Raw genomic sequence first — 57,671 nt, 5'->3', positions numbered from 1 at the left:
CGCCGCCGGCGCCACCCGCACCTCCTGCCACCGAGCCGCCCCTGTCGGGAGAAAGCAAGGTGCGTGAGGCACCAGCCGGAGGGCTGACGCCGCAGCCAGCTCCGGCTCCCTCGCCCGTGGAATATGTCTCGACCGCGAATCTCAAGGTCAGCTTCGCCAGCCCGTATCTCGCCAGCGAGGCGGACGTTGAAACGTACCTTCAGTCCTACCGCGAAACCCTGCTCGCCGAGATTCGCAGCGGCAAGAGGATCACGGTCTGATGATTGCAGGCATTCAAATCGAGAATTTCACGGCATTCGGGAACCTCGATATCCCGCTCTCGCCGCGTATCAACGTGATCATCGGTTCGAACGGAACCGGGAAAACGCATCTGCTGAAGGCAATCTACGCGTTGGCGATCGCAAGCCAGCCGGCATCGGCAGTGGAGGGCTCAGAGAAGGACATCGACACGCAGCTGACGAACAAGCTTCTGCGGGTGTTTTCTCCGGGCGAGAGCAAGATTGGTGCACTGCGGGCTAGGGGAGCGTCGGGAGGAGCCAGGCTGTGCCTGAAGGGAAGCGATGACACCCAGGTCACCATTTCATTCAGCAGCAATTCCAGGGGCGTTCAAGTAGAGAAGGACGCTCGCTCCGAAGCGCAATCCCGCCCCGTGTTCATCCCGACGAAGGAAGTCCTGTCTCTCGTCCGCGCGATGCAGAACGAAAGCCATGACCGGGCGACCGTCGAGATGATTTTCGACGATACCTACCTCGATCTCGCCGAACTCTTGGCTAATCCCGGATTCGAGGATGAGGCCGCCAGCCTGGCAGAAGACCCGAGGCTCTCGAACATCGTCCGCGAATTGGTCGCCCTCGTCGGGGGACGATACCGCTGGACGAATGAAGGCGGGTTTCAGTTTGAACCCGGGGGTTACGAGGAAAGGGCTGATCCGGAGCGGTCGCGCGCCAAAACTGCGCAAATGTACCAGGACTCCACGGTTCTCCGGTTCGTCCCTAGAGGTAGGGAACCATTTTCAAGCGGTATGACGGCCGAAGGCTACCGGAAGATTGGCGTCCTGCACCGCCTGCTCTGCAATAGATCGATCGACCCAGGAAGTACCGGCGTCCTTTTGTGGGATGAGCCCGAGGCAAACCTGAATCCTGCACTCATGAAAAAGGTGGTTCAGGTCCTCCTCCAGCTGTCGCGCAACGGCCAACAGATCATTCTGGCTACGCACGATTATGTCCTGCTGAAATGGTTCGATTTGCTCATGGACAAGGGCAAGGAAGATCACATCCGGTTTCACGCCCTTTGCCGTGACGCTGAAACTGACCGGCTCACCGTCGAGACCTCTGAGAACTACTCTCTGATTTCCAAGACGGCGATTTCAGACACCTTCGCCGAGCTATTTGACGAGGACGTGGCGCGGGCACTGGGGGGAGTGAAGCCTTGAGGCTGTATAGAGCAGAACCAGACGCCGACCTGGAATTCTCATTTCCCGAGGAGCTCGCCTGTGACGAACTGGATCGGCAAGGCGTGAAGCTGCCGGTTCAGATGAAGTTTGTGGATCTCGTCATTGAAAGGGATGAGGACATCTTGTTGGTCGAGATCAAGGATCCGTCAAACAAGAAGGTGCCGGACGCAGAGCGGGCCAGCTATTTCAAGCGGTTGTCGGACAGGTCGATTCTTACGCAGGAGCTGACCCCGAAGGCCCGCAGCTCCTACACGTTTCTCCACCTGATGGAACGCGATGCCAAGCCATTCAAGTATGTGGTCCTGCTCGGTCTGGATGCCTTCGATCCAGCAGATCAACGAGCGCTTCTCACCGGCTTCAAGGATCGGCTCCTCGCTGACATTCGCTGCGAGACAGACACACCTTGGCGCCGCCAACACATTGCGGACTGCGTCGTGCTTTCCGTGGACATCTGGAACAAGACATTCGCCGACTGGCCCGTGACCCGGGTTTCCGCAGCGGCCGCAAATGAAGGGGCAGCCGCCTGATGGATACCTCGAAGCTCAAGAAATTCGCGCAGTTTGCCCGCCGCGCCCTCATCACGCAGGTTAGTGCCAAGCTTGAATCCGTGATTGCCGAAAACTCGGCAGCCCGGCGTGAGCATCCTGATGCGATGAGGAAGCTTGAGGCGGCGATCGCCAAGGACGGCAAGGATCAAGTGATCGAGCTGGTTGCCTACACCTGGTTCAATCGTTTCTCGGCCCTTCGCTTCATGGACGTGAATGAGCTGAACCCGGTCCGGGTTGTCTCGCCTGTCGCAGGTCAGTTTCAGCCAGAGATCCTGGCCGAGGCCAAGGCTGGGCATATGGACGAAGACCGCGTGCCCGACAGGATCCGCGACAAGGTCCGCAGCCTGCTGGACGGCCGCACGCCCAGTGCGGATGCCCAGACCGAGGCCTACCGGCTGCTTATCGTCGCCATTTGCAATGATCTGCACAGGGCGATGCCGTTCCTGTTCGAACGGATCGATGACTACACAGAGCTGCTTCTGCCTGACGACCTTCTGTCGAACGCCTCGATCCTCGCCTATGTGCGCGAGGCGATGACGCCGGACGTTTGCGAGGACGTCGAGGTTATCGGCTGGCTCTACCAGTTCTACATCTCGGAGAAGAAAGACGAGGTTTTTGCCGGGCTGAAGAAGAACAAGAAGATCACAGCGGAAAACATTCCGGCGGCGACCCAGCTTTTCACCCCGCACTGGATCGTGCGCTATCTGGTGGAAAACTCACTGGGGCGGCTGTGGTTGCTGAACCGCCCGACCTCGAAGCTGGCGGCGCAGATGGATTATTACATCGCGCCGGAAGAGCCAGAGACCAATTTCCTGCGCATTTCCCGGCCTGAGGATATCCGCATCTGCGATCCAGCCTGCGGGTCGGGGCATATGCTGACCTATGCCTTCGATCTGCTCTACGCGATCTATGAGGAAGAGGGGTACGAGGCGACCGAGATCCCCGGGCTGATCCTGACCCACAACCTGTACGGGATCGAGATTGATGACCGTGCGGGCGCTCTGGCGGCGTTTGCGCTGGCGATGAAGGCGGCAACCAAGCTCGGGCGGCGGAGATTTCTGCGTCAAGCGGTGCAGCCGAACATCTGCGTGCTACAGGATGTGCGCTTCAGCCCATCCGAGATGCAGGACGTCGCTGCCGTGGTTGGAAGCGATCTGTTCACCGCTGATTTTCGCGAGACGATGGGGCAGTTCGAGCAGGCCAAGAACTTTGGCTCGCTCATCCTGCCGAAATTGCGCGATCCTGCCGAGGTGGCCCGGGTTGTGCGGCTGAAGGACTTCGGCGGTGATCTGCTGCTGCGCGAGGTGCAGGAGCGGGTGCTCAAGGTGCTGGATATGGCCGAGGCCCTTTCGCCCAAATACCATGTGGTTGTGGCCAACCCTCCGTATATGGACATCAGTAGCGCAAACGCAGAATTGAAGGCTTGGGCTCAGCAAAAATACCCAGATAGTTCGTCAAACCTATTCGCACTCTTTATGGACCGTGGGCTCCTTGCCGCGCGGAGCAATGGCATGTTGTCCATGATCAACATGCAAGCATGGATGTTCTTGTCCTCTTTTTCGAAACTTCGCAGAAGATTGCTCGATGAGCATACATTGCTGGTAATGGCGCACCTCGGAGAAAATGCGTTTGACTCTATTGGCGGCGACGTGGTTTCAACAACGGCCTTTGTTTTTGCGAACGCAGTGAGATATAATAAAATATCGGAGTTCATAAGGCTTGTGGACGGCGCCACAGAGGCCGAAAAAGAAGAACTTTTTGCGATCGGAAAATCGAAGCGCCGCCCTCCTTATTATTTTACCGCAGAAGCTGATGACTTCTCCAAGCTCCCCGGTTATCCGCTTTCCTACTGGGTGAGCCATGACCTTCGAGAAACATTCTCGAAATCAAAGCCGCTCAGCGAATTCGCCAGCCCGCGGAAGGGAATGGTGACTGCCGATAACCCTCGCTTCATTCGGCAATGGTTCGAAGTAGAGGGATCAAAATTTGCGTATGATTTGCCAAGCCGCGAAGCTGCAAAGGCTTCAGGTGCTAAATGGTTTCCATACTTGAAGGGCGGACCTTTCAGGAGGTGGTATGGCAACGTTGAATGTGTGGTAAACTGGGAGAAAGATGGGGCGGAAATGCTCAACATGAAGGGCAATGGCTACAAGGTTGGGTCAACTAACCACAACCTTGAATATATCTTCAAGCCTGCACTTTCATGGACAAAAATTACTTCTGGATTGGTAAGCTTCCGGTCCACGGGGCACGGATTTCTTTTTGACGACGCCTCCGGACTTTGCCCTATACACGATCCCTCCATGCAGACGCAGTTCGCAGCGCTTCTGAACTCACCAGTCGTTTACACGGCCTTGGGAGCGTTGAATCCGACACTGAATGTAAATCCAGGAAACCTTGCAGACATTCCGGTATCTTTGCCAGCGGGGACGGGATCGATTGCAGCACGGTGTATTGCTATTGCCCGAGCCGACTGGGACGCTTCAGAAACCTCATGGGATTTTGGCGCGCTCCCGCTGCTTTCAGCCGAACATCGTGAAGATACCCTCGAGTCTACCTACTCGAACCTCCGAGGGCACTGGCAGAGCATGACTGACGAGATGCAACGGCTAGAGGAAGAGAATAACCGCATCTTCATCAGCGCCTATGGTTTACAGAACGAATTGACTCCTGAGGTGCCGGCGACCGAAATCACACTTACTTGCAACCCAGCCTATTCGCTTAAGGGCGAAAAATCGGACAAGCAGCGCGAGGCTGATCTTCTCGCACGCACCGCAGAAGAATTCCTGCACTATGCTGTGGGCTGCATGTTCGGCCGCTACAGCATTGACGCGCCTGGGCTGATCCTCGCCAATAAAGGCGAAGGCCTCGCGGATTACCTCGCTCGCGTGCCGCAACCCACTTTCGAACCGGATGCAGATAACGTCATCCCGGTGCTGGACGGCGACTGGTTTGCCGACGACATCGTTGAGCGTTTTCGCAAGTTCCTCCGCGTGACCTTCGGCGAGGCGAAGTTTCAGGAAAATCTGGCCTTCATTGAGGGCGCGCTGGGCAAAAAAATCCACAAGTGGTTCACCCGCGACTTCTATGACTACCACGTCCGCCGTTACAAGAAGCGCCCGATTTACTGGATGTTCGCCAGCCCCAAGGGCAGCTTCCAGGCGCTGATCTACATGCACCGCTACCGTCCGGACACGGTCAGCGTGGTGCTGAACGATTATCTGCGGGAGTACCGTAACAAGCTGGAAGCCCACCGCAAGGCCCAGGAGGCGCAGAGCATCAACCCTGAAGCCACTCCCGCCCAGCGGACCAAGGCGCTCAAGGAGGTAGGCGAGGCAACCAAGGTGATCGAAGAGCTCGATGGCTACGAGCGCGACGTGCTCTACCCGCTGGCCACGCAGAAGATCGAGATCAATCTCGATGATGGGGTGAAGGCCAACTACCCGCAGTTTGGCGCGGCGCTCAAGCCGATCAAAGGCTTGTCGGATGCGGATGACTGATCATGAATGATCGCATCGCCAAAGGCCTGGAAGCGGCTTTCGATCGTCACCGTATCGTGTTCTGGACCGATACGGCCCGCGAGCTGCGTGATACGTTTGAGGCACTGGAGCTGCCCGGGGTCGAGAAGATCGCGCTCGCCAACAACGAGTTTGCGGTGAAGCACCGGATCCTACGCAAGGCACCGCAGGGACGCTTCCTGATCTACCGCGAAGGGCCGGAACCGGCGCTGATCGACAACTGGTTGCTCGATGTGCAGTTGGCCCATGGTACGTTCAAGGCGGACCAGGCAGCCCTCTGGTTGTCCGAGTTGGGCCTTGGGCTGGGGCTTGAAGATGTGGTGCGCGCCCATGCGGAGTTCTTCCGCTCCGCCCGCAGGCTCGAACAGCTCAAGCGGCTTGCCCGCAACGACGACACGGCCAGCGCCTTGCGCCTGAAGATGTTGAGCGTTTGCGCCGGTGGCGAAGGCGGATTCGATTCCGTTGTCGAAAGACTGCTGGCCGACCTCGCGGCGGATACCGACGAGACAATGCGCCTGATCGAGCGCTCTGGCCTTGGCCCGTTCCTGTGGGACCAGATGGGCCGCCATTATGGCTATACGGCCGTGCAGCCCAGCATCGAGGACTTCGCAGTCTCGTTGTTCAAGGCCTGCTATGCCATGGGGCTAGGAGAGGCAGGAGGCCTCTCTCCCGAGGCGCTGGTATTCTTCCGCCGCTGGAAGAACAACCGCCACGCATCCCAGGCCTTCGAGGCTCTGTCTTCCACCTACGCCAACGTGCTGGGCGTGCGGACGGATCTGGAAACACGCGATTTCCGACACCTCATCGAACTCGACTATTTCGAGGACATCGATCGGGCGATCATCGTTGCCCTCGTGCACGGCGTCGCGGCGCGCACGCTTGCCGCGGGAGATGTTGCCAGCTGGATCCGCCAGCGCCGCCAAAGCTACTGGTACGATCGTTTCCGCGACCTCTATGAGGCGATTGGCTTCGCGGCTGAATTCCACGCGGCAATGGCGCAGGTAAACCTTGGCATGACCAGCCTGGCTGAAGGCGTCAGCCGCTATGCCGGAAACTGGTTCCGCATCGACCAGCTATACCGCAAGTTCATCTACCACATGCAGAAATCTGGTCAGGCCAGCCTGATGGCCGAGCTCTACGAGCAGGTAGAGAACCACTATGTGAACAGCTACCTGCTACGCCTCAACGACAGCTGGCAGGTCCATGTCGATGCAGCACCGAAGTGGGATGCCGCGCCTGTGCCAGATCAGCGGACATTCTACGCCACCCACGTCGCCCCCTATCGGCAGAAGGACCAGAAGATCTGCGTCATCATCTCGGATGCCATGCGGTATGAAGTGGCGGAGGAGCTATTGGCTCGGATCCGTGGGCTCGATCGTTATGACGCAGAGATCGAGCCGATGTTGGGATCGCTGCCGACCTATACCCAGCTCGGCATGGCCTCGCTGCTTCCCAACCGTGTTCTTCAGATCGCTGATAACGACACCAGCGCGGTGATCGTTGATGGACAGAGCTCGCAGGGAACCGAAAACCGGAAGAAGATCCTCGCTCAGGGACGCGAGGGGGACCGGACGACCGCATTGCTGGCCGACGACCTCCTCAAGATGCAACGAGACGACTACCGGGCGCTGTTTCGCGATCACGACGTGATCTATGTTTACCACAATCTGATCGATGCGACCGGCGACAAACCGGCCACAGAGGATCGTGTCTTCGAGGCCGCTGAAAAGACGCTCGAAGAGCTGGTCCAGCTTGTCAAAAAGCTGGCAGCCGCCAACGCCAACAATCTGCTGATCACGGCAGACCATGGCTTCATCTACCAACACCGTCCCATCGACGAGAGTGACTTTTCAGGCTCGGAAGTGGTGGGCGAGACCATCCTGTTCCGGAACCGCCGCTTCGTGCTCGGCCATGGCCTTAAGCCCCAACAGGGGCTTAAGCTCTACATGCCGGATGAGGCAGGTTTGCAGGGTGATGTCGAAATCCTGATCCCGAAGTCGATCAACCGCTTGCGTCTTAAGGGCTCGGGTAGCCGCTTCGTGCATGGCGGCGCCACGTTGCAAGAGGCGGTGGTTCCCGTCGTCCGGATCAACAAGAAGCGGCAGAGTGATACTTCAATTGTTGATGTTGAAATCATCGGCAGCACAAATCAGGTCATCACAGCCAGTCAGATCTCCGTCAGGTTCTACCAGTCCGTTCCCGCTACGGAGAAGACACAGGCGCGCCGGCTGCGCGCCGGGATATTCTCGCAATCGGGTGATCTGATTTCAGACAGCCACGAACTCGTGTTCGATTTCCGGTCTGAAAATCCGCGGGAGCGCGAGCACCCGGTCCGCTTCCTGCTGTCACGCAAGGCCGACGACTACAATGGCCAGGAAGTTGTCTTGCGGCTGGAAGAGCAGCATGGGGACACCTCGCATTACAGCGAATTTCGAAGTGCGCGCTACATCCTGCGTCGCAGCTTCACCAACGACTTTGATTTCTGAGGGCCCGGCATGACCGCACTGGACGACAAGATCAACGAACGCTTCCCCGGGCTTGTGGTCCGCAAGGACCTGGTGAAGGCGGTTAAGGGCAACGCCATCGTTCCGACTTACGTGTTGGAATATCTACTGGGCCAGTATTGCGCGACCAACGATGAGGCGTCGATCCAATCAGGCATCGAGACGGTTCGGGAGATCTTGCGGAAGCACTATGTCCATCGCAATGAGGCTGGGCTCATCAAGTCCAATATCCGCGAAAAAGGGCGCTGGAAGATCATTGATCGGATCAGCGTCGCTCTCAATGAAAAGAGCGATACCTACGAGGCAAGCTTTGCCAATCTCGGAATTTCCAAGGTCCTAATCGATTCCGGCACCGTAAAGGCCCACCCCAAGCTTCTAGTTGGCGGGGTCTGGTGCATCGCCGACATTGAGTACGACTACACCGAAGACAAGAATGTGACCCCCTGGATCTTGGGCTCGATGAAGCCGATCCAATTGTCGCACTTTGACTACGAAGCTTATCTGGAAGCCCGCAAGGGCTTCTCGACTGATGAATGGATTGACCTGCTCTTCCAGACCGTCGGCTTCGACCCAGAAATGTTTGGTCGGCGGTCCAAGCTGATCCAGCTGATGCGTCTGATCCCCTTCGTGGAGCGAAATTACAACCTCATCGAACTGGGGCCAAAGGGCACTGGAAAATCACACATCTACTCAGAATTTTCGCCGCACGGGATCCTGATCTCGGGGGGCGAGGTGACAGTGCCGAAGCTGTTCGTCAGTAACAGTTCCGGCAAGTTGGGCCTTGTTGGCTACTGGGATGTGGTGGCGCTCGACGAGTTCGCGGGTAAGCAGAAGAAGGTCGACAAGGCACTGGTCGACATCCTCAAGAACTACATGGCCAACAAGACTTTCTCACGTGGTATCGAGCCGCTGGGAGCAGAGGCCTCCATGGTCTTCGTCGGGAACACGAAACACACCGTTCCCTACATGCTCAAGAACACTGACCTGTTCGATGAGTTGCCAGACAAGTACTACGATTCCGCCTTCATTGACCGTTTGCACACGTACATCCCTGGCTGGGAGGTTGGTGTGATTCGCGGTGAGATGTTCTCGAGCGGCTATGGTTTCGTGGTCGATTATCTCGCTGAAATTTTACGGCATCTGCGCAACGATGACTATTCGGACCGCTATCGCTCACACTTTGAGCTGTCATCGGACATCTCGACGCGCGACCGCGACGGCGTCCACAAGACATTTTCCGGCCTCATGAAGCTGCTCTTCCCGTCAGGGGAGGCGACAGCTGACGAGATCGAGGAGATTCTCAAGCTGGCGCTAGAGGGGCGCAAGCGGGTCAAAGACCAGCTGATGCGGATCGACACAACCTATCCAGAGGTAGATTTCTCGTTCTCGCGCATCGGCGGCGAGAAGGTGCTCGTGACAACCCTAGAAGAGACTGAGTTTCCCGCATTTTACTATCGGCGAGCGGGCGACCTGACAGCCGGGCTTGAAGGGGAGGCTGCAGCGCCGCAAGACGCTGATGCCGCGGCCCTGGGGAATGACTGGGTGGCAGCAACGAGCCCGGATCCCGCGTTTCCCAAGCCGGGGCATCTGAGTTTCAATGAAAACCAAAAGGGCGTGACTTTCGACGCGCTGTTCGGCCCCTATCTCGTAGGCGCTCAGAAGATCACGATCACCGATCCCTACGTCAGGGCGTTCTACCAAGTGCGCAACGTGATGGAGCTTATCGAGACGATTGCGAAAACCAAGTCCCCAGCCGATGAAGTCGAGGTGCATTTGATCACCTGCATCGATGGGATCAGGCCCGAAAGGCAAGTCGAGAACCTAGGCGCAATCGCTGCGTCCTGTGGGGGGATAGGCATTAATTTCAGCTGGGAATTTGACGAGACAAACACAATTCACGCCCGCCACATCGTGACAGACACCGGTTGGAAAATCGCGCTCGATCGAGGTCTTGATATCTTCCAGCAATACGAACTCAACGATGCCTTCAGTTTGGCCAACCGGTTGCAGCAATTCCGGTCGGTCAAGGCTTTCGAGGTCATCTACCTTAGCAACGTAAAGGCGTAAGGCAGCCTGATTGAATGCCCTGTTGGCGCGATCGAGTTCATTTCTGTGCGCTTAAGCGCGTCCAAGCGAATGTTTTTTGGGAGTTATCGGCGACGTGCATTGTCCTTGCGCGGTCGATTTAGTCCACATGCATCTCGGGGTTGCGGGGGCCTTTTTGGGGGCTTTTTTGACGGATCTATATTTAAAATAATGTAAAATCATAGATTTATATCTATAATTTGCGCCCCTCACCGCCACCATATTGCGTTCACAGGCGTTCTCAATCGTATGGGCCACCCCTCAGGACTCATCGAACACAGCCAGAAGAGCGCGGAAAAGAAGACGGTCGGGCCGCCGTCGTAGCGCGTTGCTGCTCGATGCCAGTCCTTGAGGCGGCCGATGGAAATCCGGCGAAGCCATTGGGCATCGTCAGGCAATCTGTAACGTCCGTCGACGGAGACAGGTTCATGTCAGACTTCCTCCACTACAATCCCCGCAGTTCCAGAGTCTTGCGGCATGCCTGCGTTGCAGGCGCGCGGTGAAACCAACTCCACTCGAAATTGCGGCGAGGCTGGAACTCGGGATTTGCCAACTGCTGTTGCGGCACAGGATTTCTGCCCGGAACGACGGGTAAGTCCCCGAGTCGGGGGACGAAACGAGGACAATGTGACGCATTTGAAAACTGCGAGATGTGCCTGCCGGTAAGAGCAGTCAAAGGGAGGAGGTGTCTGGCGAAATAGGGGAATTCGCCAATGGATGATCTTCGCGACAGGCTCGATTGGTTCAAGTGCGTCGTTCTGCCCCATGAAGGCGCATTGCGAGCCCGTCTTCGTTCGCTAAGAGCGGATCCGCAGGACCTTGATGACACGGTGGCGGAAGTCCTGGCCCGGGCTTATGCGAATCACCGTTGGCACGAAGTCAAACAGGGCCGACCGTATCTCTTCACGATCGCCCGCAACCTGCTGATAGATCAAGTCCGCCGCAAAAAGATCGTTTCATTCGAAACCGTGACCGATCTGGATCAGCTGCAAGGACAAGGCAATCTGGAGGCGCAATTGTGCGCGCGCGACCAGTTGCGGCGTATCGAGAGGATCATCGCAACAATGCCTGCGCAGGCTGCCCGGGCTTTCTACTTGCGCCGCGTAGAGCAAAAAACTCCGACAGAAATAGCGGTGGAAATGAAGTTGTCCGTCTATACGGTTGAAAAGCATTTGAGCAAGGCGTTCCGGCATTTCATGCGTGCCATAGCCGAACAAGAGGCAGCCGATTGTGTCGAACCAAGACAGTGCCAAAGCGAGGGAAATGATAGAGCAGCAGGCGGCTGACTATTTCCTCGCGCAGGTCACTGATCCGACACCGGAACTGAAGCGGGAAATCGACGAATGGCTGGGCGGCAACCCTGCTCACGCTGTCGCCTATGCGCGCGCCGCGCGGGCGTGGGACATGACGGCAGATCTGTCTCTTTCCAGCATTGACGGGACAGTACACGCTTCCGACCGTGTGAATGAAACGCGCTGGCTGGATTTCGAGGACAAAATGTTCACACGCCGCCGCGTGCTGGCGGCCGGTGCGGCCGCCGGGATTGCCGGAGCTGTCGGCCTGGGCGTGTGGCATGGCCGCCGGGGGATTGCCACCGCTGTTGGAGAAGTGCGTGATGTCACGTTGCCTGACGGCTCGATCATGCACCTCAACACCGACAGCCGCGTCGTTGTGGCCTATTCCGGCAAGCGGCGCCTGATCCAGTTGCTCGCAGGAGAGGCTTATTTCGATGTCGCGCGCAATCCGGATCGCCCCTTCGACGTCGAGGTGAACGGTTCGACCGTGCGGGCGCTTGGCACTGCATTCAATCTGCGCGTCCTGTCCGAACTGGTCGAACTGACGGTGACCCACGGACTTGTTGGCGTGCATACGTCGGAAGGGCGGACTGGCAAGGTGCCGGCTGGTGACGGTGCCTATATCAAACCGCAAGACGTTGTCGTGGCCAGCCTACGCAAGGATGAGGTTGAACAACGGACCTTGTGGCGAAGCAACGTCATCGAATTGAACGGCGAATCGCTGGGGCAAGCCATTGCGGAATTCAACCGGTACCGCGCCGTGCCGATCGTCATTGGCGACCGCCGCCTGTCCGCACTGCGGGTCGGTGGCCGGTTCAGGACTGATGAAGCAGATCAATTCCTGACAGCGCTCAAACAGACACTGCCTCTCGATGTCATCCGTCAGGACGACGGCGGCGTACTGCTGATCTATCAGCCTCCTGCCGAATCCGGCGAAAGTGCCGTACCCTAGGTCCTGCCCCTAGGGATTGCCTTGACGGGCACGCGCCGGAAACTGAATTCGCCACCATCACAGCGGTTCACGCGGCGCCCGCCGCAGGCATTTTCCGTCAGTTCGTGGCGGTGCTTTTACGCGCCCGGAATGCGTTTTTTGCCGCATTGCAAAAATCTGAAGAAATTCTTTCATTCCCATGGCGGTCAGATCCGGCTGCTTCGTCTGTATTTTTGAGACTTCTGCTGAAGTCGATGAAAATAGGGGATCGGATCGATGAGTAAAACGGGAATGGGCATCTGCCTCCTCACAGCACTTCTCGCCGGGACGAGTACGCCATCTTTCGCGGCTGCAGCATCCGCACAATCGCTGAGCGACATCCATAACTTCAACATCCCGCCGCAAGATATGGGACAGGCCCTCGTTGCCCTGTCCAAGCAATCCGGAATCAGCCTTTTCTTCCGCTACGAAGAGGTCAACAGCTATCGCACGTCAGGTGTGCGCGGAACGTTGCCCACGGACGATGCACTGCGCCGCATCCTGTCCGGCACCAACCTTGAAATCATCCGCACCGGCAAGGACAGTGTTGCCATCGCGGCTCCGAAATCCCGCGGCAAGCGCAGCCAGGGCGGAACCAAGGCATACCCTGCTCTAGCCGAAGGAGACGACACAGCGGACATGGGTGCCGGAAGACCGCCGGCAGAACGCAATTCGGAACCGATCATCGTTACAGGAACGCGCTCGACCAATCGGACTGCCACCGACAGTCTCGCGCCGGTGGACGTGATCAGCAAGGCCGATCTGCAGACGTCCGGCAAGCAGTCGACCCGCGATCTTCTGGGCACGCTGGTGCCGTCTATCAATGTCTCGAATGACGGGGCTGGCGCGAGTTTCGCAGTCAAGACGCTATCGCTGCGCGGCCTGTCGGGAGATCAGTTGCTGGTCCTTGTGAATGGCAAGCGGCGCCACAACACCGCCACGATCTTCATCAACGGCGGCACCCAGAACGGCCAGTCGCCGCCAGACCTCGACCTTATCCCTTCGAACGCGATTTCGCGCATCGAAGTGCTGCGCGACGGTGCCGCGGCCCAGTACGGATCGGACGCCATTGCCGGGGTGATCAACATCATCCTGAAAGACGATACGTCCGGGAATGCCATGATGCTGGGCGGTGTCACGGGAGCGGGCGACGGTGTTCAGGGCCGCTATCAGCTCGATAAGGGCTTTGCCTTTGGCAACAGCGGATTCCTTCATCTGTCGGCGGAAGGATATATGCAGGGCCGCACAAGCCGAAGCGGCATCAACACACTGGTCAATGAAGACGTCAACATGGGTGGCCAGCCGCAAGTCTGGGGCGGAAACTTTGCTTACGACGCCGGCACTTCCCTGGGGGATAGCTTCGAATTCTACAGCTTCGGCACGATTTCGAAACGTACTGCGGACGCCTATCTGACGTATCGCACGCCCGGCGCGGTGAACAATATTCCCGAGCTTTTTCCCAACGGCTACTCGCCGCATCTCTACGTCAAGGATTTCGACTTTCAGGTTGCGGGCGGGATCCGCGGCGATCTCAGTGACACGTTGCACGTAGACCTGAGCACCACCTACTCGCGCGACAAGGTCGACTACAGCGAAACGACCACTTTGAACGCATCGTTGGGGCCAGACAGTCCCACGACATTGTACATCGGTTCACTGACTTCGACCGAGTGGACGTCAAACCTCGACGTCACCAAGTCGCTCGAAGTGGGTCTCGCTGCTCCGATGACGATTTCGGTAGGGGCCGAGTACCGAGACAACGGCTTCAGGATCGGCGCCGGCGAGCCGGACTCGTACATCAACGGCGGCTACGTCTCGACCACTGGCCTCAATGCCGGTGCCTTCCGCGCTGTGGGTTCGCAGGGCGTAACGGGCTTTCCGGACACTTCTGCCGGAACCTGGCACCGTCACAACTGGAGCGCTTACATCAATATCGAACAGACCATCATTGACGGTCTGGACTTCGGGCTGGCCGGCCGACACGAGGATTACTCGGATTTCGGCACCACCAATACCGGCAAGGCTTCGCTCCGGATCGAGCCCGTTCACGGCTTTGCCATCCGCGGCACGGCGAGCACCGGCTTTCGTGCGCCGACCCTGCAGCAAGAGCACTACTCTTCGGCCAGTACGATCAACGTGAATGGCCAGCTTTTGCCGGTGTCGGCCCTGCCGGTTGACACCGAGGCTGCGATTGCCCTCGGCGCGGAGCCGCTCAAGCCCGAAAAGTCCACCAACTTCTCGGCGGGTATCGTCTTCACAGCGATCCCCAAGCTCACGCTGACCGTTGACGCCTATCAGGTGAAGATCCGCGACCGCATCCTGCTCAGCCAGACACTGACTGGTTCCACCGTCCTGCAAGTGCTGAACGATGCCGGCATCTACTCCTCTGCTGGCGGCTTCTACTTCTCGAACGCGGCGGACACGAGGACCCGTGGTCTCGACATCGTCGGGACCTACAAGACACCGATCGGATCGCTGGGTGATTTCAGCTTCACGCTGTCCGCAAACTTCAACAAGACCACATTCACCCATATCGACCAGTTGCCGGATGTTCTTGCCGATGCCGGCTTGGTGCTGATCGGCGGAACGCGCGAAGGCGATTTCACCCGGGGAACGCCGCACGACAAGTTCATTGCCAATATCAACTGGTCGTCAGGCCCGGCGAGCCTCAACTTGCGGGCTACCCGTTACGGCGAGGTGACGTGGGTCCTGGGCAGCCCCACGACCAACCAGACCAACGGTGCGAAGGTGCTGATTGATCTCGAAGGCAGTTATGAGATCAGGGACGGGATCAAGATTTCCGCAGGCGCGAACAATCTGCTGAATACCTATCCTGACAAGCTGCCGGCCGCGTTCGCAGCCTCTGGCTTCCTGAAATACAACTTCTATTCGCCCTACGGTGTCAGCGGGGGCTTCTACTACGGCAAGCTGACCTTCAGCTTCTAAGGCAGCAGGAGAAAGACGGATGACCGCCGGAAAAGAACAGGGATCAGGCGTCAACAGGCGCGAGGCCTTGGCCTTGAGCGGTTTGGGCTTGATCGCGGCTGGCGCGTCATCCGGCCTTTCCGGGCAGACCGTACAGGCGGCCACCGGAGACGAAGTTGCCGTAACGGCCGATCAGGTGACAAACGTGGCTCTGACCGTTTCTCCGGACGGGAAGACCATTGCCGTTGATCTCTTGGGTATTCTCTGGACGATACCGGTCACGGGCGGCCCGGCCACGCGTTTGACGGGTGATTTCGATGATCTGGGCCAGCCGGACTGGTCGCCCCGAGGCGACGAGATCATCTTTCAGAGTTACCGGACCGGCAATTTCCATATCTGGTCGATTCCGGCGGGGGGAGGTTCCCTGACACAGCTTACCAGCGGGCTGTGCGATGACCGTGAACCGCGCTGGTCGCCGGATGGAAAGACGATCGCCTTTTCTAGCGATCGCAGCGGGGGGCGTTACGCCATCCATCTGCTCGATGTTGCGAGCGGGAAAGTATCGCTCATTTCGCAAGGTTCCTCGCAGGACTCCGAACCGTGCTGGACGCCGGACGGAAAGGCTGTGCTCTATGTGGCGAACGGGGCACGGCTGATGCGCCAGCCGCTGGATGGCAGCGAAGCCATAATGGTGGCGTCCGTGCCCGAAACCCACGATTTCTTCCATCCGTCGGCGATCATGGCTCCCGCGTCCGCGCTCGATGGTACGGTCTATTACACGCGGCAACAGCCCGGATCGATGACGCTGGTCGCCGGCGATCGAGACATTGTGGCGGGCGAGGATCTCTATCCTTTCCGCCCGGCCTTCCTGCCGGATGGCAGTATCCTCTATGCTTCCGGCGGCAGCATCTGGCGCCAGATGGCGAGCGGTGCGCGGGAGGCCGTGCCTCTCGCCGTGCAGGTCCCCGTCACCCGCCCCCGGTACAAGAAAAAGACGCGCGATTTCACCGGCACTTCGGCCCTGCCGGTGGTGGGGATCGTCGCGCCGGCATTGTCCCCTGACAGCAGGCACATCGTATTCGGTGCGCTGAACGACTTGTGGATGATGCCGGTCGGCGGTCTTCCGATACCCTTCGTGAAGGACGCCAGCTACAAGTGCGACCCGGCGTGGTCGCCGGACGGCAAGTCGATCGTGTTCTCGACCGACCGGGGCGGCACGCTGGACCTTTGGTTGAAAGACGTTGCAACTGGTCAGGAGCGCCAGCTTACCAACGTGCCGGACAAGGGGCTGGTTTCGGCCAACTGGTCGCCTGACGGCAAGCAGATCGCCTGCCTCGATCAGAACGGGGCCCTGCAAGTTGTGGATTTGGCGTCCGGCGCCATCCAGCAGGTCTATGCACCGTTGTGGGAACCGGGGCGGCCCAGCTTCGGCCCCGGCGGCAAGACCATCGCCTATGCCGCGTTCAAACCCGTCTCGGCACGCTACCGCGAGGGCCTGAGCGAGATCCTGACGGTCGATACGGCCACGGGCGAGGGCAGTTATGCCCCGGTCGCACCCGGCAAATCGATCGGCGTTCGCGGGCTGGACGGGCCGGTGTGGTCGCCCGACGGCAAGATGATGGCTTACGTCTTTGCCAGCACGCTCTGGGTCGCGGCCGTTGATGAAGCCGGAAAGTTCAGCGGCGCGCCACGGCAGATCACCACCGAAGTCACCGACGCGCCCAGCTGGAGCGGCGATTCCGCTTCGCTGCTTTACCTCAGCGGTGGCAAACTGCGTCTGGTCTCCATCAATGGGGGGGCATCGAGAACCATTCCCTGCCGTCTGACCTGGGCCAATGCCGTGCCTGATGGCCGGATGGTGCTTACCGCAGACAAACTTTGGGATGGCATCGCCGGGAGCGCGGCAACCGGCAGGGAAGTCGTGGTGGAAGGCAACCGCATCGCGGCGGTTCTGCCAAACGGCACGGTGACGGACGCCCATGCCAGGCGCCTTGCAGCGCCGGGCCAGACGCTCATGCCCGGCCTCATCGACATGCATACGCACCGTCAGATGCAGGGTTACAACTATGGCGACCGGATGGGCCGCGTCTGGCTTGCCATGGGTATCACGGCAACGCGTTCCCCCGGCTGCCCGGCCTACCACATGGTGGAGGACCGCGAGGCCATCCAGGGCGGGCACCGGACCGCGCCGCGTCACTTCGCCACCGGCGAGGCGATCGATGGCAGCCGCATCTATTACAACTTCATGCGTCCGGTCACCGAGCCGGGCCAGCTGGCCCTCGAAATGGAGCGTGCCCGGGCGCTCGATTACGATATGGTCAAGACTTACGTCCGGCTGCGCCACGATATTCAGAAACAGGTTGCCGATCAGGCCCATGCCATGGGCATGCATCTCAGTTCGCACTATCACTATCCCGCGCTGCACAGCGGGATGGACTGCATGGAGCACATGGGCGCGACCAACCGCTATGGCTATTCCCGCACCGTCACGTCGCTGGGTGGTGGCTACAAGGACGTGAACGGCCTGTTCGCTGCCGCTCATGCAGGCCGCACTCCCACTCTGTTCGTGGCCTCTGCCTTGCTGGGCGAAGACGATGGCCTTGTGCGGGACGAAAGGATCAAGACGCTGTTCCCGCCTTGGGAATATCTCAAGGTAGAAGCACGCGCCAGGATGATGTCCGATGGCGACCGCACGCCATTCCTGGAATCGCTGCAGCGGCAGGTGGACCAGATCAAGCAGACCATGGCCCTTGGTGGGCGCGTGATTTCCGGAACTGACGCCCCGATCGATCTCGTCGGCATCAGCCTGCACCTGAACTTGCGGGGCATGGTGCGGTGCGGCCTGAGCCCGCTCGAAGCGCTTTACACGGCGACACGCAATTCCGGCGAGTTCCTGGACGAACCCATCGGCAAGATCGCGCCCGGAATGCTGGCTGATCTCATCATGGTGGAAGGGGACCCCCTTGCCGACATCAATGCCACGGCAAGCGTCCGCACCGTGATCGCCAATGGCCGTGTGCATACGCCCAGCGAATTGCAGGCCCCTTTCGCCGAACCAGCCAGAACGAGCCTGCGTAACACCGTCCTGCCTCCGTTGGCTGCTGCTCAGGACTATTTCTGGCAGTCCGCCGAATACGTTGAGACGGGGCGTTCGGCCTGCTGCGCGGACCACACCTTCGTTGGCCATCCCCGGCGGTTTGCCAACTCCAAGGCTTCTGCTGCCAGCGTCTGAAAGAACGAAAGCAATAGCCACTCCGCGCGTGAGAATTCAAAAGCCAAACAATCGGCGGTCAAAGTCACGGGCTTGGAGCGGTCGGACGTTCAGGCGAGGGGCCGGGTTTCAAATCTATCGCGAATTGCAGACATTTTGACCGTTATTGCGGGACAACCATCAAATCGTCCATCATTTGGGTGAGATTTGGTGAAATGGCCCTGAACTGTCAGTGCCAAACTGCCAGAAAAAACCTCAGGAAAACAGCCGCTTGCGGGATGTTCTCGGACGCCTCTGGAGGCTGTAATGGAGGCCCGAGCCGGAATCGAACCGGCGTATACGGATTTGCAGTCCGCTGCGTCACCACTCCGCCATCGGGCCATCCGTGTGGAGGATTGCGCGCCTAGCAACGGATTGGCCGGCGTGCAACTCAGATTCGCGTTGAACGCGGCAAATCGTTTTGGGCCCTTTGCAGGCGGGTATGCTGGCCATGCGTTTGGCTCTTTCATCTTGCGACGTTCGCCCACTATGGTGAGGGCAGCCGATCGCCGTCGGCGCCATGAGGAGCGCTGTCTATGATTCTCGGAGCCGTTCTTGCCGGCGGGCTGTCTAGCCGCTTCGGTAGCGACAAGGCGCTGGCCGAACTGAATGGGCACACGCTCATCGCGCTGGCCGTCGATGCCTTGGCGGGCTGGTGTGAACATGTGGTGGTCGTGGGCCGTGAGACGGCTCCTGCGCCGACCCTGCCGGACTGGCCGCGCGCCGGCATGGGGCCGCTGGCCGGCCTTGCATCGGCCCTGCGTCATGCATGCGACGAGGGATATGACACTGTGCTGACGTGCGGGGTGGATGCAGCGGTCCTTCCTGAGGACCTGCTGGACGTCTTGTCGCCGGCACCCGCCTGTCTGGCTGCACAACCGGTGATCGGCCTTTGGCCCGCTTCGGCCGCTCCGGTGCTCGAGCAATTGTTGCAGCGTGAGGAGCGGCATTCGATGCTCCGGTTCGCCGGGTTGATCGGTGCGCGCGAGGTGCAGACTGCCGTATCGGTCCCCAACATCAACACACCCGCGGATCTTGCAGGCCTGTCAGAGCGGCAATGACCCCCCATCCTGACCGGGACAATTCAGATCGGCAGGGACAACCAGTTGGAGGCCTTGTCCGCACCCTGGCCGGAAAAGCGCATGGCGGCATGTTCCTTGCTGGCGGGGTATTTGCCGGGGGTGTCGCCAATGCGCAGGCAATAACCGCCTTCCTGTACCGTTTCGATAACGCCTTGCAGGCCGCCGATGGCCAGCTTGCGGCGCAGGCGCGACATGTGGACGGCGATGCTGTTGGTTTCGGGCACGAAGCCCATGCGCCACACGTCGTGGATCAGCGTTTGTTTGCTGACCGGGCGGTTGGGGCTATCTGCCAGTCGCCATAGCAGCGCGAATTCTCGCGGATTGAGGTTGAGTGGCTTGGTATCGACGTGGGCCTCGCGTGCGAGCAGGTCCAGCCGGAGCATGCCGAACTGGCGCTGGCGTGGCAGCCAGTGCGAAAAGTCAGCAACGCGTGCAGCGCGCGCTCCCAGCTCTTCAAGGGCGATCGTGTCGGAAACGACATCCGCGAACCCATGTTGCAGCAGCATGGTGCGTTCACCGGCGCGCTTGACGCCTGTTACCAGAATGTAGCGCCGGGCCTCCTCCGGATAAGTGGAGAGGACGCGCGTCCAGGCAACACTGTCGAGGTTGCCGGCGTTGATGATGCCGATGCAGTCTGCCGAGGGGCCATCGCCTTCATTAAGGCTCCAGCCGTCGCGGCGCAGGTCAAGAGCGGATGGAAGGTCTTCCACCCCCAGCCAGCAGAACTGGTAAGAATCCCCCCCACGCTGATTTGAAACGCCCATTAGTCCCCCATGTGGTTGCCGAGCGGCGAAGCGTCGGGGGAAGGATCAGGGTGAAGGGGATTCGGTACAACTCGAAAAATCTTACAGGATAAACTTGTGGTTTTTCCCTACACTATGGGGCTTTGCCTCAGGAAGCCGGGGTGTTTACCCCCATGGAGGTCAGGTAGCGCTTCACGTTGCGCGCGGCCTGACGCAGGCGCTGTTCGTTCTCGACCATGGCGATGCGCACGAAGCCCTCGCCGTCCTCGCCATAGCCCACGCCCGGTGCCACCGCGACTTCGGCATGGGTGAGGAGCTGCTTGGAGAACTCCAGGCTGCCCATCTCCTTGAGCGCGGGCGGCAGGGGAGCCCAGGCGAACATCGACGCCTTGGGGCTGGGGATGTCCCACCCGGCGCGGGCGAAGGCCTCTATCATCACGTCACGGCGTTTCTGGTAGAGCTGGCGGTTGCGTTCGACGATGTCCTGCGGGCCGTTGAGCGCGGCGCACGCGGCGGCCTGGATCGGCGTGAAGGCGCCGTAGTCGAGGTAGGACTTCACGCGTGTCATAGCCGCGATCAGCCGCTGGTTGCCTACTGCGAAGCCCATGCGCCAGCCGGCCATCGAATAGGTCTTGCTCATCGAGGTGAATTCGACGGCTACATCCTTTGCGCCGGGCACCTCGAGGATCGAGCGGGTCGGGTTACCGTCATAGTAGAGCTCGGAATAGGCGAGGTCGGACAGGACCCACACCTTGTTCTCCTTTGCCCATGCGACAAGGCGTTCGTAGAAGGCGAGGTCGACCGTCTCGGCCGTCGGGTTCGAGGGGTAATTGACCACCAGGATCGACGGGCGCGGCACGGTGAAGGCCATCGCCCGGTCGAGCGAGAGCCAGTAGTTCTCGTCGGGCGTGGTCGGCACCGAGCGGATGGTCGCACCGGCGATGATGAAGCCGAAGGTGTGGATCGGGTAGCTGGGGTTGGGCGCCAGCACCACGTCGCCCGGCGCGGTGATCGCGGTGGCGAGGCTGGCAAGGCCCTCCTTCGAGCCCATGGTCACGACCACTTCGTTCTCGGGGTCGAGTTCGACGCCGAAGCGAGTGGCATAGTAGTTGGCCTGGGCGCGGCGCAGGCCCGGGATGCCCTTGGACTGGGAATAGCCGTGCGCGTCGGGCTTGCGGGCCACTTCGCACAGCTTGTCGATCACGTGCTGGGGCGGGGGCAGGTCGGGGTTGCCCATGCCGAGGTCGATGATGTCCTTGCCCGCCTGGCGTGCCGCGTGCCGCATCGCGTTGACTTCGGCGATGACATAGGGCGGCAGTCGCTTGATGCGGTAGAACTCGTCTTCCATGACCTCTTTGAATCCATAAATACAGGCGGCACCATTGCCGCATCGTCCCTGTAGGGGATTACGCTCGTTGCGCAAATGCCTCATCGTTGCAAAGAATGTAACAACGGTTGATGGCGGCTGGCACTTGTTCGGACTCGACACGCGGCGCAAGGAAAGCCACACCGGGACTGGACAGGCAATGCACACCGAGGAGCTCGATTGCCCATGGCGAATAACGCCGGCGACCTGATGAACGACGTCCTGCGTACCCAGACCGAAAACATGGCAACCCTGTTTGGATCGCTCATGCCGGCTGCCGGCAAGGCGGATCCGGATTCCGCCGTGCAATGGGCTAAGATTGCTGCCCGCATGCAGTCGCTGTGGACCGACTATCAGGTGGAGCAGATCGGCAAGGTGACGGACAGTCCTCCGCACTATGCTGATCCGGTAAAATGGATCGCCACCGCTGAAGCTGTGTTCAGGCAATTGCCGCTGGCCAGTCCACAAGTGCAGCAGGATATCTGGGATGAAGTGATCGCTCTGGTCAACGCGGTATCCGGCCAGTTCGGGTTCGGCCCGCGCGGGTCGTCCGGCCCTGCGGAAGAACCGGAACTGCCCCGCCGCGACCGGCGTTTCGCTGATCCGCAATGGCAGCGCCAGCCTTTCTTCGCACTGCTGCACCAGCTTTATCTGCTGTTGGGTGAGAAGGTGATGAGCCTTGCCGAGGCGGTCGAGGATGTCGAACCGGCCCGCAAGGCGCAGCTTGTCTTCGCGGCCCGGGCCATGGTCGATGCGCTGAGCCCGGCGAATTTCCCACTGACCAATCCGGTCGCGCTCGGTCATGCGGCCGAAACCAATGGCGAGAGCCTGCTGCGCGGGTTCGAGAACATGCTGAACGACCTTCGCAAGGGTCAGCTTACGCATACCCGGCCGGGTGCTTTCGTGCTTGGCGAGAACATTGCCGTGACGCCGGGCAAGGTCGTCTATGAAACGCCTCTGTTCCAGTTGATCCAGTACACGCCGACTACGGCCAAGGTGCTCAAGACGCCGCTGGTGATCTTTCCGCCGTGGATCAACCGGTTCTACATCCTCGATCTCAACGCCAAGAAGAGTTTCGTGCGCTGGGCCGTGGAGCAGGGAGTCACCGTGTTCATGGTGTCCTGGAAATCGGCTGACCCGTCGATGGCGGGCCTGGTCTGGGACGACTACATCGAGGCTCAGATCGACGCGATCGATCATGTGCGGGAGCGGCTCGGCGTGCCCTCGGTGCACACGATCGGTTATTGCGTGGCGGGCACGACGCTGGCTGCAACGCTTGCTGTTCTCGCGCGAAAGGGGAAGGCGGACAAGGTCGCCAGTGCCACTTTCTTCACCGCTCAGGTGGACTTCGAGGACGCCGGAGACCTCAAGAACTTTATCGATGATCAGCAGATCGAAACGCTCGGGACGCTCTCGCCCGAAGGCTATCTCGACGGACGCTATCTGGCAGCGACCTTCAATCTCCTGCGCGGCAACGATCTCGTCTGGAGCTATGTCGAAAAGAACTATCTTAAGGGAGAAGACTACCCGGCCTTTGACCTGCTGCATTGGAACAGTGACGTAACCAACCTTCCTGCGCGCTGGCATCGCGATTATCTGCGTGATCTGTACCGCGACAATCGTCTCGCCGTGGCGGATTCGCTGACGGCCTGCGGCGTGCCGGTCGACCTGCACAGGATTGCCACGCCGGTCTACATTCAGGCCGGGCGCGAGGATCATATCGCGCCACCTGAGAGTGTGTGGAAGCTGACGCGCTACCTGTCTGGGCCGTGGACCTTCCTGCTCGCAGGGTCGGGGCATATCGCAGGCGTGGTCAATCCGCCGTCTTCCGGCAAGTACGGGTACTGGACCTGCGATGGCGCGCCAGAGACATTACCAGATTTCATCGCCGGTGCTGCGGAGCACTCGGGAAGCTGGTGGCCGCATTGGCGCGAGTGGCTCGGCAATGTGGATCCCACCCAGGTGCCGGTGCGCGGCAGGCGCAAACCTGGCGGCCGGGGTGACAAGATCATTGAAGATGCACCGGGGCGTTACGTTTCGACGCGTTGAAATGCCCGCAGGCGGCCTGATGAATGCCGGCTTGCAGCCAAACTGTCACGGTCGCGAAAGACACCGGATGCTATAGGCATGCTGGGAATTCCGCTGAATTTGCTGCACTGCAACATAAATTGTGCAATGCAGCAAATTCATATTGACTTCGCTTTTGCGAAAACCTATTGTGCATCGCAGCAACGATGATGCCGACTCGATTGAGGCGGTATCGCAGCCGGAAACAAATCCTCCGGTGCTGAAATGAATTCGATCGCTGGACAGGTTAAATGGCCGCAAACGAAGATCCGAAAGACATTGCAGCAACTGATAAGGCGTATCAGGCCGCATCCGATGCGGTGCCTGTGAAGCCGGCTGCAAAGAAGGTTCCTGCACGCAAGGCGAAAGCTGCAAGTGCGAAAGTTGAGGGCAAACCCGCCCAGCCAAAGCCTGCGGCGGCGCCCAAGGCGGCTCCTGCCAAGGTTGTGGCCAAGCCCAAGCCGGCTCCGAAGCCGAAACCGGTTGCGAAGACACCGGTGGCGGCGAAGCCAGTCAGTAAAGTTGTTCCGGTGAAGGCTGCGGCCGAGCCGGCTGCCAAGGTTGTCGAGGAAAAGCCGGCTCCGGCCGCTGCAAGCCCGAAGGCAGCCACTCCCAAGGCGGCGAAGACCGCTTCAGACCCCGCGTTCGCAGGACTTTTCACCAACTTCATGCTCGAGGAAAAGATTATGGACATGAGCCCCAATTTTGCCGGTTTTCAGGAAGCAGTCACCGAAGCTCAGGCGAAGGCCAAGGAAGCTTTCGAAAAGAGCACCAAGGCTCTCGGCGAAGTGAGCGATTTCACCAAGGGTAACGTTGAAGCCGTGGTGGAATCGGGCAAGATTCTCGCCGAAGGCATGCAGAGCATTGGCTCGGAACTGGTTTCCGAAGGCCGCAGCGCTTTCGAGACCATGACCGGCGACATCAAGGAACTCGCTGCTGCCAAGTCGCCGACGGACTTCTTCAAGATCCAGAGCGAAATGATGCGCAAGAACTTCGATAGCGCTGTCGCCTACGGTTCGAAGAACAGCGAAACCATGCTCAAGCTCGCCAGCGACGTGTTCGCGCCGATCTCCGGCCGCGTCAGCATGGCGATGGAAAAGGCCCGCTCGGCCGCGCTGTAAAAGCGGCGCGAACTGTCCGTTCGGGCGCATTTCGCCCGGTCGGCAGGGCTAAAAGCGACATTCTCGGCCGGGGCATCTTGAAGAAAGGTGCCCCGGTACGATATTCTGCCCGTCATGATTCCCTTTATCGCCGATTCCGTACTCTCGCGTCCCTGGCCAGTGCATGCCGGGGACGATCACGATTCGGACCGGAACACGGGTGGGGACGAGCAGGTTGGTATTGCCACCAAGACTCGCGCCAAGCCAAAGAAACCTAGCCAGTTCAAGGTTTTGATGCTCAATGATGACTACACCCCGATGGAATTCGTGGTGATGGTCCTCAAGCGCTTCTTCAATATGGACATGGAACAGGCCACGCGCGTGATGCTCCACGTCCATCAGAAGGGCGTCGGTGTCTGCGGCATCTTCCCCTACGAGATCGCCGAAACCAAGGTGAACCAGGTGATGGACTTCGCCCGGCAGAACCAGCATCCGCTGCAGTGCACGCTGGAAAAGGCCTGATTTGCCTACACCGGACGTGTGTCCGGCCCGCCACCTCCCGCTTCGAATTTCCAAATGCGCTTCTACCGGAACTGCACGATTGTGTGGTGGGTCTGCCCCGTTGCATCGAAGCCGCATCGGAAGCGGCCGTATTTCCCGGCCCTCTTTCCCCTTCGCCGGGTTGCGGTTAAGGCACTTTGTGTCTGACCCTGAGTATCGCGAGCCCCGTGAAATTCATTAGTCCCATCGACCGGTACATCTTCCGCCTCGTGCTGATGCCGATGCTCGCGATCTTCCTGCTCGCGGCGTCGTTGCTCGTTCTCGACAAGATGCTGCGGCTGTTCGATTTCGTGGCGACGGAAGGCGGGCCGATCGGGGTGGTATTCAAGATGCTGGGCAACATGCTGCCGGAATATGCCAGTCTGGCGATTCCGCTGGGACTGATGCTGGGCATACTCTTTGCCTTCCGCAAGCTGGCCACCAGCAGCGAACTCGACGTGATGCGGGCGGTGGGTCTCAGCTATACCCGCATGTTGCGCGTGCCCTACATGATCACGCTGGTCATGGTGGCGATCAACTTCGCCAATGTCGGTTATCTCCAGCCGCTGGCTCGGTATGCCTACGAGCAACTCAACTACGAGCTGAAGTCAGGTGCGCTGGGGGCCTCGATCAAGGTCGGCGAGTTCACCTCGCTCAAGGATCGCATCGCGCTGAAGATCGACGAGAGTCAGGATGATGGCCGGCGGCTCATGGGCATTTTCGCCCGCGTGGCCAACGACAAGGGCCAGGTCCTGTCCATTTCCGCGCGCGAGGGCCGGTTCCTTGCGCTGAAAGGATCGCCCGATACCATCATTCTGCGGCTGGAGCAGGGGCAGATCATCCAGGACGAACCGGGCCAGAAATCGCGCGTGCTCACGTTCACCCGGCATGACCTGCCGATCGAACTGCCGCAGATCGAGAAGTTCCGCCAGCGCGGCGGTGCTGCCCGCGAATATCTCCTGCCCGAGCTGATGAAGCTGGGCTGGAGCGACACGCAGCCCGAGGATGGGCGCGTCTCCAGTCAGGCCAATTTCAGCTATCGGATGGTGGAAGTGGTCATGATGTTGCTTCTTCCGCTCATGGCCGTCGCGCTAGCCATTCCGCCCAAACGGTCGACTTCGGCGCTGGGCCTTTTCGTCTCCATCGTGATGATCGTGGCCTATCACAAGGTCAATCAGTACGCGAACGACGTCGCCTCGCTGGGCAAGATCAATCCGCTGGTGGGGCTGTGGGGTCCTTTCGTGGTCTTTGCGGCTCTAATCCTGTGGATGTACTGGCGTGTAGCCTATGTGCCGGGTGGCCAAGCGATCGGCTGGCTGGAAAAGCTGGCGGCGGCCACCACCAAGTTCTTCAAGTCGTTCCTGCGCCGCAAGCGCCATGGCCCCCTGCTGCCAACACCGGCGGATCAATCCTGACATGCAGCTTGAATTCTTTCCCTCGCGCTCACTGACGTTCTACCTCGCGCGCTTGTTCGTCACCCGCATTCTTGCCGTGCTGCTGATGCTGGTGATGGTGCTGCAAGTGCTCGACCTGCTGGGCGAGAGCGGGGACATTCTGGCCTATCAGGGCAACGGCCAGATGCAGCTGCTCTATTATGTCTCCCTGCGTGCCCCCCAATTGGTCGCGCGGTTCCTCCCCTATTCGGTGCTGCTTGCCACGATCATCACTCTCGTGACGCTGAACCAGAACAGCGAAGTCATCTCGATGAAGGCCGCGGGGCTCTCGGCGCATCAGGTGCTGGCGCCGCTGATGCTCACGGCACTGGTGATTTCGGGCCTGACATTCGCATTCAACGAAAGGGTGGTCACGCGGTCCAGTGCGGCACTGGATGCTTGGCAGGCGGTCGATTACGGCCCTATCCCGAAAGCGTCGGGTGTCCGCAGCAATCTCTATCTGTCGGACGGCAGTGATCTGCTGCTGGCCAGGACATTGGCCGGGAGTGGCAACGACATGGTGCTGACCGGAGTGACGTTCTACCGGCGCGATGCCAACGACATGCTAGTCGAGCAGCTGCGCAGTCCGCGCGCTACGTATGCCGGCCCCGGCTGGAAACTGGAAAAGCCAGTCCGCTTCGACGTGTCCAGCACCCGGACCACGCAGTTGGCTACGGCAACGGTGGCGAAGGGCCTGACGCCGGCCAAGGTAACGCTCGCCAAGGTCGATGCCGATTCCGAGGATATCTTCACGCTGGCCGGATCGATCGAGGCGATGCGCGCCGCCGGACGACGGACAAGCGCGCTCGACGCAGCCTGGTGGCACAAGATCTCGGGTCCGCTGTCGTCCACGCTGATGCCGCTCCTGGGCGCGGTAGCGGCCTTCGGTCTTGCGCGCTCGGGCCAGCTCCTCATCCGCGCCGCTCTGGGCATGGCGCTGGGTTTTGCCTATTTCGTCTTCGACAATGCAGCGCTGGCCATGGGCAACTTCGGTGGATACCCCCCCTTCGTGGCTGCCTGGGCGCCGTTCATCCTGTTTGCTCTGATCGGCGAAACAGTGCTGATCCGCACCGAGGAGTAGGCGGACAGGGTTTGCAGCGCTTTCCTGTTGTCCCTTTTTTACCTTGCTTGCATCGTGCTGCGGGCCAGGCGTGTCAGCAGCGTCATCAGTCCCTTGTAGCTGGCCTGTTCGTAGGTCGAGTTGGCGCCGAGGTGAGTCGAGAGGCGGCGATGGCATTCGCCCAGCGAGTGATAGGGCATCGACGGCAACAGATGGTGGAGTGCGTGGAAGCGCAGGCCGACGGGTGCCCATAGCGGCGACAGCAGGGCCGGCGGCGGGACATTGACCGAATCGAGATATTGCGCCGTCACCGTCATCGCTTCGCCGTCGTTCTCCCACAGGTGCGCGACAAGCGTGCGCACCTGGTTGAGGAACGCGGTGAACGAGATCACGCACAGGGCGATGATCAACGGACGCCAGCCGTAGAGATAGCTCGCGGCAAGGACCGAGATCGTCCAGACAGAGGCTCCAAGCTCCTGCCAGAACACCATGCGGGCAAAATCGCCTTCGGGTTTACGGCGGCGGTACTGCGGGTTGATCGACAGGGCCGAGGCTCGTTCCCACACCAGTTTGCGCAGCGGCGGAACAATGACGCCGAGCGGCACGAGTATCGCTGAGCGCACCAGCAGCGCCAGCGGCAGCAGGATCGCGGTGAGCGCGAAGACCGGCAGGCTCCAGGGCTTCATCAGGGCAAGCGGCATGTATTCAGGGTCGTCGTTTGTCCCGTAGCGGGTACGGGCGTGGTGTTGGGTGTGCACGCCTTCGTACATGAAAGAGGGGATCATCATCGGGATGCCGACTAGCAGGTTCCAGACGAAGCGGAATCCCGGCAGGGCGTCCTTGTGGATGTGGGTCAGCTCGTGGATGAACAGCAACGCACGGTACAGCATCAGAGCGGAGAAAATGCCGCAGGCCAGCGCGACGAGCGGGTTCTGCAGCAGGATCGCTCCGGCCAGTGCGGCATAGCCCAGCAGCGCCGATCCCAGCATGTCGGGCCAGTAAATGGCCGCGCGCGCCTCGGAAATGTCGCGTGTCAGTTCGACCGCGGCGCGCAGCATCTCCTTGTCGTCGGGAATCTGCGAATGCCATGTCGTGGCGATCCGCTCTGACGGTTCTGCGCGGGGGGAGGGCCGGGGCTGTTCCGTCACGTCCTGGGCAATCATGTGTTCAAAATCCAAAGCATTCCGGACAAAACCGTGTCCGGCGCGGGGTTGAAGGAAATGGCGGCGCGGCGGCCGCTTGACAAGGGGGCGTGTCCCGCCGCACTTCGCGTATCCGCACGTCCCATAGGCTGGAACAAAGGCAGCATCGTGGCCAATTCCGAAATCGTCATAACGCCCGTTTCCAGCAAGGCCGATCGCGCCGCTTTCGTGGACTGCGCTTACCAGCTCAATGCGTCAGATCAAAACTGGGTGCCCAATCTGCGCTCGGAGGAGATCTCCAAGTTTACCCCTGGCAAGAACCCGTTCTTCGAACATGCCCGCTGCCAGCTGTTCCTGGCCCGCCGCGGCGGCTCGATCGTGGGGCGGATATCGGCGCACATCGATGAACTGGCGCTGAAACAGCCCCTCGAACAGGGCATGGGACCCGGCACCGGCAACTGGGGCGCAATCGAGGCGGAGGACGAGGCTGTCGCGAGTGCTCTGATTACCACCGCCGAGGATTGGCTGCGCAAGGAAGGCATGACCCGCGTCCTGGCGCCGATGAACCTGTCGGTATGGGAGGAGCCGGGCCTGCAGGTGCGCGGGCACGATCACGCGCCGATGGTGATGATGGCGCATCACAATGCAGCCTATCAGGCCTGGATCGAGGGCGCCGGTTATGGCCGGGTCAAGACGCTCTACACCTATGACCTGGACGTCACGCAGCAATTCCCGCCGCTGGTGCAGCGTATCGTCGCGTCGGGCGAAAAGAATGCCAAGATTCGCGTGCGGGACGCCGAGCTCAAGCATTTCGACAGGGATGCGGCGATCATCTGCGACATCCTGAACGACGCCTGGTCCGACAACTGGGGCTTCGTGCCCTTTACGGATGAAGAAGTCGCGCACATCGGCAAGGTCCTGAAGCCGCTGGTTCACCCCAGCCTCATCCGCATCGCCGAATACGAAGGCGAGCCGGTGGCTTTCATGATGACGCTGCCCGATCTCAACGGCATCCAGATGCGCGTGAATGGCCGTAACGGCAAGCCCTCGCTGTTGGGGCTCATCAAGCTGCTGCTGTGGCTGCGCAAGCCCAAGCCGGCGGACATGCGGGTGCCTCTGATGGGCGTGCGCAAGAAGCTGCAGTCCTCGCGTTTGGCCAGCCAGCTGGCTTTCATGATGATCGAGTATATCCGCCGCGCCGCTACTGCAAAGTTCGACGCGAAGCGCGGTGAGATCGGCTGGGTACTCGAGGACAACCAGGGCATGGTGGCGATCGCGGACACCATCGAAAGCAAGGTCAACCGCGAATACGTGATCTACGAGAAGATCCTATAGGTCCGTTCGTTCTGCGGAAATTCTTAACGGATTGTCGCTAATCTCTCTGCAGGTTTTGCTGAAGAGGCAGGCGATGAAATACCGGTCATGGCTCGTCGTATCCGGCGCCAGCGAGGTGCAGCTTGGCGCAGCGTTCGGGACTGGCGCAGACTGCGTGGTCGTAGATCTTGCCGATACCGTTCCGCATGAAGCCAGGGCGCGAGCCCGTCAGATGGGCGCCGAGTGGCTGACGGCCCATCGGACCAACCTGTTCGGGAGCCGCGGCATGAGCCGCTGGGTCCGTGTCAATGCACTGGAATCAGGTTGCTCGCGTGAGGACCTGGCCGCTGTCATGGCAGGAGCGCCGGACGGCGTGATCCTGCCGCGGGCGGCAGGACCGGAGGCGGTGCGCCATCTGGCCAGCGAGATCTACGAGCTCGAGCAGCATTTCGCGCTCCCGGCCGGTTCGACGCGGATCTTGCCGGTCGTCGGAGAGACGCCGGTCGCAGCCATGCAGATCTCGCACTACCTCGAAGCCGCGCATCAGCGTCTTTGTGGGCTGACATGGAGTGAGGCGGGACTGGCCGCGTCGCTCGGTGCCACTAGCGCGCGCGAAGGCGAGGGTAGCCGCAGCGACGTCAGCCGTTTCGTCAGAGCTCAGACGCTGCTGACCGCCCATGCAGCGCACATCGTTGCAATCGAGGCACCGTGTCGGGATTGCGAGGACGAGACCGCGATCAAGGCTATGGCGCAAAGAGCCAGGGCCGATGGCTTTACCGGCATGTTCGCGGTTCATCCCCGGCAGGTGGACGTCATCAACCTGGCGTTTACGCCCGGCATCCGGGAAATCGAAGAGGCGCAGGAGATCGTGGCCGCGTTCGAAATGAATCCTCACGCCGTTTCGCTGCCACTGCGCGGCCGCACGGTCGAACGTGCCGAACTCGTCAGGGCGCAACGGGTGGCTCACCTCGCCGAAACCGAAATTTTCGGAAACGATGCGAGGCGCAGGTCTATTCTGCGGCCGGCGTAACCTGTCCGGCTTGCGCGCTTGTCGCATCAGGCATCTCACCTGCCGCTGCCGTCCCGTTCGTATCGGTGCTTTCGGAAGGCGCTGCGACGGGTTGGCTGGGGCCGTGCTTGCCTTTGGCGGCATCGGGATCGGCCAGCGGGGCCTGTGAGCGGACGGTGTCGTAGGGCAGCATGTCGTCAGTGACCGAACGGGGCAGGATTTCGCCTGCGGCGGTTGTCTGGCCGGGTTCCGTGCTCTTCTTGCAGCCGCCAAGCGGCAAGGCCGCAGCCAGGGTCAGGACAAGCGCTGCACGGGTCAGAGCGGTTGGAGAAGTCATTCAGGCGGTCTCCCGGGGGCAGGGGCTTTCAAGGGCGGCAAGGAAGCTGCCGGCCCGGGCGATGAGTGCTTCGTCCCAGGCGCTGAAATCGACTTCGTGGCCAAGGCGCGCCAGGCTGGTCACGCCGAACTCCTCGATACCGCACGGCACAATCCCGGCAAAGTGCGACAGGTCCGGGCGGATATTCACGGCAAACCCGTGCATCGTCACCCATTTGCGGATGCGCACGCCGATTGCGCCGATCTTGGCTTCGCGCCCGTCAATATCGGTGGTCCAGATGCCGATCCGGCCTTCCGAACGGAAGCTCTCGACGCCGAAGTCCCGCAAAGTGTCGAGCACCCAGCCTTCGAGCGCATGAACGAAGCCGCGCGCGTCGCGGGCGCGCTTCTTGAGATCGAGCAGGACGTAGCACACGCGCTGGCCCGGGCCGTGGTAGGTATACCGCCCGCCGCGCCCCGCCTCGACCACTTCGAAGCGCGGATCGAGCAGTTCCGCGGAAGCTGCGCTGGTGCCGGCGGTGTAGACGGGCGGGTGTTCGAGCAGCCAGATCAGCTCGCGTGCTTCTCCTGCGGCGATCGCGGCATTGCGCGCGGTCATCTCGACGAGAGCCTCGCGGTAGGGGACCGGTGCAGCGGACATACGCAACTCGATATCGCCCGGCAGCGTCAATTCACCGGTATCTGTGGCGGGAATCGTCATGGCGCGTTGCGTGGCGTCATTCCCTGCGGTTATCAAGTGCCTTTAGACAGTGCGCCCTGCTGGCGCCCGGGAGTATGTATGAAGTTTGACAGCAACAGGGCGTGGCTCGATGCGATGGCCGCAGTGAGTGCCAACCGGCACGTGCTGCTGGCGGTCGCGGGGGTTTTCTTCCTGCTGCCCACGCTGCTTTCGACAGTGTTCCTCACCGATGTCCAGACACAGATGCTGCAGTCCGTGAGCAAGCCAGAAGTGTTCGAAGCGATTTTTGCTCAGAACCTCGGGTTGTTTCTCGGCTTCGGCATCGGCGGCATGCTGGTGCAGGGTGTTGGGTATCTGACCGTCATGGCTCTTCTGAGCGATCGTGGGAGGCTCACGGTAGGCGAGGCGATCATGGTCGCGTTCCGGGCGCTTCCGTCGCTGATCGGAGTTGCGCTGCTGTCCATGGTCGGCTTGTCCGCAGCCATGATGGCATTTGGCGTTGTGCTGGGAGGAATAGTGGGCCTCGTTGCCGGCGTGGGCGTCGCGTCGGTTCTGGTGGCCGTCGCCATGGCCGTGCTGATGATCTACCTTTCGGTCAAACTGTCGCTGGTGGTGCCGGTGGTGATCAACGACGGAATTGGCAACCCGGTGGCGGCGATGGCGCGGTCCTGGCGTCTGACGCGGCACAACAGCCTGCGTCTATTCGGCTTCTTCCTGCTGCTGATGATCGCCTACCTCGCAATCGCTTTCATGGTGACGGTGGTAGTCGTCGGCCCGGCAGCTCTGCTGCTGGGTGAGGGGCAGGCTCTGACGTTGCTTGGCGGCGTGATTTCCGGCGCTATCAGCGCCGTGGCGAGCGTGATTCTGACCGCAGTGCTGGCCTACACGCACCGCCAGCTCGCGGGGCCCTTGGCCGGGACGATATCGCAAACGTTCGAATAAATTGGGATTAGAGAAAAGCGCCGCCGCTCAGGCGGCGTCGTCTTCGTCCTTCCAGCCCCAGTACATGAAGCAGGGCGGCACATTGATCGGCTCGATCGCGTTGTCGATCCGCTTGAAGTGCCGCGCCATGAAGGTGCGGGCACGCGGCGTGAACTGATAGACCAGGAATGCGCCGCCCTTGCGGATCACCCGGTACGTTGCCGCCGCGATCGCGGGGCCCACGCCGTCGGGCAGGGTCGAGAACGGCAGGCCCGACAGCACGTAGTCCGCCTTCTCATGCCCATGGGCTCGCACGATCGCTTCCACGTCGGCAGCCGATCCGTTGACCGCGACGAAGCGGCTGTCAGAGATCGTGCGGCGCAGATATTCGATGAAGCGCGGGTTGGTGTCGATGACGATCAGCATCGCATCGCGCCGCATCCGGTCGAGCACCGGGCGGCAGAAGGTGCCGACCCCCGGGCCGTATTCAACGAAAAGCTTGCAGTTATCCCAATCGACCCGCGACAGCATGCGGTTGATGGTGAAGCGTGAGGACGGAACGATCGAGCCGACCATGACCGGGTTGCGCAGGAAGCCGTCGAAGAAGACGCCCCATGGCCCCAGGGTTTGCTTGATTTTCCGCTTGATCTTCTGGGGAAGTGCCTCGCGGGCAAGCTCGGAACTGGTCATGCTGGCGAATGCTCTCGCGCTGTTATCGTGTCATGGAAGTGCCATGCGGTGGCAGATTAGCTCTGCCATTGCAAGGCGGTGGGAGCGGCTAGTCCAGATAAACCGTCGCTCCGTCAGAGAATTTCGTGGACCTTTTCCATCGGGCGGCAGAGCCGGGCGCCCTTGCCGGTTTCGACCAGCGGACGTTCGATCAGGATGGGCTCGGCCGCCATCGCTGCGAGCACGGTAGCATCATCGGCGGAGGGCAGGTCGCGTTCCTCGGCATCGGTGCCACGCATGCGCAGGCCCTGCTGCGGTGTGATCCCCGCATCCTTGTAAAGCTGGGCGAGCTTTTCGGCCGTGGGCGGCGTCTTGAGGTATTCGATCACTTCCACGTCCATGCCTGGGGTCTCTTCCAGAATGGCCAGCGTCTTGCGCGAAGTGCCGCACTTAGGGTTGTGCCAGATGGTGGCTTTCATGGCTTGATCCTCATTGTCCTGTTGATGTTGGCTGGGGTTCTGGCGGCGCCAGGGCGGGAACGGCCTTCGCCGCATCCTCGCGGGTAATGCCGGGAGCGGGGGCGGCGCTGATCGTCTCTACGCGGCGCGCAACGGCACCGGCGCGTTGGATCGCGCGCACCAGTCGGGGATAGACGCCGCAGCGGCACAGGTTGGGGATCGCTTCCTTGATCTCCGCTTCGCTGGGGTTGGAATTGCGCGCAAGCAGGGCTGCACCGCTGATAACGATACCCGGGGTGCAATAGCCGCACTGGATCGCCTGTTCGGCGACCATGGCCTGTTGCACAGGGTGCGAGCGGTCGTCCGAAAGCCCCTCGATGGTGACAACAACGCGGCCCTCGCATTCGGCCAGCGTGATGAGGCACGAGCGCAAGGCGGTGCCGTCGACCATGACCATGCAGGCACCGCAATCGCCCACGCCGCAGCCGTATTTGGTACCCGTCAGATTGGCGGCATCGCGCAGGGCCCAGAGCAGGGGCGTCTGCGGGTCCATGTCGAATTCGACCGGGCGTTGGTTGACAGTCAGGCGCGGCATCGGTTTTCCCTTAAGCCGTCGCGCGCGGGATCGCCAGAGCCGCTGCGGTGCAATTGAGCCCGCTCCACCGATTTCACGCCGTCAGGTCGACGTGGACTTTGGTGCCCCGGTTGGAGCCGCGCACCTGCTGCATGGTGGCGGGCAGTGCCCGCAGCCCAGCGCCGGGTTCGCCGCAGCCTTGCTGCCCATGCGCAGCCATTCCGTCCCCTTGCCCACCGCCACCAATTCGACCGCGTATTCATCGCTGAACTGGCCGGGCGCATAGTCCCAGCCCTGTCCCTTGGTCATCGAGATGTCGGTGCCGCAGATGCCGCATCGCTGCACGCGCAGCAGGACCCCGCTGGGGTCGGGTTCGGGATCGGGCAGCGTCTCGATCGTGACCGGCCCGCCGCTGCCCGCATCGCCGTTTACTCCGCGGCGCTGATGGTGAGGCGCACGGGCTCGAGTCCTTCCACCGCGCCTTCCAGCAGATCGCCCGCTGCAATCGCGCCGACGCCTGCCGGGGTGCCGGTGTAGATCAGGTCACCGGGTGCAAGGTGGTACATCCGTGAGAGATCCGCGATCAGTTCGGGGAGGGGCCATGTCATTTCCGCCAGAGAGGCGTCCTGTTTCACCGCGCCGTTCTGCGAAAGCGTGATACGCTGCTCTGCGATGGGGCCGAACGCAGCGGCGCGGGTGATCGGAGCGATCACCGCCGCGTTCTCGAAATCCTTGCCGGTGTCCCAGGGATAGCCCCTGTCCTTCGCGGCGTTCTGCAGGTCGCGCCGGGTCATGTCCAGGCCGCAGGCATAGCCGAGCACGACGTCCATGGCCTCTTCGGGCGAGACACGGAACGCAGGAGCGCCAATGGCCGCGACGAGTTCCATCTCGTAGTGGCAATTTGCGGTGCCCGGCGGGTAGGGGATGGTCTCGCCACTGTGGCAGAGAGCTGCGGGAGCCTTGGTGAACCAGATCGGTGCTTCGCGGTCGACTTTATTGCCCAGTTCGCGGGCATGGGCTTCGTAATTGCGCCCCACGCAGAAAATGCGGCGCACAGGGAAGCGGGCCTCCTCGCCGGTGATGGGAACAGAGGGCGTTTCAGGCAGCGCGAACAGCAGGCTCACGAGCATATCTCCTTGCTAATGCGCTCTGCATAGGCCGGGGCATGGCGCCGGAGAAGCGGTCTGTCGCCATGGGGCAACGCTCTTGCTCCCGCCCGCCAAGCGCCTACATTCGGTTATGTGACCCAAGAACAATACCTCTCCGGGAGAATTCTGCTGGCGATGCCCGGCATGTTTGACCCCCGCTTCGAGCGCTCGGTCAACGTGATCTGCATGCATGACGAAAACGGCGCGCTCGGCATCGGCATCGGGCATGAGCGCGAAGGCGTCAGCTTCCACGAAGTGCTTGAGGAACTGGACATCGATCCGGGCGTCGCGCCCGATTGCCCGGTTTTGCACGGCGGTCCGGTCGAGCCTGGACGTGGTTTCATTCTTCATTCCACCGACTGGGGCGGGACGGATACGCTCATGGTCCAGCCGCTCTGTGCGCTGTCTGCCTCGATGGATATCCTGCGGGCCATCGCCGAAGGCAAGGGGCCAAGCCGCTGGCTAATGGCGCTGGGTTATGCGGGCTGGGGCGCCGGACAGCTGGAAGGCGAGATGCGCCATCATGGCTGGTATGCGGCCGACGGCCATCCTGAAATTCTGTTCGACACCCCGGTCGATGCCCGCTGGAGCGCGACATGGCGCGCCGAGGGGATCGATCCGGCGCTGCTCTCCACCGAGACCGGTCGGGCCTGAACGCTCAGGCCACGCAGTCGTGGATACGGATGTCCAGATCCGCGATCATTGGCATGAGCCCTGCTAGCGACTGCTGGAGGCTTTCGCTGCCGATGTGCCGATCCATGGCATCCTGACCGGCATAGGCCTCCACCACGCGATAGGTGTCAGGCTCTTCGCGGCATTTCCCGGCATGATAGAACAGCACGCCGGGATTGGCTGCGCGCACTTTCGGCATGATATCCGCCAGGGCCGCTTCGTACTCGCTGGCTCGCTCCGGATGCAAGCGGACCGTTGCCACCACCAGGATCATACCGTCAGTACGTGCGTTCGACGATCTTGTTGTCGTTCGAAGCGCCGCCTTCGAAGTATCCGAGGCCATAGTCGCCCTTGATCGTGGTGCGCTGCATCCGGCGTCCGTACTTGGGCGGATGGCCGGAAACGGCGTGCAAGGCGCGCCAGTTGTCCCAGATGAGCATGTCGGTGGGCGACCACTGGTGCCAGTAGGCCAGGTCCTTCGAGAGTTCGACGATCTCGCGCGAGACTGCCTCCAGCAGAGCTTCACCTTCGGGCGTTTCATCGCCCTCGATCCCCTCGGCCATCCATGGCGAGACGTGGAGCACCTTTTCGCCGGTGGTTCGGGTCCACACGGCGGGATGGACGGCGCGCGGGACATCCCTGGACTCTTCCATCACGATGTCCGAACTCGGCTTTTCGGAATGGACCCGGTACCCGGCCGGTGCGCCGAACCGGTAGTTCGCCATGTAGACGTTCATCCGGTAGAGGATGTTGCGGTCCTCGATCTTCTCGCGCAGTTCGGGCGACAGCGCATTGTAGAGGTCGATACCGTCGACGAATCCGGTGCGTCCGCCTTCGGGCGGAATGTCGATCGCGCGCAGTACACCAGCACGGTTAAGCTCGTTGTTGTAGGCATGGTCGAAATGCCAGGGCAGCCACGATGCGAGGGTTACGCCGTCCACATCGATGTCGCCAGGTTCGCCAGGCTTCATGGCCATGTCGATGACGCCGGGCATCGAATCCTGATCCACGCGGGCGACGGCCTTGCTTGGATGATCCTTGAGCGGACCGAAGATGTCGCTGAGGGCCACGTGCATCCGGGGCGAAGGCTCGACATCGGAAAAGACGATCACGCCGTGCTTGTCGAATAGCGCGTTGACCTCGTCGCGGATGGCCGGGTCCTGCGTCTGTTCCAGTGTGATGCCGCGAATACGGACGCCAAAATTGCGGCCCTCGGTCAGCGGCTGCACATCAAGTCCGGACATCATTCTCTCCTCAATTTCCGCCGGCGGGTCTCTCGATCAGGTCGTCACCAGCCTTGCACCTTCGGGATTGGCATCTGGCGTGCCGTGTTCCGCGTGCCATTGGTCTGCCGCATCATAGCAGGCCTCGACAATTCCCGAATAGGTACGCCGGAACTCGGCGCGCTGTTCGGGATGATCGAAGATGAAGGCACGATTGTTCCGGACGGCATCAAGCACCATCGGCGCCACCGCATCGGGCGAATAGAACGCCATCGACTTCGCGTTGGCCGAGGCCTCGCTGACATGCACCTCTGCCTCACCCGGACCGCCGAACTTCGCGGGACGGTAACGGGCGTTGTTGTCCTTCATGCCGGTGGCCACGCCGCCCGGGCAATAGCTGGTGGTGAAGACGTTGTGCTCTCGCAATTCGAGGCCGAGGTTCATCATCAGTCCGATGATCCCGGCCTTGGCGGCGGAGTAGGGCGCATGAACAGGGATCCAGCCGGGCAGCAGCCCCGCCATCGAGGCGGTCGCGCATATATGGCCTTCCCCGGCGGCGATCATGTCCGGCAGGAATGCGCGCGTGGTGTTCATCACCCCGTGGAGGTTGACCTGCAGGATCCAGTCGACGTCGTCGTCGCTCATCTCCATCAGCGGTTCGAACGAGGTTGCTCCGGCATTCGCGAACAGCAGCTGCGCCGGACCGAAGGCGGCGTGAACTGCGTCATGCATGGCGTTGATCGAGCGGCGTTCGCATACGTCGCAGGCCAAGGCGATAGCTTCGCCGCCTGCGGTGCGGATAGCGGTGGCGACCTTTTCTGCGTTTTCCAGCATGATGTCGGTGACGGCGACCCGGGCGCCCTGACGGGCCAGTTCCTTGGCCAGTCCCATCCCGATCCCATTACCGCCACCCGTGACGACAGCCGTGCGACCTGCGATTTCGGTCATGCCTGTTCTTCTCCCGCTTGTTCTTCGTTCCGCCCCTTATCGGCCGGACACGCCCGCCACCGCAGCGGCGGGCGTGTCGAAGCGTTATGCCATAACGGGCTCTTCGGCTTTCAGTTTCGGCATGACCTTGTCGGCAAAGAGCTTCATCTGCTCGTACACATCCTCGTAGGGCATGCCGCCGAAGCTGAAGTTGGCGATGATCTCGTAGTCGCCGACCATGCGCTTGCGTTCGAGGTGCTTCTCGTAGAGTTCCTCGGGCGTGCCGATCAGGTTGCCGCCGATGTAGTCCTTGTAGGCATTGTGCGCCCCGCCACGCGCCTCGGCGGCTTCACCCATATAGGCATATGTGGCGTAGCTCGGCAGCGACTTGAAGTGGTCCGACATGAACTCGTAGTGGTTCGCCACCTGCAGGAACTGCGCCGCGAAGTACTTGTCGGTGTACTCGGTCACCTTCTCCTTGCTGTCGAAGCAGACCATGAAGTCGGAGATGATGAACGGCGGTGCGGTCTTGCCGTGCTTGGCCTTGAAGGTGTCGCGGTAGTTGTTGATCTCGGGCAGGGCCTTCGACCAGTCGCCCTGACTGAACCGCAGGGCCTTCAGGCCATAGTCGGCAGCGACTTCGGCGGAAGATGGCGACATCGAGACCATCACCGCGCGGTCGCGGTTCCAGCCTTCGGGGCGCGGGCGAATTTCGGTTTCGGGGATCTGGAACCACTTCGTGTCAGCCTTGACGATTCCGGTCTCCAGCCCGTCCATGATGATCAGAGCGGCTTCATCGAAGATCTCGCGGCTGTCGGCCAGATCGCGGCCGAACGACTTGAACTCGCGGCGGGCGGCGCCGCGGCCCATGCCGAGCACAGCGCGGCCCTCGCTCAGGCTGTCGAGCATGGCCATCTTCTCGACCACCCGCAGCGGATCGTTCCAGGGCAGGATGATCGCGGCGGGCATCAGCTTGATGGTCTTGGTCTTGGCCGCGACGTAGCTCAGCGCCTGAACCGGGTCGGGGCAGGCCGCATAGTCGGTGAAGTGGTGCTCGACACATGCGGCGAAGTCGAAGCCCATGGCCTCGGCCTCGACCATCAGCTGAGTCTCGCGGCGGAAGAATTCCATGTCGCTTTCGCCGCGAAGGTTCTGGTAGCCCAGATGTACGCCTACCTGCATTGATCTCTCTCCTCGTGAATTCGGGTGTATCGTGAGGCGGCTTCAGGCCGCCGCGTCTGCCATTTGTGCGGGGGCCGTCACCGGCTCTTCGCCGTTGAGGGTGCAGCGGTGGAATTCACGCTTGCTGCCTGCCTCGAAAGGCATGGCGCGGTGCATCATGCCGGTGTTGTCCCAGATTGCGAGGTCACCCAGCTGCCACTTGTGGCGATAGACGTACTTGTCCTGCGTTGCGTGGAGCATCAGCCGCTGCAGCAGATCGTGGCTCTCGGCCGGGTGCATGCCTTCGACCCAGGCCCCCGATGTGCTGAGCACGAGAGACTTGCGGCCCGATTTGTGCTGCCAGACCAGCGGGTGCGAGCGCTGCGGATAGCTGCACCACAACGCGAATTCCTCGGGCGTGCAGTCTCGCTTGGCGGGAAACAGCGCGGCTTGCATGGTGTGGACCACGCGCAGCGTTTCGAGCCAGGCCTGTTCGTCCACAGGCAGGTCCTCGTAAGCGGCATAAGTGCTGGCAAACATGGTGTCGCCGCCCCGTTCGGAAAGCCGGTAGGGGGTGAAGAGCGTGGCGAAGGGCGGCACTTCCTCATAGGTGCCGTCCATGTGCCAGAGGTGGTTGCCGAACAGGAATCTGGCGTATTCCGGGTTGACCTTGGGGTCGAGGCTGACCTTGAGAATGCCCTCGTCACCTTCGTTCAACGTCTTGCCGTCGGCGCCGCGCTTGGAGCCGCCAATGCGCAGATCGCCCAGGGTGCGGGCCACGGTGCGCAGTTCCTGATCGTTGAGGTGCAGGCCCCGAATGATCAGGGCGCCCCGATCGACCAGCAGTTTGCGGATTTCCTGCGCGCGTTCGCCGCTGAGCAGCGCGGCCTTGTCCAGCTTGAGTTCGGACCCGATCCTCTGCGTCAGGTCCACTGACGGTATTGTCATTTCCTCTCCGCTCCCGGTTGCATGGGTCGGCCGCGCCTTGCATGCGGTCCGATGGCGTTTGATTGTTACCTTGATCGTTTCAATAACACTGATTCGTGCCCTCGTCACGATCAAAAATCACGTCTCATGTACATTTTGAAACCTTATGCGTTTTAAAATAATTTGCTGCGGCTTTCCCAACGCGTTACGGTGTGCCAGATGGGACAGGATCAGCAGCGAGGAGCACTTGGCCGTGACAGGAAGGCGCCGGACATAATGGAGCAGCCCGAACGCAGAAGACCCGGCAGGCCATCGCTCAGCAACGAGGAGCTGCTCGACAAGGCGCTCGACCTGTTTCTCGATAAGGGGTTTTCCGGCACCAGCATCGATGCGATCTGCGCGAGCGCGGGTATGGCCAAGCGCACGGTCTACGCCCGCTATGGCGACAAGGAGAGCCTGTTCAAGGCCGCGCTCAGCCGCGCGATCGACGAATGGATCGTGTCGGTGGAAAGCCTGCGCGCGCAGGAAAGCGACGACTTCGAAGCCAGTCTGATGCGCATCGGCGAAATGCTGGTGAAGAATGTTCTCGGCCCGGCGGGCCTGCGGCTGTTGCGCCTCACCAATGCGGAATCGGTGGCGATGCCCGAGATCGCGCAGGAGAACGTGCGGCATGGTACCGAGCCGACGCTGCATTACCTCGCCGATCTGTTCCGGCGGCGCCTTGGCGACGAGGGCGGCGAATTCCCGCAGGCAGAAGATGCCGCGCAGGCCTTTCTCAACATTGTGGTAGGTGGACCGGCCAACAACGCAGCGTGGGGCATGCGGATGGAAATGGCTTCGATCGAACATCACACGCGCTATTGCGTGCGCCTGTTCCTGCACGGGCTGCTCGACGAGGCGGGACCTCCCGCGAAGAGCGAGGCGGGGCAACTGCGGCGCGTGCTGCGCGATGCCGAGGAGAGGCTGAGCGAAGCGAGAGCGCGGATCGACGAGGCCGCGCGGCTGGTCCGGGATTAGGCCGTAAACTCATAAACGGCACCGTCGAGGTTTGAGGCAAAATGGCTCAGCGCAAGGAGAGAAGGCGAAGGAATATGTCGATATTTCAAGACTTCTCGACGCAGCGATGGGCCATTTTGGTCAAATCGCTTCGCGACGCCCAAATGGCTTCCATCTCGAACCAAATCGCCCTTGGAAAGGCTACCAGCCTTCCCGGCGGGCAATTTGGCCCGATATGTTCGCCATTTGGGCGCCTCGACGGTGCCGTTTATGAGTTTACGGCCTAAGAAGTCACATGCGCCATCAGCGCATCGTCCAGCGCTTGCGGTGAGAACGGCTTGAGCCGGTCGAATTGCCCGGCCTGCACCAGCCTGGGCCAGTCCGGTTCGGCAATCATGGCGCGGCCCACGGCGACAAGATCGAAATCGCCGCGGTCGAACCGGCGCATCAGGTCGTCGAGGCGTGAGAGGTCCAGCTGCGAGGTCCTGCCTTCGCCGAGGTTGGAAAAGAAATCGCTGTCGAGCCCGATCGAGCCGATCGTGCATGTGGGCACGCCGGTCACCTTCTTGACCCAGCCCGCAAGGTTCAGGTCTGATCCGTCGTCGAACGCAGGTTCCCAGAACCGGCGCTGCGAACAGTCGATGAGGTCCACCCCGGCCTCGACGATCAGGCTGAGCAGCTCCTCCAGTTCTTGCGGGCTCTCGGCAAGGCGGGCGTTGTAGTCGACCATCTTCCATTGCGAGAGGCGCAGGATTAGAGGCATTCCGGGTTCCAGCTCGGCCCGGCAGGCGCGGATGACCTCGGCTGCGAATTGGCCCCGCGCGCGCGGCGAGCCGCCATAGCGGCCAGTGCGGTGGTTGAGCGCCTTCCACAGGAACTGGTCGATCGGGTAGCCGTGCGCACCGTGTAGTTCGATGCCGTCGAAGCCGAGTTCCACGGCCTTGCGCGTGCCGCGAGCATAGGCGGCGATGACCGCGTCGATTTCGGCTTGGGTCATGCCGTCGCAGACCTTGTTCTGCGGATCGATATAGCCGGAGGGGCTGACCTGCCCGAGCTCGGGCCGAAAGGCGACGGGCCCGCCGGTCAGCACGTCCGGTCCCCGGTAGATCAGGCCTACATGCCATAGTTCGGGTACGCAGATGCCCCCTTTGGCATGGACCCTGGCCGCGACATTGCGCCATCCGGCAAAGGCGTCCTCGCCGTGAAACCGGCCGAGCAGCGGATTGTCGCCGGAGGAGGGGTGATCGATATAGACTCCCTCGGTCATCACGAGGCTTGCCCCGCCTTGCGCGCGCCGGGCGTAGTAGTTTGCCGCTTCGTCACCCGGTACGCCGCCTTCGCAGACCTGCAGGCCCATGGGCGGAAAGACGATGCGGTTGGGCAAGGTGAACTTGCCGAGCCGGAACGGCGTGAACAGGGGGCTGAAATCGGTCAAGGACGCTCTCCACGGCGGAGCCGCGAGGTCCCTGGCGCGCGGCGCTTTCAGTTTTCTGGGGCCCGGTCCTTGCTCGCCAGCCACCCGAGGTCCTCGGGCCGGTCCACGTCGAAATGTATGGCGGGATCTGGACAGTCGTCAAATACGACGTCGCTGCGTGTCCGCAGCAGGCGGCCCGCGCCTTCGTCTCCGGTCAAGCTGACGATGTCGGGAAACGCTCTGGCGGAGAGCAGGGCCGGGTGGCCCGGCCGGCCGTCATGCCGGGGCAGGGCGGCATAAGCGGAGCCCATCAGCTCCGCGAGCCGGGCCGCCTCCCCATGCGGCACGACGGGCATGTCGCCGAGGAAGATGAAGGCGCCGTTCGCACCGGCGGCTGCGGCAATCCCGGTCTTGAGCGATTCCGAAAGGGCCGGGCTGTCGAGGCGCACGACTTCGACCGGGGGGGCATCCGGCCACGTTCCGGTTTCGAGGCCGGGCCGGGCGACGACGATCACGCGTGAGACCGGCGCGGCGCGGGCGGCGCGGATCGCATGAAACAGCAGGGGTTCGCCGTCCAGCAGCGCGCTGAGCTTGTCGCTGCCGAAGCGTGTGGCGTGGCCCGCCGCCAGGACGACGGCGACGAGGTTCACGCCCGCTCGCTCGCCGGATTGAGGGCCTGCATGATCTCGGCGATGATCCCGGTCGCGACCTCCCAGGGCGATTTGCCGAGGCCGGTGATGCCCGGCGACAAATGCAGTCGCGCCAGTTCTTCCGGCGTGGCGCCGAGCGCTTCCAGTGCCGCCAGCCGTCCCGGTGCGCGCGATTTCGCACCGATCATGGCGACATAGCCGGCCTTGCCGCGCAGGGCGGCGAGACAGCCGCCAAGATCATGCTCATCCTCATGCGTGGCGCCGAGATAGGCAGTCCAGCGATCGACGCCCAGAGTGGCCACGGCTTCCGCTGTCGCCGTCCGCAAATACTGCGAGACCGGGAAGGGTGGTGGTGCTTCCGGTCCTTGCGGCCTTACCAGAATGGTCTCGAAACGAGCCAGCGCCCCCAGTTGCGCGGCGGCCAGAGCGCCTGGATCGCCGCCTGTAACGATCAGCCGCCGGGGCGGATCATAGCGCCGCACGATGCGCGCGGGATTGTCCTCGAATGCCAGCAGCGGGCCGGTGCCCTCAAGCACTCTGGAGGTGAGGCCGTCGCTGTCCCACCGGCACACCCGCCGTTCGCGGGCATGGCGCAGCAGGTTGGCAACTGCGGTGCTGGCGGGATCGATGCGCTCAAGCAGGACGAAGAGAGCACCGCCGCAGCGCAGGCGAATATCGATCCACGGGCTGCCGGTGCCGTAATGCAGGCGGCGCGGCTTGCCGTCCACGAGCACTTCCGCGGCGTGACCGGCGACGTCGCCTTCGATGCAGTCACCCGAGAAGTAGCCGGTGGCGGCGATCTGGCCATCAGGGCCGGAAGTGAACAGCATTTGCGCACCTGGCCCGCGCGGAGCGCTGCCTTCTACCTTGAACAGCGTTGCGAGTGCAGCAGGTTGGCCAGCGGCAACCGCGTCAGCCAGCGCCGGACGAATGTCGTCAGTCCAGCCGAATGTCGGCCAGTCACCGTTTTCGATGGTGCCGGTCACGCCAGCCAAATCCTGTCGTGGCATGGTGTGGCGCGACTGTCTGTGCAGGTGAGAAAGTGATACATTGTGTATCGCAACTATTGTGTGGCAGCGCGCTTTTCAACCTTGTCGCCGATCAGCGGCGCAATGACCAGACGGTGAAGGATCGTTGCGACGTCTTCGGCACTGAGGTCGTTCTCCTGACCCAGCCACCAGGCGAGGATGTCGAACGTCGACCCGGTGCCATGAACAACGCCGAGGTCGGATGGCAGCCAGTCGGGTCCTGTCCGTGCCTCTTCCACCAGCGCACGCGCCTGACGGATGAATTCATCGCGCACGATCGCGGCGGCACCTCCGGTCAGCAGCGCCGACCACAGTCGTGAATGCTCCGCGACATAGCGGCAAAGGGCCATGGTCGATTCATAGCTGTTGGTTTGATAGAGCACCGGGACGGTCATCGCGAGCAAGTTGGCGATCTCGTCGGTCGCAATGTCGTTCAGCAGCGCTTCCTTGTCCGGATAATGCCGGAAGAACGTGGCATAACCCGTTCCTGCCCGGGCCGTGATCTCGCGGATGGTGAGTTGGTCGAACGAGCGTTCTTCAAGAAGCGCGAGCAAGGCGGCATTTAGCGCCTTGCGCGAACGAATCTGTCGCGCGTCAGTCGGCATGGCGCGCTTTGCGGATGTCAGGGTGCCCTCCATGAATGTCCCGTAACACTCTGTCGTAAAAGTGTCGATTCCCGCCCGGAAGTTGGCGGCGTTCGTTCGCTGTGCGGATTCAGGCAGGAATTTCAGCCTTCGCCGATGCGGTCGGCGAAAAGCAGGCGTCCGCCGGACAAGTGCCAGAGCGCTTCGTTGAAGTTCTCGTTGCTCATGGCGAAGCAGCCTTCGCTGCGGCCGAGTTTGCCCCATTTGTCGATCATCGCCTGATCGACATACCAGGCTGGATGCATGACGATCGCACGTTCGAGCGCCAGCGAGTTGTCCGGGTCGAGCCCCACCAGCCGGATAGAGGTGCCGTACTTGCCCTTGTACCATTCGCAGGTGAGGAAGGCCCCGCGCGAGGTCGCTTCCGAGCCGGGCATGTTCGAGAAACTCTGGAGCCAGCCACTGTGCTCAGGATCGGAGCCCTTGCCATGTGCGAGCAGGAAAGACCGGACGGTTCCCGCTTCCAGATTGGCGAAGTGCAGGCGCGGCTTCCACGAGGGCTGAGCGAAATCGGCGATGCCGACCAGATCGTTGCGCCAGATTTTCGAGCCGACCCGTTGAATCTGGCTGGCCGCGACATCGAGCACGCGGCGTTGGTAAGGTGTCACAGGCGAAACGCTCGCGGCCACGGCGGTTGCCTCTTGGGCAACTGCGCGGCCTCCCAGCGTCAGGCCTACGCCTGCCGTCAATCCGCCCTTGATGAACGCTCTTCGTTGCATCGACCGGTCCATGGCGACACATTTAACACAACCCGGGGCCCCGGGCCAGCCATCGCATGCAAGCGATGGCCTCAGCCCGGCGTCACATCATCGCTGTTCAGGCGACGATTTTCAACGGTTTGCGCTGGTTCTGACGCATCCAGTCTTCAAGGACGGGCGCAATATGCTTGCGCCACTTGCTGCCGTTGAAGATGCCGTAATGCCCCACGCCGTCGGCCATGTAGTACTTCTTGCTTTCCTCAGGCAGATTGTGGGCGAGGTGCAGAGCTGCCTTGGTCTGGCCGATGCCGGAAATGTCGTCCTTTTCGCCTTCGACGGCGAGCAGTGCAGTGTCGCGGATACCGCCAAGGTCGATCACTTCACCGCGATGGACGAATTCGCCATTGGGCAGCGAGTGGCGCTGGAAGACGTGCTCGACGGTCTGGAGGTAGAACTCGGCGGTAAGGTCGCAGACAGAGCGGTACTCGTCATAGAACGCCTTGGTTGCTGCCGCGCTTTCGCCGTCACCTTCGACCAGATGCTTGTACATGCCGTAGTGGCTCATCATGTGGTTGCCCAGGTTCATTGACATGAACCCGGCCAGCTGCAGGAAGCCCGGATAGACCTTGCGGCCAGAACCCGGGTAAGTCAGCGGCACGGTAGCGATGACATTGTGTTCGAACCACGAAAGCGGCTGGTTCATGGCCACGTCGTTGACGCTGGTCGGCGCCTCGCGGGTATCGATCGGTCCACCCATCATGGTCAGCGTGGCCGGACGGCACGGATCCTCGTGCTTGCCCATCACCGCGGCGGCGGCGAATGCCGGCACAGACGGCTGGCACACGGCCAGCATGTGTGCCCCCGGACCGATGTGCTGGAGAAACTCGATCAGATAATCGATGTAATCGTCCAGATCGAAATGACCGGCTTCCATCGGCACCATCTTCGCGTCGGCCCAGTCGGTGATGTAGACGACGCTTGATTCGAGCATGCGCGCCACCGTGCCGCGCAGCAGCGTGGCGAAGTGGCCGCTCATCGGCGCGACGATCAGCAGTTTGGGGGCATTGGCGGGCAGGCCGTCGTGGCTGAAGCGGAGCAGGTTGCCGAAGGGGCGGTGCACGATGATCGACTCGACGACATCGTGGCTCTTACCGCCAACCGTCACCTCCTCGATGTCGAAATCGGGCTTGCCGCGCGGCATCGTGGCATGGGCGAAGACTTCCAGGGCAGACGCCATCGACGCTCCAAGCCCGAAATAACCCATTGGCAGCGAGGGATTCGATAGAATCTCCGCGCTGACGGAGGCCCAGGCAGCAGCACCGTTCAACAGGGTGCGCTGCAGTTCATATGCATTGTACAGCAAGATACGTCTCCTGGCCGGGCCTGCCGGTCGTGCAGTCTTATGGCACTCTATTTGGGGTTTCGGATCCTCTTGTGCAATGCGGCAATTCCGAATTGTGCCGGTCGAATTTCCCTTTGAACCGCCGGAAATCCTGCAAGTCCTTCGGGCAACGGGCCTTTCCCTGAGCGGCAGGACGCTGTATGGGCGCGCGGCATGGACGCCAACCCCGGCATGGCCGCACCGCCAGCTAGCGAAACACCCGCCGAACAGATTTCCGCGCCGCGCCGCCGGAGTCTTGGCCCCCTGCGTATGGTCTGGGGGCAGCTGTTCAACTATCCCGGTCGCTCGCTGGCGGCGCTATGTGCGCTGATCGTCACGGCGACGTCCACGCTGGCGATTCCCTGGGGTTTCCGGCAGATCGTCGACAAGGGGTTCGCGCAAGGGGCAGACCCTTCGGCTATCGGCAAGTGGTTCCTGATCCTGCTGGCGACCGTCTGTGTGCTGGCTGTCGGTACGGCGATCCGCTTTTACATGGTCTCATGGCTTGGCGAGCGGGTCGTCGCCGATATCCGCCTACGGGTGCAGCGCCATCTGCTGACGCTGTCGCCGAGCTTCTTCGAGACCAACAGCCCCAAGGAAATCTCCTCGCGCATGACCGCCGACACCGCGATCATCGAGCAGATCGTGGGCACGAGCGTCTCGATCGCTCTGCGCAACGCGATCATGGCTGTAGGTGGAACCATTTACCTTGTCGTTCTGGCACCTCTGTTCACGGCCGGATTGCTGGGAACGATCATGGTAGTCCTGCCGCCGATCGTCCTGTTCAGTCGCCGTCTGCGCGCAGTGTCGCGCAGCAGTCAGGACCGGGTGGCCGATATCGGCGCGATGACGACCGAAGTACTCGGCGCCTTGCGCGTGGTTCAGGCGTTCAATCAGGAAGCCCGCGAATTCGATCGCTTTGCAGGGGCAGTCGAGCGGACGTTCGCCACCGGCAAGCGCCGTATCACGATCCGCGCGATCATGACCGCGGTGATCATGTTCCTGATCTTCGGGTCCATCACGCTGATGATGTGGCGCGGCGCGGTCGGCGTGGCCGAAGGCACGATCACCGGCGGCACCATCGCCGCCTTCGTGATCACCGGCGGTCTGGTGGCAGGGGCTTTCAGTTCGCTGTCGGACGTCTATGGCGATCTGGTGCGCGGCGCCGGTGCGGCCAGCCGTCTGGCCGAGTTGCTTGATGAACGCCCGCAGATTTCGGCTCCTGCGCGTCCGCTGGTTCTGCCCGAACCGGCGCGTGGCAAGATCGCCTTCGAGCGCGTGACCTTCCGCTATCCCTCGCGGCCCGATACGGCGGCCTTGCACGACTTCAGCCTGACGGTGGAGCCGGGCGAGACCGTCGCGATCGTCGGCCCGTCCGGCGCGGGCAAGTCGACGCTGTTCCAGCTCGCCGAGCGCTTCTATGATCCGCAGAGTGGCGTCATCAAGGTGGACGGCGTGCCGCTGACCTCCGCCGATCCCGCCGCGATCCGTCAGCGCATGGCACTGGTGCCGCAGGAGGGTGTGCTCTTCGCCGCAAGCGCGCGCGACAACCTGCGCTATGGCAACTGGATGGCGGATGACGCCGCGATCTGGGAAGCGGCGCGGGCGGCCAATGCCGAGAAGTTCCTGCAAGAGCTGCCGCAAGGGCTCGACACGTTCCTTGGCGAGGATGGGCTGCGACTGTCCGGCGGCCAGCGCCAGCGTGTCGCGATTGCGCGTGCGCTGCTGCGCGATGCGCCGATCCTGCTGCTCGACGAAGCGACCAGTGCGCTCGACGCGGAAAGTGAACAGCTGGTGCAGCAAGCGCTGGATACGCTGATGGCCAACCGCACGACGCTGGTCATCGCTCACCGCCTGGCCACCGTGCGCAAGGCGGACCGGATCGTCGTCATGGAAAACGGACGCATCGTCGAGCAGGGCAACCATGAAAGCCTTGCTGCTGCGGGCGGGCTTTATGCGCGTCTGGCCTCGCTGCAGTTCGACGAACGGCTGATGCCGCTCGGCTAACGACATTTCCGGACTGGCGTTGCGCGATCCGGAAATTATGTTGCGCATATATGACCGGCCGTCCGGGTCCGGTTTACAAGCCCTTTCCTGATTGAGAGGTCGTCAATGCGCAACCTTCTGGGCCGTGCCCTTGCCGCGTCGGCAAGCGTTTCCGCCTTTGTCTTTTCGCTTTCTGCTGCGCCAGCCCTTGCAGGCGCGGACCCGCTCGCTCCTTCGACGGATTGGGGCGACTTCGGTGTCCAGACCCAGTGGATGGATGCCGCCGTCAAGCCCGGTGACGATTTCGATGCCTATGTCAACGGCAAGTGGCTGGCTTCGGTGAAGCTGCCTGCGGACCGTACCCGCTGGGGCTCGTTCATCGAACTGAACGAACTGTCGCAGCAGCGGTTGCACGCGATCGTCGACGGTCTGCTGGCCTCGAGCCCCGCCGAGGACTCCGACGCGGCGCGCGTGGCGGCGGCCTACAAGTCCTTCATGGACACCGACGCCATCGAGAAGGCCGGGCTCGCTCCGGCGCGGCCTTATCTGAACCGCATTTACGCGGCGAAGACCCCGGCTGATGTGATGCGCCTGTTCGGCGAGCCCGGCTATGCCTCGCCGGTCAGCGCCTGGGTGGACGCCGATTCCAAGCAGAGCGACATCTACGCCCTGCACGCCAACATCGGCGGCCTGGGCATGCCCGATCGCGATTACTACCTGAAGCAGGACAAGCGCTCGCTGGAAATCCGCGCGAAGTATCTGGACTACCTGACCTTCATGCTGGGCAAGGCCGGGTATGCCGATCCCGCCACTGCGGCCAAGGCCGTACTTTCGCTCGAAACGCGCATAGCGCAGACCGACTGGGACCGCGCCGGTGCCCGCAACCGCGATCTCACCTACAACAAGCTGTCGGTCGCTGATTTCGAGGCGCTGGGTGCGCCCGGGTTGCTGAAGACGTTCCTCGACACGGTGGGCGCGGGCAAGGCCAGTTACGTCATCGTCGGTGAGATGCCGCCGACGCCGGATGAGCTGAAGACGGCAGGCATCGATGCGGCGAAGGCGCAGACGCTGTTCGGCGGCGGTATGCCCGCACTGGCCAGGCTGTTCGACACGGTTCCGGTGTCCACCTGGCAGGCCTATCTCGCGGCGCATTTCCTGAGCGATCACGCGTCTGTCCTGCCGAGCGACGTTGATGCCGCCAGTTTCGATTTCTACGGCAAGACGTTGACTGGCCAGCCTGAGCAGCGTCCTCGCTGGAAGCGCGGGATCAGCGCAATCGAGCGCGAAGCGGGCGAACTTCTTGGCAAGATCTACGCTGAAAAGTACTATCCGCCCGAGCAGAAGGCGGCGATGGCGGACCTGGTTGCCAACTTGCGCAAGGCCATGGCGGAAAACCTCAAGGACCTCACGTGGATGGGGCCGGAAACCCGCAAGCAGGCCGAAGCCAAGCTCGATGCCTTCACGCCCAAGATCGGCGCGCCCGACAAGTTCAAGGAATATGAGGGGCTGACCTTCTCGGGCACTGATCCGCTCGGCAACATGATCGGTGCGGGCAAGTGGCAGACAGACTTTGACATGAACCGTATCGGCAAGCCGGTGGACAGGTCCGAATGGGCAATGCTGCCCGAGACGGTGAACGCCTACTACAACCCGAGCTTCAACGAGATCGTCTTCCCGGCCGCGATCCTGCAGCCGCCGTTCTTCAATCTCACGGCCGATCCGGCGGTGAACTACGGCGCGATCGGCGCGGTGATCGGGCATGAGATGAGCCATGGGTTCGACGATCAGGGCGCCAAGTCCGATGGTAGCGGCAACTTGCGCAACTGGTGGACGCTTGCCGATCAGGCGGCATTCGAGAAGCTGCAGGACAAGCTGGGCGCGCAGTACGACCAGTTCTGTCCGTTCGATGATGGCAAGACCTGTGTGAACGGCAAGCTCACGATGGGTGAGAATATCGGAGACCTTGGCGGACTGAGCATGGCCTACCGCGCGTACAAGCTATCGCTGAACGGCAAGGAAGCGCCCGTGATCGACGGCGTCACCGGGGACCAGCGATTCTTCATGGCCTGGGCGCAGATCTGGCGCTCAAAGACACGCGAGGAGCAGTCCCGCCAATACCTCATCGTCGACCCGCATTCGCCTGAACACTACCGCATCAATGGCATCGTCCGGAACTTCGACGAATGGTACAAGGCGTTCGATGTGAAGCCGGGCGACAAGCTTTACGTGCCGCCGGAGCAGCGCGTGCGTATCTGGTAGCGAATTGCTGCATGGGACCGGCAAGGATCCTCGTGCCGCCCGGTCCCATGGAGTATGAACTCTCCCAACAATTTTTGCGCTGCAGCGCGAGCCGGGTTGACTTGCCCGGCCCGTCGGGCATGACCTGCCGCCGATGGACCTGACCTTTACTGCGATCCTCCTCGGCGTCGTCGAGGGCCTCACCGAGTTCCTGCCGGTCTCATCGACCGGGCACCTCATCCTCGCCACCGAACTGTTCGGCTACGATGCCGCCCAGTGGTCGACCTTCAATATCGTGATCCAGCTGGGTGCGATTCTGGCCGTGATCGTGCAGTTCTGGCGCACATTCTGGGCCGTTGGGATGGGGCTGCTCAAGCTGAACCCGACGTCGATCCGCTTCGTGCGCAATGTGCTGGTGGCGTTTCTGCCCTCGGCGGTGATCGGGCTGATGCTCAAGGATTACATCGACGCGCTGCTCGGTCAGCCAAGTGTGGTGGCATGGGCGCTGATCATTGGCGGCTTTGCCATTCTCGGGATCGAAAAAGTCGCGAAGCAGGGACCGCTGACGGGCGTGGCCGAACTTCCCCTGGTCAAGTGCATCGGTGTCGGCGTGGCGCAATGCCTGGCCATGGTGCCGGGCGTGAGCCGCTCGGGCGCCACGATCATGGGGGCGCTGGCGATGGGCGTGGAGCGTCGCACTGCTGCCGAGTTCAGTTTCTTCCTCGCGGTGCCGACGATGATGGGCGCGACCACGCTGGAGTTGTGGGGCGCCCGGCATGAACTGGCTGCGGGCGCCGGTCCGGTGGGCTGGAACGAGATCGCGATCGGTTTCTTCGTGTCCTTTGTGGTGGCACTGGTCGTCATCAAGGCATTCATGGCCTTCGTCAGCCGGTCGGGTTTTGCGCCCTTCGCCTGGTATCGTATCGTTGCCGGCGCGGCGGCACTGTTCCTGCTCGCGCGAATCTAACCGGCAAGGGAGGCCAGCATGGGAAAGGGACTGGGGCGCAAGGACTACGAAGCCCTGCTTGAGCCGATGCAGGAGGAACTGGTGTCGATGGCGCGCTGGGCCGATGCCACCGGCGCACGCATTCTGGTGCTGTTCGAAGGGCGCGATACTGCCGGCAAGGGTGGGGCCATCCACGCGATCCTGGAACACCTCAATACCCGTCAGTGCCGCACGGTGGCGCTTCCCGCCCCCAGCGCGCGCGAACGCGGGGAGTGGTATTTCCAGCGCTATGTCCCGCATCTGCCCGCCGCGGGCGAGGTCGTGCTGTTCGACCGTTCCTGGTATAATCGGGCGGGCGTCGAGAAAGTGATGGGCTATGCCACCGAGCCGCAGGTGGAGGCATTCCTGCGGCAGGCCCCGGTGTTCGAAAAGCTGCTGACCGACGACGGTATCCTGCTGTTCAAGTACTGGCTCACCTGCGATCAGGAAGAGCAGGAAGAGCGCCTCAGGGAGCGGCTGGATGATCCGCTCAAGCGCTGGAAGCTCTCCCCGGTCGATCTGGCCGCGCGCGAGAAATACAAGGACTATACCAAGGCGCGCGAGCACATGCTTGATGCGACGCATACGCGGCATGCTCCGTGGACGCTGGTGGACTTCAACGACCAGAAGCATGGCCGCCTTACCCTGATTCGCGACTTGCTCGACCGGTTGCCCGATACGCGCTGCGATCCGCCCGAACTGGAGATGATGCCGCTCGATGGAAAGCCGAAGACGGAGAAATTCGGCGCTCTGGAGCCAATCAAGCCGTTTCCGCTGCCCTGATAGGCCCCCTCCGGCTTGACTTTCCCCCCTCTCTGACGCATGGGCCGCAGCCTTGAAGGGCGGCGCATTGTTGCCGCCCGAAGTTTTTCAACGGAACAGGCCGACCTGCCAGGGCGGCTAACACGAGAGATTACAGGAACCCGCCATGGCGAAGCCCGCAACCGTAAAGATCCGTCTGGTCTCGACCGCCGACACCGGCTTCTTCTACGTCACCAAGAAGAATCCGCGCAACACGACCGAGAAGATGACCTTCCGCAAGTATGATCCCGTCGTTCGCAAGCACGTCGAGTTCAAGGAAGCCAAGATCAAGTAAGGTTCACAGGCCATTCAAGGCTGTGTACCTACGGACATAGCCATGAAGAACCTGACCCAGACCTTTCGCAATTGCGTTGGCGCGGCCGCTTTGGCCGCGCTTTCCGTTCCTGCCCTTGTTCCGGCAGTTCCTGCCATTGCCGCGAGTCCGGCGGAGACCGGCAGGCTGGACCAGGCCGTCACAGCCCTGCGCGGAATCTCGACGATGAAGGCGGACTTCATCCAGACCGACCGCAAGGGGCAGACCGTGCGCGGCACGCTGACGCTAAAGCGACCGGGCCGCATTCGTTTCCAGTACGAAAAGAGCGCGCAGATGCTGATCGTGGGCGACGGCAAGGCGCTTACGCTGGTCGACTATGCCGTCGATCAGGTGCAGCGCTGGCCGATCAGCGACAGCCCGCTGGGCGCGCTGCTCGATCCGCGCCGCGACGTGGCGAAGTTCGGCAAGGTCCTGCCGACGGGCAATCCCGACGTCATCAGTGTCGAGGTGCGGGACAAGTCCCATCCCGAATATGGCGTCATCACCCTGATTTTCACCCGCAAGGCCTCCGCGCCGGGCGGACTCGAACTGACCTATTGGGTGGCGCTCGATTCGCAGAATCAGCGCACCACGATTGCGCTCTCCAACCAGCGTTACGGAGTGCCTGTGACAGACAGCGATTTCCGCTGGACGGACCCGCGCAGGAAGTCTCGTCGATAGAAAACGGCGGTTTGCCGCAAGGTGCCGCTGGCCCGCGACAAATTGCGACAGTTTCCTGAATATCGTTCACCTAACAGCAAGGCAGTCAGGCCTAATGTGAACCGGTCAGTACGGCTTGAGGCGGGTTTCCCCCCTGTTGCCCACGCCTCCTGAACCGGCTGTACTGATACTAGCGTGACGAACGCTTACAGGAACCCTCGAGCCTCTGCCCCCGGCTCGAGGGTTTTCCTGTTTTTGACCCGCCTTTCCCGCCCGGACGGGCTGCGAGCGGCACCTCGCTGCGCTTCCGGTGCTCACGGCCAGAAGGCCGCTGCGCGCCGGTTCTCGCTCGGTACCATTCTCGCTCCGGCCGGACGAAAAATGCAGGCCAAAAATGCACATCTCCGCCCGCTCATCCTGAGCTTGTCGAAGGGGGCTCTGGCATTTCCGGAACGCGGTGCCTAAAGCCGGCGGCATGAAGATCGCTACGTGGAACATCAATTCCGTCCGCCTCCGCATCGATCAGGTCGAGCGGTTCCTGACCGAGCACGCGCCCGATGTGCTGTGCCTGCAGGAGATCAAGGTTGCCGAAAACCTCTTCCCGCACGAGATGTTCGAACGCCTTGGCTATACCCACCGCGCCATCCACGGGCAGAAGGGCTACCACGGCGTCGCCACCGTCTCGAAAGTCCCGTTCACCGAGTTCAGCCGCCACGACTGGCAAGACAATGGCGAGGCTCGCCATGTCGGCGTTGAATTGCAGGGGGGCATGATTCTCGAGAACGTCTACATCCCCGCGGGCGGTGACATTGCCGATCGCGAACTGAACCCCAAGTTTGGCCAGAAGCTCGATTTCCTCGGCCGCATGACCGAATGGGCGGACAAGATCGACCGGCCGACGCTGATCGTCGGCGATTTCAACATCGCTCCGCTCGAGTGCGACGTTTACAATCACAAGGCGCTGATCAAGGTCGTCAGCCACACTCCGATCGAAGTGGAGACGCTGAACCGGTTCAAGGATGCCCACGGCTGGGTTGATCTCGGCCGCCAGTTCATTCCGGCGCCCGAGCGCAACTATTCCTGGTGGTCCTATCGCAGCTACTGGCGCAACAAGGATCAGGGCCGCCGCCTCGACCATATGTGGGCATCTCCTGACCTCGCGCCGCAGGCGAAGGGGCACTGGTTCGTCGAGGAAACCCGCAAGTGGGAACAGCCGAGCGATCACATCCCGCTGATCACGGAGTTCGATCTCTGAACGCAGCGCTGCCTTCTCCCGGTGCCCGCCGGGTGGCACTGGCGCTCGATGCGCTGCGCCACGGCTGGCCGGTGCGGGTGGGCAACGGCGCGGTGCTGTTGCCCGCCGAGACCGGCTTCGCCACCGGGACCACGGCGCCGCGCATGCTGATCTCGGCGGCGCGGGCGGTGACGCTCAAGCTTGCAAACCAGCGCGAGGCGGCCGTGCCCGAGGCTCCGGTGCTGATCCGCGCGGCCGAACCGTTCGATCTGGAAACCGCCCGCGCCGTCGCTGATCCGGCGCTGGATCTCGTTCACCCGATGAAGGGGCCTTTCGCCGCAGAGCCTATCGGTGACATCGAGACGGCCCGCACCGCGATGGAATTCGCCCGGCTTGCAGGCATTCTGCCAGCGTTCCTCGTTGCTCCCGTTCTTGAAGGCGAGGTGCAGGACGTTTCGCCTGCCGATCTCGCCGAATGGAAGGATACCGGCCGCCTCCAGATCGCATCACGCGCCCGGCTGCCGGTTGAGGCTTGCGAGGACGCTGAAATCGTCGCTTTCCGCGCACTCGACGATTTGCGAGAGCACGTCGCCCTTGTGATCGGCAAGCAGAACAGCGACAGGGCGCCGCTGGTACGGTTGCATTCCGAATGCCTGACCGGCGACATTCTCGGCAGCCTCAAGTGCGATTGCGGGCCGCAGCTTCATGCCGCACTTCATGCCATGGCGGATGAAGCCCGGGCGGGCGGCTGGGGCGTGCTGCTCTACCTGCGGCAGGAAGGGCGCGGCATCGGTCTAGTCAACAAGCTGCGCGCTTACCGTCTTCAGGATTTCGGTTTCGACACCGTCGATGCCAACAACCGTCTCGGCCTGCCCACCGAAGCCCGCGATTTCCCGGTCGCGGCGCGGATGCTGGAGTTGCTGGGAGTCCATGCGATCCGGCTGATGACCAACAATCCGGCCAAGGTCGAGGCGCTCAGGGGCGTAGGAGTCGATGTGGCTGAAAGGGTGCCGCACCAGTTGCCGCCCAACCCGCATAATGCCCGCTATCTAGAAACCAAGCGGGACCGGACAGGCCACCTGCTCTGATGATAATTGGGCCGGAGTGCCGGTGGGCACCCCGGCATCCGCTCACGGCATCAGCAGGCCTATGCCTGCGATCACGGCTGAAACTGTCCCTATGAACAGGGCGGCCCTGGTCATGTCCTTGAACTTGAATCGGTCGATGTGCTGTGCCCGGTAGGCGCGATATTGCTTCGCTGCATCAGGGTTCGAGGCGAGCATACCGAGATCCAGCGGGGTGGCGACACGGTCGAACCAGTTGGTCAATTCGGCAAGTTCCTCCGGTGTGTTGTCGGGATAACGGATGAGGAGCGCGGCGATGCGGGCGCGCTCTTCGTCGGCGATGACGCCGGCGTTTTGCGGATTCATGGTTTCTCTCGTTCTGAACAGGATGAGAATGCGGCGCGCGGCAGGGCGCGGCGCAGCTGGTCCGGTTCAGGCGAGGGGCGGTGCGGTGCTGTCCGGCAGGCGGGCCGGGTGGCC

Annotated in this window: 51 protein-coding genes, 1 tRNA gene and 1 pseudogene (1 of these 53 running past the window's edge); 29 read left to right on the top strand and 24 right to left on the bottom strand. The window is 61.8% G+C overall.

The genetic code is table 11. The annotated features are described in order from the left end of the window. The 6 genes in view from brxC to brxL are tightly spaced (at most 9 nt apart) and all read left to right on the top strand, a layout consistent with a single transcriptional unit that may run on beyond the window. A protein-coding gene (gene brxC, locus MTR64_RS07820) for a BREX system P-loop protein BrxC (protein WP_243992543.1) crosses the window boundary here: on the top strand, positions 1–260 show its final stretch. 3,310 nt of this gene lie to the left of the window's left edge; only the last 260 of its 3,570 coding nucleotides appear in the window; the start codon falls outside the window, past its left edge; it ends in the stop codon at positions 258–260. After that, positions 260–1,432, top strand: coding sequence for an AAA family ATPase (locus MTR64_RS07815; RefSeq protein WP_243992542.1), 1,173 nt, complete (start codon positions 260–262; stop codon positions 1,430–1,432). The genes brxC and MTR64_RS07815 overlap by 1 nt, the downstream gene beginning before the upstream one ends. Next, positions 1,429–1,980, top strand: coding sequence for a hypothetical protein (locus MTR64_RS07810; protein WP_243992540.1), 552 nt, complete (start codon positions 1,429–1,431; stop codon positions 1,978–1,980). The genes MTR64_RS07815 and MTR64_RS07810 overlap by 4 nt, the downstream gene beginning before the upstream one ends. After that, a complete protein-coding gene (pglX, locus tag MTR64_RS07805) occupies positions 1,980–5,501 on the top strand; it encodes a BREX-1 system adenine-specific DNA-methyltransferase PglX (RefSeq protein ID WP_243992538.1) in 3,522 nt (1,173 codons plus the stop codon). The genes MTR64_RS07810 and pglX overlap by 1 nt, the downstream gene beginning before the upstream one ends. Before the next feature lie 2 nt (positions 5,502–5,503). Further along, the gene (gene pglZ, locus MTR64_RS07800; RefSeq protein ID WP_243992537.1) at positions 5,504–8,005 is read left to right on the top strand and encodes a BREX-1 system phosphatase PglZ type A; all 2,502 of its coding nucleotides are present in this window, start codon (positions 5,504–5,506) and stop codon (positions 8,003–8,005) included. Positions 8,006–8,014: 9 nt separating this feature from the next. Further along, entirely contained in the window at positions 8,015–10,090 is a 2,076-nt protein-coding gene (gene brxL, locus MTR64_RS07795; RefSeq protein WP_243992535.1) for a BREX system Lon protease-like protein BrxL, read from the top strand. A gap of 296 nt (positions 10,091–10,386) precedes the next feature. On the opposite strand, the pseudogene MTR64_RS21550 reads toward brxL, so the two are convergent. Further along, positions 10,387–10,476 (bottom strand): annotated as a pseudogene (locus MTR64_RS21550) (IS5/IS1182 family transposase); the annotation flags it as partial. Positions 10,477–10,821: 345 nt separating this feature from the next. Between MTR64_RS21550 and MTR64_RS07790 the strand changes: the two are divergent. The 4 genes from MTR64_RS07790 to MTR64_RS07775 all read left to right on the top strand — a co-directional run bounded on the left by MTR64_RS07790 (position 10,822) and on the right by MTR64_RS07775 (position 18,530). Beyond that, on the top strand, positions 10,822–11,394 hold the full coding sequence (locus MTR64_RS07790; RefSeq protein WP_243992533.1) for an RNA polymerase sigma factor: 573 nt from the start codon (positions 10,822–10,824) through the stop codon (positions 11,392–11,394). Then, positions 11,372–12,355, top strand: coding sequence for a FecR family protein (locus MTR64_RS07785; RefSeq protein WP_243992531.1), 984 nt, complete (start codon positions 11,372–11,374; stop codon positions 12,353–12,355). Before MTR64_RS07790 ends, MTR64_RS07785 begins: the two co-directional genes overlap by 23 nt. A 255-nt stretch (positions 12,356–12,610) precedes the next feature. Continuing rightward, positions 12,611–15,319: a TonB-dependent receptor gene (locus MTR64_RS07780; RefSeq protein ID WP_243992529.1), complete on the top strand. Its 2,709-nt coding sequence runs from the start codon at positions 12,611–12,613 to the stop codon at positions 15,317–15,319. A gap of 19 nt (positions 15,320–15,338) precedes the next feature. After that, complete coding sequence (locus MTR64_RS07775) at positions 15,339–18,530, top strand: amidohydrolase family protein (RefSeq protein ID WP_243992527.1); 3,192 nt, start codon at positions 15,339–15,341, stop codon at positions 18,528–18,530. A gap of 286 nt (positions 18,531–18,816) precedes the next feature. Here MTR64_RS07775 and MTR64_RS07770 read toward each other — a convergent pair. Then, a tRNA-Cys gene (locus MTR64_RS07770) sits at positions 18,817–18,890 on the bottom strand. Positions 18,891–19,084: 194 nt separating this feature from the next. Between MTR64_RS07770 and MTR64_RS07765 the strand changes: the two genes are divergently transcribed. After that, positions 19,085–19,609: a molybdenum cofactor guanylyltransferase gene (locus MTR64_RS07765; RefSeq protein ID WP_243992525.1), complete on the top strand. Its 525-nt coding sequence runs from the start codon at positions 19,085–19,087 to the stop codon at positions 19,607–19,609. Positions 19,610–19,632: 23 nt separating this feature from the next. Here the strand turns inward: MTR64_RS07765 and MTR64_RS07760 are convergent, their stop codons facing one another. Further along, positions 19,633–20,394, bottom strand: coding sequence for a winged helix-turn-helix domain-containing protein (locus MTR64_RS07760; RefSeq protein WP_243992523.1), 762 nt, complete (start codon positions 20,392–20,394; stop codon positions 19,633–19,635). A gap of 127 nt (positions 20,395–20,521) precedes the next feature. Then, complete coding sequence (locus MTR64_RS07755; RefSeq protein WP_243992521.1) at positions 20,522–21,721, bottom strand: LL-diaminopimelate aminotransferase; 1,200 nt, start codon at positions 21,719–21,721, stop codon at positions 20,522–20,524. A 204-nt stretch (positions 21,722–21,925) separates the two neighbouring features. On the opposite strand from MTR64_RS07755, the gene MTR64_RS07750 reads away from it, so the two are divergent. From MTR64_RS07750 to lptG, 5 genes are all read left to right on the top strand, one after another. Next, positions 21,926–23,788 carry a PHA/PHB synthase family protein gene (locus MTR64_RS07750; RefSeq protein ID WP_243992519.1) on the top strand — a complete coding sequence of 621 codons (1,863 nt, stop codon included), beginning with the start codon at positions 21,926–21,928 and terminating at the stop codon, positions 23,786–23,788. 269 nt (positions 23,789–24,057) lie between these two features. After that, positions 24,058–24,927, top strand: a complete 870-nt coding sequence (locus MTR64_RS07745) for a phasin family protein (protein WP_243992517.1) — start codon at positions 24,058–24,060, stop codon at positions 24,925–24,927. Between the two features lie 114 nt (positions 24,928–25,041). Next, positions 25,042–25,428, top strand: a complete 387-nt coding sequence (gene clpS, locus MTR64_RS07740) for an ATP-dependent Clp protease adapter ClpS (RefSeq protein WP_243992516.1) — start codon at positions 25,042–25,044, stop codon at positions 25,426–25,428. 206 nt (positions 25,429–25,634) lie between these two features. Continuing rightward, on the top strand, positions 25,635–26,861 hold the full coding sequence (gene lptF / locus MTR64_RS07735; RefSeq protein ID WP_243992515.1) for an LPS export ABC transporter permease LptF: 1,227 nt from the start codon (positions 25,635–25,637) through the stop codon (positions 26,859–26,861). A gap of 1 nt (position 26,862) precedes the next feature. After that, positions 26,863–27,960 carry an LPS export ABC transporter permease LptG gene (lptG, locus tag MTR64_RS07730; protein ID WP_243992514.1) on the top strand — a complete coding sequence of 366 codons (1,098 nt, stop codon included), beginning with the start codon at positions 26,863–26,865 and terminating at the stop codon, positions 27,958–27,960. A 38-nt stretch (positions 27,961–27,998) separates the two neighbouring features. On the opposite strand, the gene MTR64_RS07725 is transcribed toward lptG, so the two are convergent. Then, the gene (locus MTR64_RS07725; RefSeq protein ID WP_243992511.1) at positions 27,999–29,102 is read right to left on the bottom strand and encodes a fatty acid desaturase family protein; all 1,104 of its coding nucleotides are present in this window, start codon (positions 29,100–29,102) and stop codon (positions 27,999–28,001) included. A gap of 147 nt (positions 29,103–29,249) precedes the next feature. On the opposite strand from MTR64_RS07725, the gene MTR64_RS07720 reads away from it, so the two are divergent. Next, entirely contained in the window at positions 29,250–30,416 is a 1,167-nt protein-coding gene (locus tag MTR64_RS07720; RefSeq protein ID WP_243992509.1) for an N-acetyltransferase, read from the top strand. A 73-nt stretch (positions 30,417–30,489) separates the two neighbouring features. Continuing rightward, positions 30,490–31,425 (top strand): HpcH/HpaI aldolase/citrate lyase family protein, encoded by a 936-nt coding sequence (locus MTR64_RS07715; protein ID WP_243992507.1) that lies wholly within the window; start codon positions 30,490–30,492, stop codon positions 31,423–31,425. Here MTR64_RS07715 and MTR64_RS07710 read toward each other — a convergent pair. Beyond that, entirely contained in the window at positions 31,406–31,741 is a 336-nt protein-coding gene (locus MTR64_RS07710; RefSeq protein ID WP_243992506.1) for a hypothetical protein, read from the bottom strand. The genes MTR64_RS07715 and MTR64_RS07710 overlap by 20 nt on opposite strands. Then, positions 31,742–32,440: a lipoyl(octanoyl) transferase LipB gene (gene lipB, locus MTR64_RS07705; protein ID WP_243992504.1), complete on the bottom strand. Its 699-nt coding sequence runs from the start codon at positions 32,438–32,440 to the stop codon at positions 31,742–31,744. It abuts the gene before it with no gap. 78 nt (positions 32,441–32,518) lie between these two features. Here lipB and MTR64_RS07700 point away from each other — a divergent pair, with 78 nt between their 5' ends. Next, positions 32,519–33,361, top strand: a complete 843-nt coding sequence (locus MTR64_RS07700; protein WP_243992502.1) for a lipoyltransferase — start codon at positions 32,519–32,521, stop codon at positions 33,359–33,361. Positions 33,362–33,388: 27 nt separating this feature from the next. On the opposite strand, the gene MTR64_RS07695 is transcribed toward MTR64_RS07700, so the two are convergent. The 5 genes from MTR64_RS07695 to MTR64_RS07675 all read right to left on the bottom strand — a co-directional run bounded on the left by MTR64_RS07695 (position 33,389) and on the right by MTR64_RS07675 (position 36,171). After that, positions 33,389–34,030: a class I SAM-dependent methyltransferase gene (locus MTR64_RS07695; RefSeq protein ID WP_243992500.1), complete on the bottom strand. Its 642-nt coding sequence runs from the start codon at positions 34,028–34,030 to the stop codon at positions 33,389–33,391. 113 nt (positions 34,031–34,143) lie between these two features. Next, positions 34,144–34,488: an arsenate reductase (glutaredoxin) gene (gene arsC / locus MTR64_RS07690; protein ID WP_243992498.1), complete on the bottom strand. Its 345-nt coding sequence runs from the start codon at positions 34,486–34,488 to the stop codon at positions 34,144–34,146. Positions 34,489–34,498: 10 nt separating this feature from the next. Then, positions 34,499–35,062, bottom strand: coding sequence for a (2Fe-2S)-binding protein (locus MTR64_RS07685; protein WP_243992496.1), 564 nt, complete (start codon positions 35,060–35,062; stop codon positions 34,499–34,501). 81 nt (positions 35,063–35,143) lie between these two features. Next, positions 35,144–35,386: an alcohol dehydrogenase catalytic domain-containing protein gene (locus MTR64_RS07680; RefSeq protein ID WP_243992494.1), complete on the bottom strand. Its 243-nt coding sequence runs from the start codon at positions 35,384–35,386 to the stop codon at positions 35,144–35,146. Between the two features lie 83 nt (positions 35,387–35,469). After that, positions 35,470–36,171, bottom strand: a complete 702-nt coding sequence (locus MTR64_RS07675; RefSeq protein WP_268740808.1) for a fumarylacetoacetate hydrolase family protein — start codon at positions 36,169–36,171, stop codon at positions 35,470–35,472. 153 nt (positions 36,172–36,324) lie between these two features. Here MTR64_RS07675 and MTR64_RS07670 point away from each other — a divergent pair, with 153 nt between their 5' ends. After that, a complete protein-coding gene (locus MTR64_RS07670) occupies positions 36,325–36,843 on the top strand; it encodes a YqgE/AlgH family protein (RefSeq protein WP_419144928.1) in 519 nt (172 codons plus the stop codon). Between the two features lie 4 nt (positions 36,844–36,847). Here MTR64_RS07670 and MTR64_RS07665 read toward each other — a convergent pair whose 3' ends face one another. The 5 genes from MTR64_RS07665 to MTR64_RS07645 form a co-directional block, all read right to left on the bottom strand. Next, complete coding sequence (locus MTR64_RS07665; RefSeq protein WP_243992490.1) at positions 36,848–37,135, bottom strand: putative quinol monooxygenase; 288 nt, start codon at positions 37,133–37,135, stop codon at positions 36,848–36,850. A 4-nt stretch (positions 37,136–37,139) separates the two neighbouring features. Then, positions 37,140–38,105 carry a TauD/TfdA dioxygenase family protein gene (locus MTR64_RS07660; protein WP_243992488.1) on the bottom strand — a complete coding sequence of 322 codons (966 nt, stop codon included), beginning with the start codon at positions 38,103–38,105 and terminating at the stop codon, positions 37,140–37,142. A gap of 36 nt (positions 38,106–38,141) precedes the next feature. Further along, a complete protein-coding gene (locus tag MTR64_RS07655) occupies positions 38,142–39,032 on the bottom strand; it encodes an SDR family NAD(P)-dependent oxidoreductase (RefSeq protein ID WP_243992486.1) in 891 nt (296 codons plus the stop codon). An 84-nt stretch (positions 39,033–39,116) separates the two neighbouring features. Further along, positions 39,117–40,193 carry an LLM class flavin-dependent oxidoreductase gene (locus tag MTR64_RS07650; protein WP_243992484.1) on the bottom strand — a complete coding sequence of 359 codons (1,077 nt, stop codon included), beginning with the start codon at positions 40,191–40,193 and terminating at the stop codon, positions 39,117–39,119. A 42-nt stretch (positions 40,194–40,235) separates the two neighbouring features. Next, complete coding sequence (locus MTR64_RS07645) at positions 40,236–41,120, bottom strand: TauD/TfdA dioxygenase family protein (RefSeq protein WP_243992482.1); 885 nt, start codon at positions 41,118–41,120, stop codon at positions 40,236–40,238. 255 nt (positions 41,121–41,375) lie between these two features. Between MTR64_RS07645 and MTR64_RS07640 the strand changes: the two genes are divergently transcribed. Continuing rightward, the gene (locus tag MTR64_RS07640; RefSeq protein ID WP_243992480.1) at positions 41,376–42,116 is read left to right on the top strand and encodes a TetR/AcrR family transcriptional regulator; all 741 of its coding nucleotides are present in this window, start codon (positions 41,376–41,378) and stop codon (positions 42,114–42,116) included. 262 nt (positions 42,117–42,378) lie between these two features. Here the strand turns inward: MTR64_RS07640 and MTR64_RS07635 are convergent, their stop codons facing one another. The 6 genes from MTR64_RS07635 to MTR64_RS07610 form a co-directional block, all read right to left on the bottom strand. Continuing rightward, positions 42,379–43,530 (bottom strand): 12-oxophytodienoate reductase, encoded by a 1,152-nt coding sequence (locus MTR64_RS07635; protein WP_243992478.1) that lies wholly within the window; start codon positions 43,528–43,530, stop codon positions 42,379–42,381. A 47-nt stretch (positions 43,531–43,577) separates the two neighbouring features. Continuing rightward, on the bottom strand, positions 43,578–44,159 hold the full coding sequence (locus MTR64_RS07630) for a nucleotidyltransferase family protein (protein ID WP_243992475.1): 582 nt from the start codon (positions 44,157–44,159) through the stop codon (positions 43,578–43,580). Continuing rightward, complete coding sequence (locus MTR64_RS07625; RefSeq protein WP_243992473.1) at positions 44,156–45,145, bottom strand: XdhC family protein; 990 nt, start codon at positions 45,143–45,145, stop codon at positions 44,156–44,158. The genes MTR64_RS07630 and MTR64_RS07625 overlap by 4 nt, the downstream gene beginning before the upstream one ends. A 77-nt stretch (positions 45,146–45,222) precedes the next feature. Further along, positions 45,223–45,825: a TetR/AcrR family transcriptional regulator gene (locus MTR64_RS07620; protein WP_243992471.1), complete on the bottom strand. Its 603-nt coding sequence runs from the start codon at positions 45,823–45,825 to the stop codon at positions 45,223–45,225. 89 nt (positions 45,826–45,914) lie between these two features. Continuing rightward, complete coding sequence (locus MTR64_RS07615; protein WP_243992469.1) at positions 45,915–46,550, bottom strand: murein L,D-transpeptidase catalytic domain-containing protein; 636 nt, start codon at positions 46,548–46,550, stop codon at positions 45,915–45,917. 97 nt (positions 46,551–46,647) lie between these two features. Next, on the bottom strand, positions 46,648–47,892 hold the full coding sequence (locus MTR64_RS07610) for a polyhydroxyalkanoate depolymerase (RefSeq protein ID WP_243992467.1): 1,245 nt from the start codon (positions 47,890–47,892) through the stop codon (positions 46,648–46,650). Between the two features lie 192 nt (positions 47,893–48,084). Here MTR64_RS07610 and MTR64_RS07605 point away from each other — a divergent pair, with 192 nt between their 5' ends. From MTR64_RS07605 to ribA, 8 genes are all read left to right on the top strand, one after another. Continuing rightward, on the top strand, positions 48,085–49,917 hold the full coding sequence (locus tag MTR64_RS07605; protein ID WP_243992465.1) for an ABC transporter transmembrane domain-containing protein: 1,833 nt from the start codon (positions 48,085–48,087) through the stop codon (positions 49,915–49,917). Positions 49,918–50,022: 105 nt separating this feature from the next. Then, a complete protein-coding gene (locus tag MTR64_RS07600; RefSeq protein ID WP_243992463.1) occupies positions 50,023–52,155 on the top strand; it encodes a M13 family metallopeptidase in 2,133 nt (710 codons plus the stop codon). Positions 52,156–52,288: 133 nt separating this feature from the next. Then, the gene (locus MTR64_RS07595) at positions 52,289–53,101 is read left to right on the top strand and encodes an undecaprenyl-diphosphate phosphatase (protein ID WP_243992461.1); all 813 of its coding nucleotides are present in this window, start codon (positions 52,289–52,291) and stop codon (positions 53,099–53,101) included. 18 nt (positions 53,102–53,119) lie between these two features. Next, complete coding sequence (gene ppk2 / locus MTR64_RS07590; protein WP_243992459.1) at positions 53,120–53,902, top strand: polyphosphate kinase 2; 783 nt, start codon at positions 53,120–53,122, stop codon at positions 53,900–53,902. 145 nt (positions 53,903–54,047) lie between these two features. After that, positions 54,048–54,215: a 50S ribosomal protein L33 gene (gene rpmG, locus MTR64_RS07585; RefSeq protein ID WP_086490179.1), complete on the top strand. Its 168-nt coding sequence runs from the start codon at positions 54,048–54,050 to the stop codon at positions 54,213–54,215. A 42-nt stretch (positions 54,216–54,257) separates the two neighbouring features. Beyond that, positions 54,258–54,914, top strand: a complete 657-nt coding sequence (locus MTR64_RS07580) for a LolA family protein (protein WP_243992457.1) — start codon at positions 54,258–54,260, stop codon at positions 54,912–54,914. 454 nt (positions 54,915–55,368) lie between these two features. Continuing rightward, positions 55,369–56,148, top strand: coding sequence for an exodeoxyribonuclease III (gene xth / locus MTR64_RS07575; RefSeq protein ID WP_243992454.1), 780 nt, complete (start codon positions 55,369–55,371; stop codon positions 56,146–56,148). A gap of 32 nt (positions 56,149–56,180) precedes the next feature. Further along, positions 56,181–57,215, top strand: a complete 1,035-nt coding sequence (gene ribA / locus MTR64_RS07570; RefSeq protein WP_243992452.1) for a GTP cyclohydrolase II — start codon at positions 56,181–56,183, stop codon at positions 57,213–57,215. Between the two features lie 42 nt (positions 57,216–57,257). Here ribA and MTR64_RS07565 read toward each other — a convergent pair whose 3' ends face one another. Further along, positions 57,258–57,557, bottom strand: coding sequence for a hypothetical protein (locus MTR64_RS07565; protein WP_243992450.1), 300 nt, complete (start codon positions 57,555–57,557; stop codon positions 57,258–57,260). Positions 57,558–57,671: the final 114 nt, after the last annotated feature.

The organism is Novosphingobium album (ex Hu et al. 2023) (genome assembly GCF_022832385.1).
In the GTDB taxonomy this organism is placed as follows: domain Bacteria; phylum Pseudomonadota; class Alphaproteobacteria; order Sphingomonadales; family Sphingomonadaceae; genus Novosphingobium; species Novosphingobium album.
The sequence above is the reverse complement of the archived record's forward strand: the minus strand, read 5'-3'. Positions and strand labels throughout refer to the sequence as shown.

Bases quoted from the DNA above. Each gene is read 5' to 3' on its own strand.
- MTR64_RS07670 (WP_419144928.1), top strand. From the start codon at position 36,325: ATGCCCGGCATGTTTGACCCCCGCTTCGAGCGCTCGGTCAACGTGATC.
- MTR64_RS07745 (WP_243992517.1), top strand. From the start codon at position 24,058: ATGGCCGCAAACGAAGATCCGAAAGACATTGCAGCAACTGATAAGGCG.
- MTR64_RS07640 (WP_243992480.1), top strand. From the start codon at position 41,376: ATGGAGCAGCCCGAACGCAGAAGACCCGGCAGGCCATCGCTCAGCAAC.
- brxL (WP_243992535.1), top strand. From the start codon at position 8,015: ATGACCGCACTGGACGACAAGATCAACGAACGCTTCCCCGGGCTTGTG.
- lipB (WP_243992504.1), bottom strand. From the start codon at position 32,440: ATGACGATTCCCGCCACAGATACCGGTGAATTGACGCTGCCGGGCGAT.
- MTR64_RS07665 (WP_243992490.1), bottom strand. From the start codon at position 37,135: ATGATCCTGGTGGTGGCAACGGTCCGCTTGCATCCGGAGCGAGCCAGC.
- MTR64_RS07775 (WP_243992527.1), top strand. From the start codon at position 15,339: ATGACCGCCGGAAAAGAACAGGGATCAGGCGTCAACAGGCGCGAGGCC.
- MTR64_RS07580 (WP_243992457.1), top strand. From the start codon at position 54,258: ATGAAGAACCTGACCCAGACCTTTCGCAATTGCGTTGGCGCGGCCGCT.
- MTR64_RS07660 (WP_243992488.1), bottom strand. From the start codon at position 38,105: ATGTCCGGACTTGATGTGCAGCCGCTGACCGAGGGCCGCAATTTTGGC.
- xth (WP_243992454.1), top strand. From the start codon at position 55,369: ATGAAGATCGCTACGTGGAACATCAATTCCGTCCGCCTCCGCATCGAT.
- MTR64_RS07700 (WP_243992502.1), top strand. From the start codon at position 32,519: ATGAAGTTTGACAGCAACAGGGCGTGGCTCGATGCGATGGCCGCAGTG.
- MTR64_RS07650 (WP_243992484.1), bottom strand. From the start codon at position 40,193: ATGCAGGTAGGCGTACATCTGGGCTACCAGAACCTTCGCGGCGAAAGC.
- MTR64_RS07760 (WP_243992523.1), bottom strand. From the start codon at position 20,394: ATGGGCGTTTCAAATCAGCGTGGGGGGGATTCTTACCAGTTCTGCTGG.
- MTR64_RS07695 (WP_243992500.1), bottom strand. From the start codon at position 34,030: ATGACCAGTTCCGAGCTTGCCCGCGAGGCACTTCCCCAGAAGATCAAG.
- MTR64_RS07620 (WP_243992471.1), bottom strand. From the start codon at position 45,825: ATGGAGGGCACCCTGACATCCGCAAAGCGCGCCATGCCGACTGACGCG.
- MTR64_RS07595 (WP_243992461.1), top strand. From the start codon at position 52,289: ATGGACCTGACCTTTACTGCGATCCTCCTCGGCGTCGTCGAGGGCCTC.
- MTR64_RS07710 (WP_243992506.1), bottom strand. From the start codon at position 31,741: ATGACTTCTCCAACCGCTCTGACCCGTGCAGCGCTTGTCCTGACCCTG.
- pglX (WP_243992538.1), top strand. From the start codon at position 1,980: ATGGATACCTCGAAGCTCAAGAAATTCGCGCAGTTTGCCCGCCGCGCC.
- MTR64_RS07780 (WP_243992529.1), top strand. From the start codon at position 12,611: ATGAGTAAAACGGGAATGGGCATCTGCCTCCTCACAGCACTTCTCGCC.
- MTR64_RS07785 (WP_243992531.1), top strand. From the start codon at position 11,372: ATGATAGAGCAGCAGGCGGCTGACTATTTCCTCGCGCAGGTCACTGAT.
- MTR64_RS07645 (WP_243992482.1), bottom strand. From the start codon at position 41,120: ATGACAATACCGTCAGTGGACCTGACGCAGAGGATCGGGTCCGAACTC.
- MTR64_RS07750 (WP_243992519.1), top strand. From the start codon at position 21,926: ATGGCGAATAACGCCGGCGACCTGATGAACGACGTCCTGCGTACCCAG.
- MTR64_RS07715 (WP_243992507.1), top strand. From the start codon at position 30,490: ATGAAATACCGGTCATGGCTCGTCGTATCCGGCGCCAGCGAGGTGCAG.
- MTR64_RS07725 (WP_243992511.1), bottom strand. From the start codon at position 29,102: ATGATTGCCCAGGACGTGACGGAACAGCCCCGGCCCTCCCCCCGCGCA.
- MTR64_RS07815 (WP_243992542.1), top strand. From the start codon at position 260: ATGATTGCAGGCATTCAAATCGAGAATTTCACGGCATTCGGGAACCTC.
- clpS (WP_243992516.1), top strand. From the start codon at position 25,042: ATGATTCCCTTTATCGCCGATTCCGTACTCTCGCGTCCCTGGCCAGTG.
- MTR64_RS07675 (WP_268740808.1), bottom strand. From the start codon at position 36,171: ATGCTCGTGAGCCTGCTGTTCGCGCTGCCTGAAACGCCCTCTGTTCCC.
- MTR64_RS07790 (WP_243992533.1), top strand. From the start codon at position 10,822: ATGGATGATCTTCGCGACAGGCTCGATTGGTTCAAGTGCGTCGTTCTG.
- MTR64_RS07655 (WP_243992486.1), bottom strand. From the start codon at position 39,032: ATGACCGAAATCGCAGGTCGCACGGCTGTCGTCACGGGTGGCGGTAAT.
- lptG (WP_243992514.1), top strand. From the start codon at position 26,863: ATGCAGCTTGAATTCTTTCCCTCGCGCTCACTGACGTTCTACCTCGCG.
- MTR64_RS07600 (WP_243992463.1), top strand. From the start codon at position 50,023: ATGCGCAACCTTCTGGGCCGTGCCCTTGCCGCGTCGGCAAGCGTTTCC.
- MTR64_RS07615 (WP_243992469.1), bottom strand. From the start codon at position 46,550: ATGCAACGAAGAGCGTTCATCAAGGGCGGATTGACGGCAGGCGTAGGC.
- MTR64_RS07755 (WP_243992521.1), bottom strand. From the start codon at position 21,721: ATGGAAGACGAGTTCTACCGCATCAAGCGACTGCCGCCCTATGTCATC.
- MTR64_RS07685 (WP_243992496.1), bottom strand. From the start codon at position 35,062: ATGCCGCGCCTGACTGTCAACCAACGCCCGGTCGAATTCGACATGGAC.
- pglZ (WP_243992537.1), top strand. From the start codon at position 5,504: ATGAATGATCGCATCGCCAAAGGCCTGGAAGCGGCTTTCGATCGTCAC.
- arsC (WP_243992498.1), bottom strand. From the start codon at position 34,488: ATGAAAGCCACCATCTGGCACAACCCTAAGTGCGGCACTTCGCGCAAG.
- ppk2 (WP_243992459.1), top strand. From the start codon at position 53,120: ATGGGAAAGGGACTGGGGCGCAAGGACTACGAAGCCCTGCTTGAGCCG.
- MTR64_RS07605 (WP_243992465.1), top strand. From the start codon at position 48,085: ATGGACGCCAACCCCGGCATGGCCGCACCGCCAGCTAGCGAAACACCC.
- rpmG (WP_086490179.1), top strand. From the start codon at position 54,048: ATGGCGAAGCCCGCAACCGTAAAGATCCGTCTGGTCTCGACCGCCGAC.
- MTR64_RS07565 (WP_243992450.1), bottom strand. From the start codon at position 57,557: ATGAATCCGCAAAACGCCGGCGTCATCGCCGACGAAGAGCGCGCCCGC.
- MTR64_RS07765 (WP_243992525.1), top strand. From the start codon at position 19,085: ATGATTCTCGGAGCCGTTCTTGCCGGCGGGCTGTCTAGCCGCTTCGGT.